The 57,671-nt window shown below is 40.0% G+C and carries 53 protein-coding genes and 1 riboswitch (2 of these 54 cut by a window edge); of the genes, 21 read left to right on the top strand and 32 right to left on the bottom strand.

The window, feature by feature from the left end:
- Both F886_RS01825 and F886_RS01820 read left to right on the top strand, forming a co-directional pair.
- Positions 1-1,369, top strand: the 3' end of a protein-coding gene (locus F886_RS01825) for a hybrid sensor histidine kinase/response regulator (RefSeq protein ID WP_034590658.1). 2,129 nt of this gene lie to the left of the window's left edge; 1,369 of the gene's 3,498 nt are visible here — the last part of the coding sequence; its start codon lies off the left edge, out of view; the stop codon is at positions 1,367-1,369.
- A gap of 389 nt (positions 1,370-1,758) precedes the next feature.
- Positions 1,759-2,526: a hypothetical protein gene (locus F886_RS01820; RefSeq protein WP_005300676.1), complete on the top strand. Its 768-nt coding sequence runs from the start codon at positions 1,759-1,761 to the stop codon at positions 2,524-2,526.
- Positions 2,527-2,569: 43 nt separating this feature from the next.
- Here F886_RS01820 and F886_RS01815 read toward each other — a convergent pair whose 3' ends face one another.
- The gene (locus F886_RS01815) at positions 2,570-3,220 is read right to left on the bottom strand and encodes a response regulator (protein WP_005300674.1); all 651 of its coding nucleotides are present in this window, start codon (positions 3,218-3,220) and stop codon (positions 2,570-2,572) included.
- A 376-nt stretch (positions 3,221-3,596) separates the two neighbouring features.
- Between F886_RS01815 and msuE the strand changes: the two genes are divergently transcribed.
- Entirely contained in the window at positions 3,597-4,337 is a 741-nt protein-coding gene (msuE, locus tag F886_RS01810) for an FMN reductase (protein ID WP_005300671.1), read from the top strand.
- 43 nt (positions 4,338-4,380) lie between these two features.
- Positions 4,381-5,493: a dimethylsulfone monooxygenase SfnG gene (gene sfnG / locus F886_RS01805; protein ID WP_005300669.1), complete on the top strand. Its 1,113-nt coding sequence runs from the start codon at positions 4,381-4,383 to the stop codon at positions 5,491-5,493.
- Between the two features lie 93 nt (positions 5,494-5,586).
- Here sfnG and F886_RS01800 read toward each other — a convergent pair whose 3' ends face one another.
- Positions 5,587-6,000 carry an Lrp/AsnC family transcriptional regulator gene (locus tag F886_RS01800; protein ID WP_005066843.1) on the bottom strand — a complete coding sequence of 138 codons (414 nt, stop codon included), beginning with the start codon at positions 5,998-6,000 and terminating at the stop codon, positions 5,587-5,589.
- A 105-nt stretch (positions 6,001-6,105) separates the two neighbouring features.
- Between F886_RS01800 and F886_RS01795 the strand changes: the two genes are divergently transcribed.
- A complete protein-coding gene (locus F886_RS01795) occupies positions 6,106-6,648 on the top strand; it encodes a cysteine hydrolase family protein (protein ID WP_005300668.1) in 543 nt (180 codons plus the stop codon).
- A 41-nt stretch (positions 6,649-6,689) separates the two neighbouring features.
- On the opposite strand, the gene acs is transcribed toward F886_RS01795, so the two are convergent.
- Positions 6,690-8,639 carry an acetate--CoA ligase gene (acs, locus tag F886_RS01790; RefSeq protein ID WP_005300666.1) on the bottom strand — a complete coding sequence of 650 codons (1,950 nt, stop codon included), beginning with the start codon at positions 8,637-8,639 and terminating at the stop codon, positions 6,690-6,692.
- A gap of 294 nt (positions 8,640-8,933) precedes the next feature.
- Here acs and F886_RS01785 point away from each other — a divergent pair, with 294 nt between their 5' ends.
- Both F886_RS01785 and F886_RS01780 read left to right on the top strand, forming a co-directional pair.
- On the top strand, positions 8,934-9,509 hold the full coding sequence (locus tag F886_RS01785; protein ID WP_005300664.1) for a DUF805 domain-containing protein: 576 nt from the start codon (positions 8,934-8,936) through the stop codon (positions 9,507-9,509).
- A gap of 113 nt (positions 9,510-9,622) precedes the next feature.
- Positions 9,623-10,594 carry a mechanosensitive ion channel family protein gene (locus tag F886_RS01780; RefSeq protein WP_005300663.1) on the top strand — a complete coding sequence of 324 codons (972 nt, stop codon included), beginning with the start codon at positions 9,623-9,625 and terminating at the stop codon, positions 10,592-10,594.
- Here F886_RS01780 and F886_RS01775 read toward each other — a convergent pair.
- The 5 genes from F886_RS01775 to prfB form a co-directional block, all read right to left on the bottom strand.
- Positions 10,583-11,290, bottom strand: a complete 708-nt coding sequence (locus F886_RS01775) for a 16S rRNA (uracil(1498)-N(3))-methyltransferase (protein ID WP_005300661.1) — start codon at positions 11,288-11,290, stop codon at positions 10,583-10,585. The genes F886_RS01780 and F886_RS01775 overlap by 12 nt on opposite strands.
- Positions 11,287-12,579 carry a 3-deoxy-D-manno-octulosonic acid transferase gene (locus tag F886_RS01770; protein ID WP_005300660.1) on the bottom strand — a complete coding sequence of 431 codons (1,293 nt, stop codon included), beginning with the start codon at positions 12,577-12,579 and terminating at the stop codon, positions 11,287-11,289. Before F886_RS01770 ends, F886_RS01775 begins: the two co-directional genes overlap by 4 nt.
- A 156-nt stretch (positions 12,580-12,735) precedes the next feature.
- Entirely contained in the window at positions 12,736-13,794 is a 1,059-nt protein-coding gene (locus F886_RS01765) for an alkene reductase (RefSeq protein ID WP_005300658.1), read from the bottom strand.
- Positions 13,795-13,822: 28 nt separating this feature from the next.
- A complete protein-coding gene (locus F886_RS01760; RefSeq protein WP_002121891.1) occupies positions 13,823-14,125 on the bottom strand; it encodes an ArsR/SmtB family transcription factor in 303 nt (100 codons plus the stop codon).
- 221 nt (positions 14,126-14,346) lie between these two features.
- A protein-coding gene (gene prfB / locus F886_RS01755; RefSeq protein WP_107880456.1) for a peptide chain release factor 2 occupies positions 14,347-15,442 on the bottom strand; the annotation gives its coding sequence in 2 pieces (ribosomal slippage) (positions 14,347-15,369 and positions 15,371-15,442; 1,095 coding nt in all).
- Between the two features lie 392 nt (positions 15,443-15,834).
- Here prfB and F886_RS01750 point away from each other — a divergent pair.
- Positions 15,835-16,602 (top strand): putative porin, encoded by a 768-nt coding sequence (locus F886_RS01750; protein WP_004790036.1) that lies wholly within the window; start codon positions 15,835-15,837, stop codon positions 16,600-16,602.
- A gap of 48 nt (positions 16,603-16,650) precedes the next feature.
- Here the strand turns inward: F886_RS01750 and recJ are convergent, their stop codons facing one another.
- The 5 genes from recJ to F886_RS01725 form a co-directional block, all read right to left on the bottom strand.
- Complete coding sequence (gene recJ / locus F886_RS01745) at positions 16,651-18,351, bottom strand: single-stranded-DNA-specific exonuclease RecJ (protein ID WP_005300654.1); 1,701 nt, start codon at positions 18,349-18,351, stop codon at positions 16,651-16,653.
- Positions 18,352-19,008, bottom strand: a complete 657-nt coding sequence (gene pdxH, locus F886_RS01740; protein ID WP_005300651.1) for a pyridoxamine 5'-phosphate oxidase — start codon at positions 19,006-19,008, stop codon at positions 18,352-18,354.
- A gap of 10 nt (positions 19,009-19,018) precedes the next feature.
- On the bottom strand, positions 19,019-20,356 hold the full coding sequence (glmM, locus tag F886_RS01735; RefSeq protein ID WP_005300649.1) for a phosphoglucosamine mutase: 1,338 nt from the start codon (positions 20,354-20,356) through the stop codon (positions 19,019-19,021).
- A 148-nt stretch (positions 20,357-20,504) separates the two neighbouring features.
- Positions 20,505-21,971, bottom strand: coding sequence for an IMP dehydrogenase (guaB, locus tag F886_RS01730; protein ID WP_004790042.1), 1,467 nt, complete (start codon positions 21,969-21,971; stop codon positions 20,505-20,507).
- Between the two features lie 194 nt (positions 21,972-22,165).
- On the bottom strand, positions 22,166-22,963 hold the full coding sequence (locus F886_RS01725; protein WP_005300646.1) for an oxygen-binding di-iron domain-containing protein: 798 nt from the start codon (positions 22,961-22,963) through the stop codon (positions 22,166-22,168).
- A 226-nt stretch (positions 22,964-23,189) separates the two neighbouring features.
- Here F886_RS01725 and F886_RS01720 point away from each other — a divergent pair, with 226 nt between their 5' ends.
- The gene (locus tag F886_RS01720; protein WP_005300643.1) at positions 23,190-25,346 is read left to right on the top strand and encodes a TonB-dependent siderophore receptor; all 2,157 of its coding nucleotides are present in this window, start codon (positions 23,190-23,192) and stop codon (positions 25,344-25,346) included.
- Positions 25,347-25,408: 62 nt separating this feature from the next.
- Here the strand turns inward: F886_RS01720 and F886_RS01715 are convergent, their stop codons facing one another.
- The 5 genes from F886_RS01715 to F886_RS01695 form a co-directional block, all read right to left on the bottom strand.
- A complete protein-coding gene (locus F886_RS01715; protein ID WP_003654075.1) occupies positions 25,409-25,984 on the bottom strand; it encodes a TMEM165/GDT1 family protein in 576 nt (191 codons plus the stop codon).
- A gap of 15 nt (positions 25,985-25,999) precedes the next feature.
- A riboswitch (yybP-ykoY riboswitch) is annotated at positions 26,000-26,185 on the bottom strand.
- Between the two features lie 28 nt (positions 26,186-26,213).
- Complete coding sequence (locus tag F886_RS01710) at positions 26,214-26,492, bottom strand: hypothetical protein (protein WP_004790051.1); 279 nt, start codon at positions 26,490-26,492, stop codon at positions 26,214-26,216.
- A gap of 149 nt (positions 26,493-26,641) precedes the next feature.
- Complete coding sequence (locus tag F886_RS01705; protein ID WP_005300638.1) at positions 26,642-28,612, bottom strand: 2-oxo acid dehydrogenase subunit E2; 1,971 nt, start codon at positions 28,610-28,612, stop codon at positions 26,642-26,644.
- 2 nt (positions 28,613-28,614) lie between these two features.
- Positions 28,615-31,332, bottom strand: a complete 2,718-nt coding sequence (gene aceE / locus F886_RS01700) for a pyruvate dehydrogenase (acetyl-transferring), homodimeric type (RefSeq protein WP_005300635.1) — start codon at positions 31,330-31,332, stop codon at positions 28,615-28,617.
- Positions 31,333-31,582: 250 nt separating this feature from the next.
- Complete coding sequence (locus F886_RS01695) at positions 31,583-32,275, bottom strand: M23 family metallopeptidase (protein ID WP_005300632.1); 693 nt, start codon at positions 32,273-32,275, stop codon at positions 31,583-31,585.
- A gap of 107 nt (positions 32,276-32,382) precedes the next feature.
- Here F886_RS01695 and F886_RS01690 point away from each other — a divergent pair, with 107 nt between their 5' ends.
- On the top strand, positions 32,383-32,823 hold the full coding sequence (locus F886_RS01690; RefSeq protein WP_005300630.1) for a DciA family protein: 441 nt from the start codon (positions 32,383-32,385) through the stop codon (positions 32,821-32,823).
- Between the two features lie 97 nt (positions 32,824-32,920).
- Here the strand turns inward: F886_RS01690 and lpxC are convergent, their stop codons facing one another.
- From lpxC to gshB, 8 genes are all read right to left on the bottom strand, one after another.
- Entirely contained in the window at positions 32,921-33,823 is a 903-nt protein-coding gene (gene lpxC / locus F886_RS01685; protein WP_005300627.1) for a UDP-3-O-acyl-N-acetylglucosamine deacetylase, read from the bottom strand.
- Between the two features lie 110 nt (positions 33,824-33,933).
- Positions 33,934-35,109 (bottom strand): cell division protein FtsZ, encoded by a 1,176-nt coding sequence (gene ftsZ, locus F886_RS01680; protein WP_005300624.1) that lies wholly within the window; start codon positions 35,107-35,109, stop codon positions 33,934-33,936.
- 164 nt (positions 35,110-35,273) lie between these two features.
- Positions 35,274-36,536 carry a cell division protein FtsA gene (ftsA, locus tag F886_RS01675; protein WP_004790064.1) on the bottom strand — a complete coding sequence of 421 codons (1,263 nt, stop codon included), beginning with the start codon at positions 36,534-36,536 and terminating at the stop codon, positions 35,274-35,276.
- Positions 36,537-36,596: 60 nt separating this feature from the next.
- Entirely contained in the window at positions 36,597-37,451 is an 855-nt protein-coding gene (locus tag F886_RS01670; protein ID WP_005300619.1) for a cell division protein FtsQ/DivIB, read from the bottom strand.
- A gap of 2 nt (positions 37,452-37,453) precedes the next feature.
- Positions 37,454-38,380, bottom strand: a complete 927-nt coding sequence (locus tag F886_RS01665; protein WP_005300616.1) for a D-alanine--D-alanine ligase — start codon at positions 38,378-38,380, stop codon at positions 37,454-37,456.
- Between the two features lie 36 nt (positions 38,381-38,416).
- The gene (gene murC / locus F886_RS01660; protein WP_003654096.1) at positions 38,417-39,865 is read right to left on the bottom strand and encodes a UDP-N-acetylmuramate--L-alanine ligase; all 1,449 of its coding nucleotides are present in this window, start codon (positions 39,863-39,865) and stop codon (positions 38,417-38,419) included.
- Positions 39,866-39,876: 11 nt separating this feature from the next.
- The gene (gene murG / locus F886_RS01655; RefSeq protein ID WP_005300613.1) at positions 39,877-40,974 is read right to left on the bottom strand and encodes an undecaprenyldiphospho-muramoylpentapeptide beta-N-acetylglucosaminyltransferase; all 1,098 of its coding nucleotides are present in this window, start codon (positions 40,972-40,974) and stop codon (positions 39,877-39,879) included.
- A 236-nt stretch (positions 40,975-41,210) separates the two neighbouring features.
- Positions 41,211-42,155, bottom strand: coding sequence for a glutathione synthase (gshB, locus tag F886_RS01650; protein WP_005300610.1), 945 nt, complete (start codon positions 42,153-42,155; stop codon positions 41,211-41,213).
- A 160-nt stretch (positions 42,156-42,315) separates the two neighbouring features.
- Here gshB and F886_RS01645 point away from each other — a divergent pair, with 160 nt between their 5' ends.
- On the top strand, positions 42,316-42,528 hold the full coding sequence (locus F886_RS01645) for a DUF1737 domain-containing protein (protein WP_002122004.1): 213 nt from the start codon (positions 42,316-42,318) through the stop codon (positions 42,526-42,528).
- Positions 42,529-42,757: 229 nt separating this feature from the next.
- Positions 42,758-44,947, top strand: a complete 2,190-nt coding sequence (locus tag F886_RS01640) for a TonB-dependent receptor (protein WP_005300608.1) — start codon at positions 42,758-42,760, stop codon at positions 44,945-44,947.
- A 50-nt stretch (positions 44,948-44,997) separates the two neighbouring features.
- Here F886_RS01640 and pyrE read toward each other — a convergent pair whose 3' ends face one another.
- Entirely contained in the window at positions 44,998-45,648 is a 651-nt protein-coding gene (gene pyrE, locus F886_RS01635) for an orotate phosphoribosyltransferase (RefSeq protein WP_005300604.1), read from the bottom strand.
- 38 nt (positions 45,649-45,686) lie between these two features.
- Between pyrE and F886_RS01630 the strand changes: the two genes are divergently transcribed.
- Both F886_RS01630 and F886_RS01625 read left to right on the top strand, forming a co-directional pair.
- Positions 45,687-46,511: an exodeoxyribonuclease III gene (locus tag F886_RS01630; RefSeq protein WP_005300601.1), complete on the top strand. Its 825-nt coding sequence runs from the start codon at positions 45,687-45,689 to the stop codon at positions 46,509-46,511.
- 455 nt (positions 46,512-46,966) lie between these two features.
- Positions 46,967-47,317, top strand: a complete 351-nt coding sequence (locus F886_RS01625) for an arsenate reductase (RefSeq protein WP_005300598.1) — start codon at positions 46,967-46,969, stop codon at positions 47,315-47,317.
- Positions 47,318-47,355: 38 nt separating this feature from the next.
- Here the strand turns inward: F886_RS01625 and F886_RS01620 are convergent, their stop codons facing one another.
- Complete coding sequence (locus F886_RS01620) at positions 47,356-47,793, bottom strand: DUF2147 domain-containing protein (RefSeq protein ID WP_002121971.1); 438 nt, start codon at positions 47,791-47,793, stop codon at positions 47,356-47,358.
- Between the two features lie 152 nt (positions 47,794-47,945).
- Here F886_RS01620 and F886_RS01615 point away from each other — a divergent pair, with 152 nt between their 5' ends.
- Positions 47,946-48,857 (top strand): alpha/beta hydrolase, encoded by a 912-nt coding sequence (locus F886_RS01615; protein WP_005300597.1) that lies wholly within the window; start codon positions 47,946-47,948, stop codon positions 48,855-48,857.
- A gap of 174 nt (positions 48,858-49,031) precedes the next feature.
- A complete protein-coding gene (locus tag F886_RS01610) occupies positions 49,032-50,225 on the top strand; it encodes a GGDEF domain-containing protein (RefSeq protein WP_005300594.1) in 1,194 nt (397 codons plus the stop codon).
- On the opposite strand, the gene dsbD is transcribed toward F886_RS01610, so the two are convergent.
- From dsbD to F886_RS01590, 4 genes are all read right to left on the bottom strand, one after another.
- On the bottom strand, positions 50,220-52,046 hold the full coding sequence (gene dsbD / locus F886_RS01605) for a protein-disulfide reductase DsbD (RefSeq protein WP_005300592.1): 1,827 nt from the start codon (positions 52,044-52,046) through the stop codon (positions 50,220-50,222). The genes F886_RS01610 and dsbD overlap by 6 nt on opposite strands.
- An 18-nt stretch (positions 52,047-52,064) precedes the next feature.
- Positions 52,065-52,832, bottom strand: coding sequence for a transporter (locus F886_RS01600; protein WP_005300589.1), 768 nt, complete (start codon positions 52,830-52,832; stop codon positions 52,065-52,067).
- Positions 52,833-52,844: 12 nt separating this feature from the next.
- Positions 52,845-53,390, bottom strand: coding sequence for an ankyrin repeat domain-containing protein (locus F886_RS01595; protein ID WP_004790092.1), 546 nt, complete (start codon positions 53,388-53,390; stop codon positions 52,845-52,847).
- Positions 53,391-53,543: 153 nt separating this feature from the next.
- Complete coding sequence (locus tag F886_RS01590; RefSeq protein ID WP_001019316.1) at positions 53,544-53,894, bottom strand: HPF/RaiA family ribosome-associated protein; 351 nt, start codon at positions 53,892-53,894, stop codon at positions 53,544-53,546.
- A 252-nt stretch (positions 53,895-54,146) separates the two neighbouring features.
- Between F886_RS01590 and puuE the strand changes: the two genes are divergently transcribed.
- The 5 genes from puuE to F886_RS01565 form a co-directional block, all read left to right on the top strand.
- Positions 54,147-55,112 (top strand): allantoinase PuuE, encoded by a 966-nt coding sequence (gene puuE, locus F886_RS01585; RefSeq protein ID WP_005300585.1) that lies wholly within the window; start codon positions 54,147-54,149, stop codon positions 55,110-55,112.
- A 100-nt stretch (positions 55,113-55,212) separates the two neighbouring features.
- On the top strand, positions 55,213-55,716 hold the full coding sequence (uraD, locus tag F886_RS01580; RefSeq protein WP_005300582.1) for a 2-oxo-4-hydroxy-4-carboxy-5-ureidoimidazoline decarboxylase: 504 nt from the start codon (positions 55,213-55,215) through the stop codon (positions 55,714-55,716).
- Complete coding sequence (uraH, locus tag F886_RS01575) at positions 55,713-56,036, top strand: hydroxyisourate hydrolase (protein WP_005300580.1); 324 nt, start codon at positions 55,713-55,715, stop codon at positions 56,034-56,036. The genes uraD and uraH overlap by 4 nt, the downstream gene beginning before the upstream one ends.
- A 24-nt stretch (positions 56,037-56,060) precedes the next feature.
- Positions 56,061-57,428: a nucleobase:cation symporter-2 family protein gene (locus tag F886_RS01570; protein WP_005300577.1), complete on the top strand. Its 1,368-nt coding sequence runs from the start codon at positions 56,061-56,063 to the stop codon at positions 57,426-57,428.
- Between the two features lie 121 nt (positions 57,429-57,549).
- Positions 57,550-57,671, top strand: partial view of an outer membrane protein OmpK gene (locus F886_RS01565; protein WP_005300575.1) — the 5' portion only. The gene runs 604 nt beyond the window's last position; the window shows 122 of its 726 coding nt (coding positions 1-122); it begins with the start codon at positions 57,550-57,552; its stop codon lies beyond the right edge, outside the window.

Genomic DNA, 57,671 nt, shown 5'->3' with positions numbered 1-57,671 from the left:
CGGCCCTGGTTCAGTCGAAGAACATGTTCGTAAACGCTTACACTGGATGAAAGTCGGAAGTGCACATGAATTTGAACGAATCCGTAAAGACGGACGCGTTATTCAAATGCGTGGTAATCCTATTTCAGGTGGAGGCTTTGTTACAACATTCGCCGACATTACCGCTTTCCGTGCAAATGAGGCAATACTTGAAGCGCGCGTAAAAGACCGAACCCAACAACTTGCTGATGCTTTAACCGAGCAACAGCTTGCACGCGAACAAGCCGATATGGCAAATATGTCAAAAAGCCGATTTATAGCAGCGGCAAGTCATGATTTATTACAACCTATGCATGCGGCTCGTCTCTTTAGTACCGTTCTTGAACAAAGCATCGCAACTGAAGAAGATCGCCAAACTTTGCAACAGCTCGACCGCGCCCTGTATGGCGCAGAAAGTATGCTCTCTGCCCTACTCGATATTGCCCGTTTAGAAGGCGGTAGCATACAGCCAAAAAGACTGCCTTATCCGTTGCATGATTTACTCAGTGATCTTGAACTACAGTTTAAATCGATTGCTGCTCAGCGAAATATTTCACTCAAAGTTCACGATGTATCGTTCTGGATTGACACAGATCCACAGTGGATACGACGTATTATTCAAAACTTTGTGAGTAATGCACTGCGTTATACTGCCAAAGGCCGAGTGATTGTCGGTGTTCTACGTTCGGCTCAAAAACCTGACCATATTCGTATTGGTGTTTGGGATACAGGCCCCGGAATTGCCGAAGAACAACGTATTAAACTGTTTCAAGAGTTCGAACGCTGTGGGCATTTATCACCGTGGGGTGAGCAAGGCCTAGGCTTAGGTCTTGCAATTGTGCAGCGTATGACAGGTTTATTGAATTACCCTGTTCATGTCTACTCCCAACTCAATAAAGGCTCCTGTTTTATGATTGAGGTTCCAGTCGTAGAAGCGCCAAAAGTGATAACTCCAACCGTACAGGCAGTACCTTTAAAAACTAAAGCCTACCGGATTTTATGTTTAGACAATGATGAAACTATTTTAGAAGGAATGAGTAGCTTATTAGGTCGATGGGGTTATGAGGTTTTTAAAGCCACTGAACCAGAACAAGCACTTGAGATTATTCAAAAAGAGAATATTCAGGTCTGGCTTATCGATCAGCATTTAAATAACAACCAACTCGGTGTCGATTTTATTTTGCAAAATCGACAGTATGATGTTCCGGTTGCTTTAATTACAGCGGACTCCCATCCAGAGTTACCTCAACAATTGAAAGAACTGAATATTGTTTTACTCAAAAAACCGCTTAAACCAGCCTCTCTAAGAGCATGGCTATCGGGACTTAAAATTGCCAGCGCGACAGATTAAACATTTTCCTCTCCCAAGCTTTTTATAGGTTTGGGAGAGATTTTTTGGCAAAAGTTATAGGTTTAATTTAAGCCAATAGGCAGAACTGCTCAAAAAGTCTACTTTTGTTGATTAAATAATTGGCTAAACTTTCCAACAGCCCTTTTTCTATGGCAAAGCCCATCTTTTTTGTAAGTGAACACTTGTATACTTAGTTACAATTTAATAACTATCTGTTTTTTAAAATTATTATTTAACAAAAACCACCATATACGACTTTAGTCTTATTCTACTTGCATTCTTGATGACACATAACTATTCCAAACGCATTTGATAAATGTATAACCATTTTTTAACCGATTTCTATATTAAGCACCCCTGCTCACGAATTAATGCAAAGGACAATTGCCATGAATATTCCTGATAATAGCCCCAAAAACCAACTCTCATCTCAACAGTTTTATCGTCAATACAGTGCCAATGCTTTACTTCCTGAACTAGATTGGCAAAGTATTTTTCCCAACAGCAAGCTGAATGAAGCCCATATCAAAGCGTTAAATACGATTTATCAAAGTGCAGTCCCACTCGCCCTTAATGTATTTCATGATCTAAATTTTGATGTGTTTGCACCTGCGGCTTATCATCCTCAAGGATTAGGCTTATTTGATAAATTGGCACAACAAGAAGAAAACTTCTTAAAAGTGCTTAGCGCTGAAAGTGAAAATCTTGATCACGATACACGTCATCAAATTTGGAGCATGTTACTTCGCGGTGGAGCTGTACTGGTTTTCAAAGCTTGGCTTGGTCATGTCAAACTTGGCGAAAATCAGCTAGATATGACTCAGTTTGATGAGCTTTCTGACTTACTCTTTATTAAAACTCATCCAGATCAACTTGCTGAACGACTACATGTCGATGAAAAAGCAAAACTCGACCATATCTTCTTAATGTATGGCAATGATATTTTCCTTGATCGCTTCAATAGCCTAGAAACAGCTGCGCTTTTTGTAGATTTAGGCGTTTATGATGCAGCGTTTTTAAGCTTGCGTGATGACCGCGTGGCTGAATATTTAAAAATGAAAGGTTATGTGACTCAAGATCAAATTGATGATTTGCAATGTGCACTCAATCCTTTGTACTGCGACAGCCTAACACCAAAGCAAGATTGCCTTGCTTAAGTGGAACAAATAAAAAAGACCTCAACTGAGGTCTTTTTTATTTTTAGATTTTCTTATCTTCAATATTTAATGCATTAATGGCCAATACGGCTTGTGTACGGTTTTGCACACCTAATTTTCTAAAGATTGCTGTCACATGGGCTTTAATTGTTGCTTCCGAAACATCAAGTTCATAAGCAATCTGTTTATTAAGCAAACCTTCCGCAACCATCATCAAAACACGGAATTGCTGTGGTGTTAAAGATTGAATACGTTCAGCTAAAGCAGTTTCATCTGCCGCTCTCGGATCAAGATTAAGGTTAGGTGGCAAATTAGGTGGTAACCAGATTTCACCTTCTAATACTTGACGAATCGCTTCACCAATATGACTTGGATGAGCAGATTTAGGAATATAACCCATCGCGCCATGTGCAATCGCACGCTGAATAATTGAAGTTTCTTCATGTGCAGAAACCACAATAATTGGAATAGCTGGATACTGTGCTCGTACATAGACTAGAGCAGAAAAGCCTGAAGCACCCGGTAAATTTAAATCGAGTAATACTAGATCAGGTTCTGCCCCATTTTCCAAACGCTCATAAAACTCATCAACCGAAGCTGTTTCATGAATTTGTGCCTGTGGCAGGCTATAACGTACTGCTTGAATTAAAGCATGACGAAACAAAGGATGATCATCAACGATTAAAATATTCATAAGCGATTAAAGTAATCTTGAGCATAAGTATGGCCTATTGTAACCCTACTATTTAGTTGAAAGATACGTTCATCTTATCCATTTTTATGCAAAATGATGATAAATGCAGAACTTAGCTAAAATTTTCAGATGTTTTTTAACATTTAATCAAAATTAATCTGTTTTTTATATAAGCTTACTTTTTATTATAAAAAATATATCACCAATAATTATATAAAATAAAAACAGTAACTTAATAGAGAAATAAAGTATAAAAATCCACTATTTATCTTTTATATTTAAAACTGATAAGGTTGACCAATTTCGTTATTTTACAGTTCGCCGTCGTTGTTGATTAATAAGTCCAATCTCTTGTTTTAGGCTTAGGAACCAAATTATGACTGGTATCACATCACCAAAACCTTTGAATATTGTTGCTGTTTCTGGTGGCTTAAATACCCCATCTAAAACGGAAAGTCTGGTTCAAGCCATTCTTGATGAGTTATCCGAAGCAACCGATATTAAAGTTCATTTTATTAAATTAAGCGAAATTGGGCCTTTATTAGGCGGTGCATTTTATCGCAACCAACTTCCACAGCGCGTGCAAGATGATCTTGCAGCGGTTGAAGCAGCTGATGCTTTAATTGTAGGTACACCAGTTTACCGTGCATCTTTTACGGGTCTTTTCAAACATTTCTTCGATTTTGTTGAACAAACTGCATTGGTCGATGTGCCTGTACTTTTAGCAGCATCAGGCGGTAGTGATCGTCATGCACTGGTACTTGAACATCAACTTCGTCCATTGTTCAGCTTCTTCCAAGCACAAACTTTACCAATCGGCGTATATGCAACTGATCGTGACTTTACACCTGAATACACGGTGAAAAGCGAGCAATTATCAGATCGTATTACGTTAGCCGTGGCACGTGCATTGCCAATTTTAGAATGGGCACCAGCGAAAGGTGAACGTGCTGAAGTAGTCAAATCTAAGACTCAGCAAGCAAATCAAGAGCTTGGTATTAACAAGCAAATTGAGCAAGAAGAAGTATTACCTTCAGCGGCTGTACCTGATCTTGATGCGGCAGAGTCCCGCTTGCATCACAAGTCTGGCAAATCATTAACAACGCATGTTGCCTAAGTGCAATATCGCTAAATAAAAATACGAATTGGGGGAGCAAACCATGACGCAATTACAACAACCTATTAAATTTGCTTATTGGGTACCAAATGTAAGCGGTGGCCTTGTAGTAAGTAACATCGAACAGCGTACAGACTGGAGTTATGACTACAATGTTCGACTTGCACAGGCTGCCGAAAAAAATGGTTTTGAATATGCGCTCACTCAAATTCGTTTTACGGCGGGGTACGGAGCAGAAAACCAACATGAATCAGTAAGTTTCAGTCATGCATTATTGGCAAAAACTGAAAAACTTAAGGTGATTGCAGCTATTCTGCCCGGCCCCTGGAAACCGGCACTCGCAGCTAAGCAACTTGCAACAATCGATTATCTAACCGAAGGCCGTATTGCCATTAATGTGGTGAGTGGTTGGTTTAGAGGAGAGTTTGATGCGATTGGTGAAGAGTGGCCAGAGCATGATCAACGCTACGTCCGCTCTGAAGAATTTATTCGTACGTTAAAAGGAATCTGGACCACCGATAACTATAGTTTCGATGGTAAATACTATCAATTCCAAAACTACACACTTAAACCAAAACCTCTGCAAAAGCCTCATATTGAAGTGTTTCAAGGCGGCAGCTCACGTGCTGCACGTGACATGGCTTCACGCGTATCTGACTGGTATTTCACCAACGGTAATACCGTAGAGGAAATTCAAAAACAAGTCGAAGACATTCGCACTAAAGCGAAAGCCAATAACCATCAGGTCAAAATTGGTGTAAATGCGTTCATTATTGCTAGAGATACCGAAGAAGAAGCAAAAGCGGTACTTCAAGAAATTATTGATAAAGCCAACACTGAAGCCGTAAATGCGTTTGGCGATGCAACACGTGAAGCAGGTGCAGCTTCTCCAGAGCAACAAGGTAACTGGGCAAAATCAAGTTTTGAAGATTTAGTGCAATATAACGATGGCTTTAAAACCAATTTAATAGGTACACCGCAGCAAATTGCAGAGCGTATTGTCGCACTTAAAAATGTAGGTGTTGATTTGATTCTTTCTGGATTCTTACATTTCATTGAAGAAGTAGAATATTTTGGGGAAAAAGTTCTACCACTCGTTCGCCAATTAGAACTTCAACAAGAAAAGGAGATAGAAATTCAAGCGAAATCAGCCTAAAAAACTTCATTTAAAGCAGCGCAAGACAATAAAAACAATAAATTAAAAATAAAGACTTATTGGCTCCAAGACTCGGCTTGGAGCCTTTATTTTTTAAGATTTCTCGACTTCTCGAATCACTGTTTCAACCGAATAACGGCACCATTTTGAAAGTTTCTCGATAAATTCATTTAATGCTGCGGGTTCAAAATGACTCACAATCATATAGCAAGCATTGCCCATAACTTTAAAGCATTCATCTATTTGTTCATATTGCTTAACCAAATTTTCAATTTCTTCAAATGCGCGTTGTTCATTTAAATGCAAATGAATAAATTGTTTATGCGAATATTGCACGGCAATCGTATAATTTTTGATGACACCAGCATCCATTAACTGAGCAATTCGAGCACCCACTGCCTGCCCTGTCCGGTGAACTCGCTGTCCAATTTCTTTATTGGTTAGTCGAGAATCCTGTTTAAGCAATGCAATAATTTTTAGATCAATCGGGTCTAATTCAATATTCATTTTTCATGGCGAAAGAAAACTGGCGGTAATGCTTTCATCTGACTATAGCCGATTTTACGGTCAGAGAATAATCTTGTTTTATCTCATATCAACAAGAGTGATCTCATGAAACAAGCACTATTAATTATCGATGTACAAAATGATTATTTTAAAAATGGCAAAATGGAATTGGTTGGGCCAGAGCAAGCGCTAGAAAAAATAAAACAACTCGAACAATATTTTAGCGAGAAAAACTTGCCAATCATTTATGTGCAACATATTAACCCGCCACAAGCGAGTTTCTTCCAAGAAAATACGGATGGGGTTTTACTTCACCCTGAACTCAGTGCTGGCAGTGATTCATTAATCGTAACAAAGCACTATCCAAACAGTTTTTTAGAAACCAATTTAGATGAGCTTTTAAAAGCACATCAAATTGAGCAACTCGTGATTACAGGCATGATGACTCACATGTGTATTGATTCAGGCACACGCGCAGCCAAAGAACTGGGCTATCAACCCATCTTGATTGCAGATGCAACGGCAACTCGTGATTTAAGCCATAATGGAAAAACTGTAAAAGCTGAAGATGTACAAACAGCTTTTTTAACTGCGCTTAGTACATTTGCGAATGTACAAAATACTACTGATTTTTTAGCAAACTCTTAATAAAGCTTAATAAAAAAGCCCCAAATGGGGCTTTTTTAAAATTAGTTTTGCTTATCGGGATAAACCGTTGCAATTAACTGATCTACTACAGCAGGTTCAGCCAAAGTTGAGGTATCACCTAAACTATCTAATTCATTCGCTGCAATCTTTCTTAAAATACGGCGCATGATTTTACCCGAACGCGTTTTAGGTAATGCTGGTGCCCAATGCAGTGCATCTGGTGAAGCTACTGGCCCGAGTACTTTACGTACCCAGTTGATTAACTCTTTACGCAGTTCTTCCGACTCTGGAACACCCGCTTGTAGAGTCACAAAAGTACAAATACCTTGTCCTTTAATATCATGAGGCATACCCACCACCGCAGCTTCTGCCACGGCTTCATGTGACACCAGAGCACTTTCAATTTCAGCAGTACCTAAACGGTGGCCTGAAACGTTCAAGACATCGTCAACTCGCCCTGTGATCCAGTAATAGCCGTCTTCATCACGACGAGCACCATCACCTGTAAAATAGGTATTTTTAAAGGTTGAGAAATACGCCTCGATAAAGCGATCAGGATCACCCCAAATAGTACGCATCTGGCCCGGCCATGAATCTTTAATCACCAGATTACCTTCGGCCGCACCTTCTAGCTCTTTGCCTTCACCATCTACAATGGCAGGTTGAACACCAAATAACGGACGTGTTGCAGAACCCGGTTTTAAAGCTGTTGCTCCCGGCAATGGAGCAATCAAAATACCGCCTGTTTCGGTTTGCCACCATGTATCAACAATCGGGCAGCGACCTTCACCAACAACGTTGTAGTACCAATTCCAAGCTTCAGGGTTAATAGGCTCACCGACCGAACCAAGTAAACGCAGGCTGCTACGGTTACTTTCACGTACAAACGAATCCCCTTCTCGCATCATGGCGCGAATCGCGGTTGGGGCCGTATATAAAATAGAGACTTTGTGCTTATCGACCACATGACCAAGACGTGCCCATGTTGGATATTGAGGTACACCTTCAAACATTAAGGTCGTGGTACCATTCGCAAGTGGGCCATAGATCAAATAACTATGACCTGTAATCCAGCCTACATCGGCCGTACACCAGTAAACATCATCTTGTTTTAAATCAAAGACCTCTTTAAAGGTACTTGTTACATAGACTAAATAACCACCTGTGGTATGTAGAACACCTTTTGGTTTACCTGTCGAACCCGAGGTATAGAGAATAAATAATGGGTCTTCAGCCTTCATCGGTTCTGGAGGACAGTTTGCATCAACCTCCATAATAATGAGGTGATACCACAAATCACGTCCCGGCTTCATTTCAATCGGGTTCGCATTACGGTAAACCACAACTACATTTTCAACACACTCTGTGCCCGGCAACTCTAGAGCCAAATCGACATTTTCTTTGAGTGGTAATAGTTTTCCAGCACGTAGACTTGAGTCTGCGGTAATCACCAGTTTAGCTTGGCTATCTTCAATACGGCTTGCTAAAGAGTCTGGCGAGAACCCACCAAATACCACGCAGTGAACAGCACCAATACGGGCACAGGCTAACATGGCAATCGCAGCCTCAGTGACCATCGGCATATACAGCACAACGCGGTCACCTTTACCAATACCATATTTCTTTAAAACGTTGGCAAAGCGGCAGACTTCGTCGTGTAATTCTTTATAAGAAACGATCTTATGGCGAGAAGGATGGTCCCCTTCCCAAATAATTGCAGGTTTATGAGGGTGTTCTTTAAGATGCCTGTCGAGGCAGTTTGCTGATACGTTCAACTCACCATCGGCAAACCATTCGATCTTGAAATTGTCTTTGTCAAAACTCGTATTTTTAACTTGGGTAAATGGCTTTATCCAATCGACAATTTTAGCTTGCTCTGCCCAGAATTCATCTGGGTTCTCGATAGAGTGTTGATAACGTTTAAAGTAGTCTGCTTCAACAGTACGAGCTGTTTTTTTAAATTCCTCTGGTACTGGATAGATCTCATTCATACGCAACTTCCTTGATCTTGTGCATCCCATCTCGAGACTGTGGCTATTATTTTACTGGATCTTATTTGCATGCCTTTGCAGTATGATGACTCTTTCAAAGTCTAAACAATCCGACTTTGGTCATATATTGATCACTTACTCAAGCACACGAAATTGTGAACATTTTTATAAAATTAAGTTGATTTAAAACATTTGTCTATAGCTTTTACTTTTATAATTTTTGCAAGATTTGATGGTTTTGATCATCAACAAAGATTATTTTGTCTCTCATACGCAACACAGGAATAAAATAATATGTTTGCCCAAACAAGCTCCTCACGCCCACCTCAGCTCCCTTTTAAAGATAGTCCGTTTTCAATTCATGGACGTTTTAATCGTATGAGCTACTTAGGTGGTTATGGACTGATTTATTTAGTCACCCTCTTGGGCTATTTCATTTTGGCTTCATTTCTTGGAAGTTTTCAGCTTTCAAGCAATTTATTTAATTTTGAATTTTATAGCTCTCTTTCTGGAGCCAGTGCCTTGGTAGTCTGGGTTTTTTCGCTATTTTTAATTTATTTAAATATTGTTCTCGTTGTTCGACGTTTGCACGATCTAAATAAGAGTGGCTGGATGGGATTGCTATTGTTCATTCCAGTTGTTCAGTTCTTTTTTATGATTTATTTACTGCTTGCCTCAGGTACAGCAGGTCCAAACGAATACGGTCCTGTTCGACCAGCAACGTTTATAGAAAAACTGATGGCTTGGCTTATTTTAGTCGCTATTTTAGTTAGCCTTATTTCAACAGCAGGAATTTTTTATTATTTCTCAGGGACTGATACCTTAGAAACACCGACACAAATCTTACAAAAAGGAACGGAATACTTTTAATTAAAAAACACTTTATTATTTAGATGAACTCATTATAGTAGGCGCACATTTTATCTCCTACTATGATGAAAGCCGAAAATCGCTTTCATAAATTTTTTTAATTGAGACTTGCCGTGGCTGATGAACAAAAATCCTTAACGGATGTCGCAAAAAATACAGGCGAACTTTTGCAAGAAGCGGGCACTAAAACCACTCAAACGGTTTTAGCCCATACTGAAAAGTATCATGATGCCTATACCACTATCGACAAAATCGTGGATAGCTTCTGGGAACGTGTGCCTTATATATGTATTGCGATTATCGTTTTTATTATTTTTTGGCTACTGACCAAATTATTTAAGTTCTTTGTTCGTAAAACCTTAGAAAACCGTTCTTACACGCGCCAAAACCTAGTTTTGGTCTTAAACCGTGTAGGCAGTACAACAATTTTATTCTTTGGTTTCTTAATTGCTCTCGTCATTATGATTCCAGGGTTTACACCAGGGCAACTCATGAGTGCTCTTGGAATTGGTTCTGTCGCTATTGGTTTTGCATTTAAAGATATCTTTCAAAACTTATTGTCAGGCATCTTAATCTTATTAAGCGAACCATTCCGTATTGGTGATTCGATTGTTGTCAATTCCCTTGAAGGAACTGTTGAAGATATTCAAATTCGTGCAACATTCTTGCGCTCGCCAGATGGTCGTCGAATTGTTATTCCAAACGCAACTGTTTATACGAGTGCTTTAACGGTAAATACTGCTTATCAACAACGACGTTGTGAGTTTGTAGTCGGAATTGGATATGACGATGACGAACAAAAAGCTAAGCAGATTATTTTAGATATTCTTAACAATGACCGAAATGTACTGAGTCAGCCAGCCTTCTCAGTTAACGTTACAGCGTTAGCAGATTTCTCGGTTAACCTGACTGTACGCTGGTGGGTTGATACGACTGAAACTGATATTTCGTCGTCTACGAGCACCATTCAAGCTCAGGTCAAACAAGCTTTTAATGCGAACGGAATTAATATTCCTTACCCAATTCAGGAATTAAAAATGGCAGCAAATCAGCCACTTTTAAACCCTGAAGCATCAACTAAATAAACGACCTAAAATATAAGAAATAGACGTTTCAGTTCTTAAAATACGGTTGCCTAAGCTCACAGCTTGGCAGCCGTTTTTTATGAGCAAATCAACTTCATAGGGAATAAAGCCACCTTCAGGCCCAACGACGATACTACAAGCATGTGGAATATTAACGGGCATGCTCTGCTCGGCATAAGGGTGAGCCACATAGGCTGGTGTTTCTTTGGAGATCAAGCTTGGCAGAACGTCTTCAACAAAAGGTTTAAAGCGTTTGTACAGGTGAATTTCAGGAACAATCGTGTCACCTGCTTGCTCGAGTCCTAAAGTCACATAGTTATCGAGTTGTTGCAAAAATGGAGTTTGCCAATAGCTTTTATCTACGCGATAACTATGAATCAAACTAATTCTTTCCACCCCTAAAGTCACACTATCCATAATTAAACGGCGTAAAACTTTGGGTCTTGGTAAAGCCACAATTAAATGAACCGGAAGTTTTGTAGGGACAGCTTCTTCACGAATAGGTCGTATACAAACTTCTTGCTCGTTAATCGACATAATTTCAGTGGTATAACGTGCGCCATTACGAACACCAACTTTTAGATTTTGGCCAACCGTAATATCAAGATGTTCACGTAAATGTTGTAATTGGCGCTTTGAGTGAATTAACCACGTGTCTGACTGAATATCTTCAGGCTCTAGTAAAACGATATTCATGGTTTGTCGGCCAAATACCGATTAATTACGCCAATATGTTTTTGCAATGAACCTTGGTTACGTTGTAAGACTTTATGTGCTTGTTCTACTACTTGTTGAGCCTGATCAGGTTCAGCTAAACATGCCATCCAGATTGCCACAACTTGCTCAGCGTCTTGGGTAATGAGTACACCATTTTCGTCAATGAATTCATCGACAATGGTTTGGAAATTAAAGTAACGAGGTCCAATGACGGTCGGTACATTCAAAACCATAGGCTCTAAAATATTATGTCCACCACCCGGCTCATTTAAAGAACCACCCACAAAACACACCTGACTTAAGGCGTACCATAACCAAAGTTCCCCCATACTATCGGCTAGATAAACCTGTGTACTCGTATGAATACTTTGGTTCAAACTTCTACGGTGAGTAATTAAATCTAGGTTTTGGCAAATTTCAAAGACTTCGTCGAAACGTTCAGGATGTCGAGGTACAACAATACAGACTAACTCTGGATCTGACTTTAAATAAGGCTGAAGTGCTTGCAAAATTTGTTGTTCTTCGGGTGCATGTGTACTGGCAATTGTCAGTACTTTACGTTGGCCCAAATACCATAGCTGGTGTAACTTTGCTGCCTGATTTATAAATATTTCTGGTGCGTGAATATCAAATTTAATATTTCCAACCACCTGACTTTTTTGTTGATCTAAGCCAAGCTCGACATAGCGTTGGCGAGTAGCATTATCTTGTGCCAACACCCAGTCAATTTGTCTCAGCATTCCTGCTGTTAGACCTGAGACTCGGCTATAACCTTTAGCTGATTTTTCTGATAAGCGTGCATTTAACAATAAACAAGGAACATGTTGTAGCTTGGCTTGATCAATTAAATTTGGCCAAAGTTCAGTTTCAACCAATGCTAAAAGTTTTGGCTGATACAATTCAAAAAATTGTTTTAAAAGATGCTTTTGATCAACAGGCAAATAAACTGCTTGAAATAAATCTAAATAAGGTGCTTTTAAAAATAATGATTTCGCACGTGCCTGCCCAGTTTTAGTCGTATTAGTAACTAGCACAGGTTGTCCGAGTTTAAGATAATGCTCGATTAAAGGCTGCGCAGCATTGGTTTCTCCAACCGAAACAGCATGGAACCAAATTGCTCTCACATTTTTTGGAGATTCAAACGGTCCAAATCTTTCCAGACATTCCTGATTATATAATTCCTGGCTTTCTGCACGTTTTTTTATCCGCCAGTGGTAAAAAGGTTTTAATAAATGGAGTGCGGTGTTGTACCAAAATGGGGTCGCCAAGCGGTTTGCCTCAAATAGTCAAAGTTTAAAACTGGGGAAAATATAACATAGATAGAAAAAATGGCAGAGTTTCGATACCTAAACTCTACCATTACAAGAAAAGCGATTTACTGAACCCATAAATGAATGAGGTCAGTAAATTATGAGTTTAAAAAATTACGAAGCTTCTAGCGTTGGATAGTCTGTATAACCTTCAGCACCTTTTGCATATAAAGTTGTTGGTTGAAGTTCATTTAAAGGTAAGTCTTGCTCTAAACGCTGTAAAAGATCTGGGTTGGCAATATATGCTTTACCAAAAGATACTGCGTCAGCTTCACCATCACGCAAAATACGTTTTGCTGACTCTGGTGTTAGGTTCTCATTCGCAATCCATACACCATTAAATTTTTCGCGAAGTTTAGGGCTAATACTATCAGCAGCTTCGTATTCACGAGAGAAGATGAAAGCAACGTTACGTTGGCTCAGTTGTTCAACAACATAACCAAAAGTTGCTAATGGATCTTCATCACCCATATCGTGTGAATCACCACGTGGTGCAATATGTACACCTACTCGGCCAGCGCCCCACACTTCAATAAATGCATCAACGACTTCTAATAATAAACGTGCACGGTTTTCAACAGGACCACCGTATTCGTCATCACGTTGATTTGTATTACTTTGAAGGAATTGGTCAATTAAGTAACCATTCGCTGCATGTAATTCAACACCATCAAAACCAGCTGCTTTAGCTAATTCTGCTGAATTTTTATATTGAGCAACAACCTCTTTCACTTCTTCTAATGAAAGTGCGCGTGGTGTTACATACGGACGTTTAGGACGTAATAAACTCACTTCACCCGCAGGTTGAATTGCACTTGGTGCAACAGGAATATCACCATCTAAAAGTTCAGGATGCGAAATACGGCCAACATGCCAAAGCTGAGCTACAATTTTTGAACCTTGAGCATGAACTGCCTCAATAATTTTATTCCAAGCTTGTGCCTGCTCTTGTGACCATAATCCTGGGGTTTCTGCATAACCTACAGTTTTTGAACCAATCACTGTTGCTTCAGTCAAAATAAGACCAGCATTTGCACGCTGTTGATAATATTCAACCATCAAATCATTAGGTACTCGGCTTTCACCACTACGCGCACGCGTTAATGGAGCCATTACCAATCGATTTTTGATTTCAAAATCACCAACCGTTAAAGGAGTATTGAGTTCAGCCATAGTCGCCTCGACTTACACTTTAATATTGTTAAAGTGTTTGTTTTAAATGTTCGATATATTGCTGAATCAAAGCTTCGTTACGTGAAAAATAAGACCATTGACCATATTTTTGGACCTGAATCAGACCCGCCTGTTGTAAAACAGACAAATGATTCGACATTGTAGACTGTGCTACTTTGCCCAATCGTTCAATATGACCTGCACAAACACCCTTCTCAAAACTACCACCACACTCTTCCACTGGCAAATAATGCGCAGGTTCTTTCAACCATTGCAAAATCTGCCGACGTAGCGGATTGGAAAGGGCTTTGCTAATTGCATCAATATCCATAGGCTCAACACGTCTTTTAAACGAACAAAGCTTTATTCAGCATTTCGAAAACATCATATCGCACTTTTGCGATATTCATATCTATTTTTTTCGATATTCATATCGCATTTTTTCGATTAAGATTCGAAGGCTGAATTGCTTTGCCGTTTTAATCGCTAAAAATCCAAGAGTTCTACATATTCATAGATGAACTGTATTTAAACTAAAAGTTCAGCAGACTCTTATAAACCTTGTTTTAAGCTCGCCTCAATAAAGCGATCAAGGTCACCATCAAGAACAGCACCTGTATTAGAGTTTTCAACGCCCGTACGTAAATCTTTAATACGCGAATCATCTAATACATATGAACGAATTTGGCTTCCCCAACCAATATCAGACTTCGAGTCTTCTAGAGCTTGAGCCGCTTCATTACGTTTTTGCATTTCCAATTCATACAAACGCGCACGTAACTGTTTCCAAGCGTGGTCACGGTTAGCATGTTGCGAACGCTGGTTCTGACACGCCACCACAATACCTGTTGGAGTGTGGGTCAAACGTACTGCCGAATCGGTTTTGTTAATATGCTGACCACCTGCCCCAGATGCACGGTAAGTATCGGTACGAACATCAGAAGGATTAATATCAATTTCAATATTGTCATCAACTTCTGGTGAAATAAATACCGCAGAGAATGAAGTATGACGGCGGTTACCACTGTCGAATGGTGACTTACGCACTAAACGGTGCACACCAGATTCTGTACGTAACCAACCATAGGCATATTCACCTTCAACACGAATTGTTGCAGATTTAATACCAGCTACGTCACCATCAGATACTTCCATGAGCTCTGCTTTAAAGCCATGACGTTCAATCCAGCGCATATACATACGTAATAGCATAGATGCCCAGTCTTGTGCTTCGGTACCGCCTGAACCTGATTGAATCTCGACATAGCAAGGATTCGGGTCCATTGGGTTACTAAACATACGACGGAATTCAAGTTTAGCCAGTTCATCTTCAGCAGCACTAAGCTCTGACTGAACATCTTCAAGCAAGCTTTCATCATCAGCTTCTACAGCCAAATCTAACATCGCTTTTGCATCTTCAAGTTGTGTTGACAACCCATCCAATACATTAATAACGTTTTCTAGTTCGCCTTTTTCTTTCGCCATCGCCTGAGCACGGCTTTGATCATTCCAAATCGCAGGGTCTTCTAACTCACGTAAAACTTCTTCTAAACGCTCTTTTTTCAGATCGTAGTCAAAGATACCCCCGTAGTGTTTGGCTACGATCAGTTAAGTCTTTCAATTGGTTTAGATAAGGATTAATTTCCACGCGAGTGTTCCCATAAGAGCAGATAAACAGTCAATTATTTTAGCATAGCTGCGGTTATCTTCGAACCTGCTTTGTATTTCTCCTTATATTTCACTCATCTAATTTCTAAATTTTCTTCAGTTCATTTTAAGCTTAACCGGTAACATCCTCATACAAAATTGGGTACTTTTACAGCATTTTTTATGATCTACACAAAATCTCCTCAATTTTAATAAAATTAAACATTCTATTTTTATACTTTAAAATCAAATACTTAATTTAAACATATTTACAAAAAAAGCACATAGTTACAGTGCGGTTACTTGTGCAAGATTGACGCTACCCGATTTTCCTCTAGACTAAAAGTTGTAACAAAACATTTATAAAATCGCTTTTTAGAGGGGAGAGATTCCATGAAAAAACTAGCAATTGCATCAGCTCTTTTATCTGCACTCGCAGTAAGTGGCGCAGCAAACGCTTACCAAGCTGAAGTTGGTGGTTCTTACAATTATCTTGATCCAGACAACGGTAGCAGCGTAAGTAAATTCGGTGTTGACGGGACTTATTACTTTAATCCTGTTCAAACTCGTAATGCTCCACTTGCAGAAGCAGCATTTTTAAGCCGTGCAAGTAATGTTAACGCTCTTATCAATTATGGCGATAACAGCGGTACTAAAGATACTCAGTATGGCGTAGGTGTTGAATACTATGTTCCTAACTCAGATTTCTACCTTAGCGGTGATGTAGGCCGTAATGAGCGTGAAATTGATAACACCAATATTGATAGCAAAGTAACTACTTATGCAGCTGAGGTAGGTTATTTACCAGCTCCAGGTTTATTACTTGCACTAGGTGTTAAAGGTTACGACGAAAAAGACGGTAAAGACGGCGCTGATCCAACAGTTCGTGCTAAATACGTAACTCAAGTAGGTCAACATGACGTAAACCTTGAAGCATTCGGTGCGTTTGGTGACCTAGACGAATATAAAGTTCGTGGTGACTACTACATCGATAAAACTTTAAGTCTTGGTGTGGATTACTACAATAACGACTTAACTGATAAAGATGAATTTGGTATTAATGCTAAAAAATTCTTAAATCAACAAGTAAGTCTTGAAGGTCGTATTGGTTTCGGTGACAACGATAACACTTATGGTGTTCGTGCAGGGTACCGCTTCTAATCTTACCTAAAAGTTTATAAAAAAATCCGCTCAAATGAGCGGATTTTTTTATTGGTTTAAATGCACAATACGCAATTGTAAATTTACATTACCCTTAAATACATTACGATCAATCTCATAGACCAAATGAACTTCATCTCGCATAGGATTAAATTCAAATCGTCCAGCGGCATTAAAAGCAATCGCATCAAAAGTATATTGATCAAGAGCCAATCTAAGTTTTAGATGTGTTTCTTTAAGCCAGCGATAATCGACAACTTTAAAATGTCCTTCAAACTGAGGAAAAGGGAATTTTTGCCCCCATGGCCCAAGCTGCTCTATCCAGTCCAATGTGTCTAGTTGCAAAGCCGAAGCTGGTAATTCACCATCCGTCCATAGCGTTGCTTGAAACAAAGATTCTTCCATAGCTGCAACACAGGTAGTAAACACTGTTTTAAAAGCATCAAAATTTTCTTTACGTATCGTTAAACCTGCCGCCGCCGCATGTCCACCAAAATGGCTCACCAATTCCGAATGTTTTTCAGCAACCTGTTCAATCATATCTCGAATATGCACGCCATCAATTGAACGTGCAGATCCTTTAATATGGACACCATCTTCATCTGGTGCAAAGACAATAGCTGGGCGATGAAACTGTTCTTTTAAACGCCCAGCGACAATCCCAATCACGCCTTGATGCCAGTTTTCTTCGAAGAGCACCAGAGCTGGGGGAATATCTTCTTTTGAGAGTTGCAAGCTATCTAAAGCAGATAAAGCTTGTTGCTTCATCTCTCCTTCAATTTGTCGCCGCTCTATATTCAACTGATTTAATTGTTGAGCAATCGGGTAAGCTGTTTCCATAGAGTCTGCTAATAAACACTCTATACCGATTCGCATGCTCTCCATACGCCCAGCAGCATTAATACGCGGACCTAAAACAAAACCTAGATCTTGTGCACGCAAAGACGACGCCTCTCGACCAGCAATATCCAACAGTGCCAATATTCCAACTCGACATTGATGTTGCTGAATACGCTTCACGCCTGCATCCACTAAAATGCGGTTGTTATAATCTAATACAGCAACATCCGCATAAGTTCCCAAAGCGACTAAATCTAGATATTGAGTGACTTTACTTGTGCTTTTATCTTGTCTGCTACGTAAACTTGCCAAATTGGCCAGCACATAAAATGCAACACCAACACCAGCAAGCGCCTTACTTGGAAAATCACAGCCTAACTGATTTGGATTAACCACCGCTTCCGCTAGAGGCGTTTCTTTTGTTGTTAAGTGGTGATCGGTAATAATAACTTGCATACCCAGCGCATGGGCTGTATCAACCCCAGCATGGCTGGAAATTCCATTATCAACTGTAATTAATAAATCGGGTTGATAAGTTTGATGTGCAAGCTCTGCAATTGCGGGGGTAAGCCCATAACCATATTTAAATCGGTCTGGAACTAAATAGTCGACTTGTGCTCCCATATCACGAAGCACCAATACCATTAACGCTGTACTAGTAGCTCCATCAGCATCATAGTCACCGACAATAACAATCTTTTTCTGTGCATCAATAGCTTGATCTATTAATGCCACAGCTGTCTCTAATCCCTTGAGCTGAGGAGCAAGTAAATTCTTAAGCTTTAGCTCTAATTCCTGTTCAGATTCTACTCCACGCCTCGCCAAAATTTCGGCAATAAACGGCGGCACGCCCTGAAACTGTTCAGGGCGTGTCAATAAAGGTCTTTGTTTGATTTGTATTTTTGTCATTTAAGGCATCAGTCGGTGCAGCGTCCATTGACCGTCGATTTTTTCATAACTCAAGCGGTCATGTAAACGATTTGGTCGTCCTTGCCAGAATTCATAATAATCTGGTTGCAGACGATACCCTCCCCAGAACTCCGGCTTATCGAGCACTTCACGGCTTTCAACTTGCTGTTGTAAGTCTTGAAAACGTTGCTGTAACAGCTCTCGGCTTTCAATTTTACCGCTTTGGGGAGTACTGATATGCGCTGCAATCTGGCTATCACGTGGTCGCTTAAGGTAGTAATCTGTAGATTCTTGCTCAGCAATTTTAACTACACGACCACCCACTCGCACCTGACGCTCTAGACTTGGCCAGTAAAATAATAATTCGGCATATGGATTTTCTGCCAAATCAATACCTTTCTGACTGTCATAATTCGTATAAAAATCATAACCAGCTTCTGTAGCCCCACGTAACAAAACTGTTCTAACATGAGGTCTGCCATTTGCACTTGCAGTTGCTAATGACATTGCATAGGGTTCATGCAAATTGGCTGCTAGAGCATGGTTAAACCAACCAAGAAACTGCTGATGAGGGTTAGATTCAACCTGCCCCTCATGCAACTCACCTTGCTCATAACTTAAGCGTAATTCACTTAAATCTTTGATGACATCACTCATGTCATGCACCTTATGCGACTTGTGCTTGTGAACGAACTGAATCTGCTAAATGCTGAGCTAAAGCTTTCACCTCTTGCTCATCATCACCTTCAACCATGACACGAATCACAGGCTCTGTTCCAGACTTACGAATCAAGATACGTCCACGGCCTTTGAGCTGTGCTTCTGCTTTATCAAATTCAGTAACCAATGCCGGAATAGAATACGGATCAAGCATTTGTTCTAAACGTACGTTCAAAAGAACTTGTGGGAATAATTTAAAGTCTTGAACCAATTCATGAAGAGCCTTATTTTGCTCGACCATCACAGTTAAAACTTGAAGAGCGGCGATAATAGCATCACCAGTCGTACTCTTGTCTAAAGTTAGAATATGACCAGAAGGTTCGCCACCTATCACCCAACCATTTTCTTCTAAAGCCTGTAATACATAGCGGTCACCGACTTTTGCACGAACAAAGTTAACGTTTGCTTTCTCAAGTGCAACTTCAAGTGCCATATTACTCATGACAGTACCAACAATACCCGCTGGCTTATTTTGAGCTTGAGTCGCCAAAATATATAAAATATGGTCGCCATCAATTAGGTTACCAAACTTATCAACCATCACAACACGGTCAGCATCGCCATCAAAGGCAATACCTAAATCTGCTTCGTGCTCAACTACTGCTTTTTGTAAGTGTTCAGGATGTGTTGAACCACAGCTCTCATTAATATTTAAGCCATCTGGTTCATTATATAAAGCAACAACTTTTGCCCCTAACTCACGGAAAACTGAAGGCCCAACGCTATATGCAGCGCCATGAGCACAGTCCAACACAATCTTTAAATTATTTAAATCAAAGTGATAAGGGAATGTAGATTTACAGAATTCAATATAGCGACCATTTGCATCATTTACACGAACACTTTTACCTAAGTTTGCAGTGTCCTCAATGAATAAATCTTTTTCTAATTCGCGGTTAATTTCTTCTTGTAACGAATCCGGTAATTTTTTGCCTTCACTTGAGAAGAATTTAATCCCATTATCATAATATGGATTATGCGATGCAGAAATAACAATACCTGCATGTGCATGCAAAGCACGAGTAAGGTGTGCAATGGCTGGTGTTGGTAATGGACCAAGTAAATGAACATATACGCCAGCAGCGTTTAAGCCCGCCTGCAAAGCAGATTCTAAAATGTAGCCAGATAAACGAGTGTCTTTTCCTAATACAACGAGTGGTTTATTTTTTTGACTCGTTCGTTTTAATACCTTCCCTGCAGCAAAACCGAGTTTTAAAGCAAACTCTGGAGTAATAGGCATTTGCCCAAATTTTCCACGAATACCATCCGTTCCAAAATAACTCATAGCTTATCTCATTCTTACGCCACTTCAGCGGTGGCTCACTTCATATATGGCAATTCCGCCATATTTCTTTTCTCGGATTTACTTTACACCAAAAACAAAAAGCCGTCAGTGTAATGACGGCTTTCTTCATTGTTTTGGTTACCAAAATCTAACCAACACGATAGTTTGGAGCTTCTTTAGTAATCGTTACATCGTGAACATGTGACTCAGACATACCTGCTGAAGTAATTTTCACAAATTTCGCATTTTGGCGAAGATCTTCAATCACAGCTGAACCGGTATAACCCATCGATGAACGTAAACCACCCATCATTTGATGAACGATGTTACCCATTGGGCCTTTATATGGAACACGGCCTTCGATTCCTTCTGGTACTAACTTCTCAGCACCCGCTTTTGAATCTTGGAAATAACGGTCAGCAGAACCAGTTGCTCCCGCCATTGCACCTAATGAACCCATACCACGATATGCTTTGTAGTAACGACCTTGGAAAAACTCAACTTCGCCCGGCGCTTCTTCAGTACCTGCAAGTAATGAACCAACCATGATCGTACTTGCACCCGCACCGATCGCTTTTGCCATATCGCCAGAGAAGCGGATACCGCCATCTGCAATTAAAGGAATTTGATCTTTTAGTGCGCTAGCAACGCTGTCAATCGCAGAAATTTGTGGCATACCAATACCTGCCACAATACGTGTTGTACAGATAGAACCAGGACCAATACCTACTTTTACAGCATCTGCACCTGCATCTAATAATGCTAATGCAGCATCACCAGTTGCAATGTTTCCACCAATCACTTGTACTTGAGGGAAGTTTTGTTTCACCCAACGTACACGTTCAATTACACCAGCTGAGTGACCGTGTGCTGTATCAACAACAATGACGTCAACACCAGCTTCAACCAATGCTTCCACACGACTTGGTGTATCAGCACCTGTACCTACCGCAGCACCAACACGTAAACGGCCAAGGTCATCTTTACAACTGTTTGGATAGCTTTCAGCTTTGCGGAAGTCAGTCACTGTAATTAAGCCTTTAAGTTCATTGCTCTCGCCAACGACCAAGACTTTTTCAATACGGTGTTTTTGCAATAATGCTTGAATATTTTCTTTAGACTCGCCTTCACGTACAGTGACTAAACGATCTTGACCTGTCATGATGTTGCTAACAGGTTGTTCTAAATTAGTTTCAAAACGCGTATCACGGCCTGTCACAATACCAACAACCTTGCCGTCTTTAACAACAGGTACACCGCTAATGTTATTAGCAGTGGTAATTGCAATCAGTTCACGTACTGTAGTTTCAGGCGTTACAGTGATAGGGTCTTTCACCATACCCGCTTCGAATTTCTTTACACGGCGTACTTCTGCAGCTTGAGCAGCAATATCCATGTTTTTATGCAAAATCCCGATACCACCATTTTGTGACATCGCAATCGCCATACGTGACTCAGTCACTGTATCCATTGCAGCTGAAACTAATGGGATATTTAAATGAATGCCGCGAGTTAAACGTGTCTTTAAAGAGACATCTTTTGGGAGAACAGTAGAGTAGGCAGGAAGTAATAAGACATCATCGAAGGTTAGCGCTTCTTGAACGATGGTCAGCATAACAATCTCACTGGTAAATTCCGTGAGCTATTATAAACAAATTTCAATGCAATTTTCATATTATCTTTGCCTTTTTCAGCAATAGATGTAGAGCTGCTCTAAATAATTCCTACTTATTATCGTTTTAACGTTATTTTTTAACCCATGTTTTTGCAACCCAGAATTTTATCTGGGTTGATCATTAGACATCATATTTAGGCAGGACAACTAAAAACTTGTTCTGTCATCAAGTCGACACCACAAGGTAAAACCTCAATCCAGTCCAAAAACTGATTAATCATTTCTTTGCCAATAAATGGACTGCCATGCTGTGGAACAATCATTTCAATGTCCATCTGGCGGACCATGTTTACCCATAAACGAATAACCTTATTGGAACACATATAGCGTTGATGAAAAGCTTTCATTTTCAAAACATGCGTATCGAAATCTGTTAAAGGTTGATTAGCATCCTCAACAATCGAAGCACCCATATCACCAGAAAATAAAATTTTAGCGACTGGATCATAAAACTGAAAATTACCGACCGAATGTAGAAAATGGGCAGGAACTACAACTAACTTTGATTCCCCTAATTGAATCACTTGGCCGCGGTCAGGTAATTCAATAAGACGGTCTTCCCAATTCCCTTTCATACGCTCACTCATAAAAGACGAGTTTAAGTGAGGTAAAAATCGTGCCCATAATTTTGATGCCACGACTTTAGCATCTGTATAGACCAACCAGCGTGGCATTGAGGTAATAATATCCGGATCCTGATGCGAAGCCATCACATAGTCCAGATTTTTCAAACGTGTATATTTATTTAATTCCATCGTTAATGGAATATAGGTCAAATCGCCACCCGGATCGATTATAGCAGCACGCTCATGATCAATAATTAAAAATTGATTGGCTTGAATACCTTCCCCTTTGACCAAACTGGTAAAACTAATACATTTATGTACGCCATTATCAAATAATATCTGCGATGTTGTTTTTTCAAACCCCATACAATTCCCCAAAAAAACTTTAAATATTAGATATTTTTATATCCATACTAAAATAAAGGGATTCGATAACTCTTGCAATGAATTGCTTTATTTTTCTCATAATATTTTAAAATAGCTTTTGCTTTTCTTATTTTATAAATGAATCATAATGTTATTTAAAATTCACCTGCAATAAATTAAAATAATTCTCATTATCACTTTGTATTTTGCGCTGCCTAGACCTCCCATGAACCAAGCACCTTATTTTTCAAGCTCCAAAACATTGTTAGCAGTTGCTATTTTTAGCTTAATGACAGCAAGTCATGCTGATGAAACAGCAGAACAACAAAATTCGACCAGTGTGCTACCCACAATTTCTATTCAAGCACAAAAAGAACCCAGCTCTCCCTATGTAGCAACAAAAGCAACCTCAGCCTTAAAATCAGATGCACCCTTATTTAAAACGGCTCAATCGGTTTCTGTGGTGACTCGTGCACAGCTCGACCAGAAACAAGCTAGAACTCTAGCAGATGCACTTGAAGGTGTTGCAGGTGTAGAAGCTGGAAAACTTGGTCGTCGTGGTTGGGATGATTTTGTTATTCGTGGGCAGACCTCTTCCGATTCGGTTTACGTAGATGGTTTAAGAGTTGGACAAAATACTTATGTTGCCACTGAACTATCAGGCATGGATCAGGTCCAAGTCTTAAAAGGCCCTGCCTCTATTAATTTCGGTTTGGTTGCACCAGGTGGTATGGTCAATTTAGTAACTAAACGACCTGAAGCAGAAAACTTTGCACATGCTAGCATGACTTATGGCAGCTATAACTTAAAAGAAGGTACATTCGATTTAAACTATAGCCCTAATAATAGTGAAAAAGGTGCTTTTCGTTTAAATGGCCGCATCTCTGACCAAGATGACCCGACAGATTATGTGTATTTTAAAAATTACTATATCTCCCCTTCTTACAACTTCGACTTAGGTGATAACACTGACCTCTCTGTAATCGCAAGTTATCAGCATCGTGAATATATTCGTCAGCAAGGTTTGCCTGTGATTGGCACATTAAAAGACAATCCTAACGGCGCTATAGACCGAAGTTTATATATTGGCGATCCTAATTTTGGTAAATATGAAGCAGATGTTTACCGCACTGGTTATACGTTTAAACATGCCTTTGATAATGGCTGGAACTTTAACCAGAATTTTGCCGTACAAAAAACTGAAATGGATGGTACAGCTGTTTTTGCTCGAACAGGCACAAATTTCTGGGCAAAAAACAAACAAGGTGAAATCGACTACACGACCATTAGCCGTAAAAATAACAGCCGCCATCAAATTATTGATAACTTAAGTTTTGCCATCGATAACCGTTTAAATAAACAGTTTGATTTATATGGCATGCAACACGACGTTAATATTGGCGTAGATGCTTTTCAGGAAAAAAGTGATTACACCAATGATAAATATGACATTGGCGATTTAAATATTTATAACCCCGTTTATGGTCAAAACGTGACATTGACGCAAAATGTTCGTGATATTAATCGCCTCAAATATTTAGGGCTCTATTTACGTGACCGTATTCAACTTAATGACCAATTGCTTTTAAGCTTGTCTGGACGCCAAGACTGGGCACAAACCCAAAGCACAAGTTTAGTTACAAGTAATGCGACTAAACAATCAGACAATGCATTTACGGGTAGCGCCTCTGTCATGTATACCCTTAATGACATTGTGGCTCCTTATGTTAGCTATGCCACTTCATTTACACCTAACAGTGGTACTGATGTAAATAACAATCCGTTCAAACCTGAAGAAGGGAAACAGGTCGAAGTCGGGATGAAATTACAAAGCCCTAATCAACGAATTCAAGGCGCTATCGCTTGGTATGATTTAAAACGTCAAAATGTTTTAGTTACTGATACCGTGAATAGTGGCTATAAAATACAACGCGGCGAACAGTTAACACGTGGTATTGAAACTGAACTCAGCGCAGAAATTTTAGAAGGCTTAAAATTAACGGCTGCATATACCTACACAATTGATGCGGAAATTAGTAAAGATGCAAACACGAGTAATGTAGGAAAAGCACTCGACAATATTCCTGAGCATGCATATAGCTTGTCAGCACGCTATAAATTTGACCCTGCATCAAAACTTGGTTGGTATGTAGGCGGCGGATTCCGCGGTGAAACGTATAAAACTGTCGATGGCTTAGATGTTCATGTTCCAGGCTATACAGTCTTTGACACTGAAGCTGGCTATGACGCTGGGCATTGGGGCGCCCAACTTGCTATCCGCAATCTATTTGATAAAGATTACTATGCAGGTGCGCTGAATGAGAATTTAGTGACGCTCGGCAACCCACGCCAAATTAACTTTACAGTGAAATTTAACTATTAATACAGTTAAAAAAACGCACTCTTTAATGAGTGCGTTTTTTATTTATAACAACTTTCAATCTATTAGAAGAAATAATGCTGTACCAAAGTAGAGACGCCTACAATTAAGAAAATAGCAGCACCAATTTTATGAATGAGTGAGATAGATAAACGTTCAGCTAATTTATTACCAATAAATACAGCTGGTGCATTGGCAATCATCATACCTAACGTTGTACCCAGCATAACCCAGAAAATACTGTCGTAACGAGCAGCTAAGGCCACTGTTGCAATCTGCGTTTTATCGCCAATTTCAGCCAAGAAAAACAAGATAAAGGTTGCGCCAAAAACACCAAATTTTTGCCATCTATTAATGCTATCTGTTTCATCATCTAACTTATCTGGAATAAGCATCCAGAACGCCATACCAATAAAACCACCCGCAAGTACCCAAACTAATATTTCGGGGCTCAACACCGTCGTAATCCACTGTCCAAGCACAGCAGAGATACCATGGTTAATTAAAGTTGCCAACAGAATTGCAATGAGAATAGGGATTGGCTTACGGAAACGTGCAGACAATAAAAGGGCGAGTAATTGAGTTTTATCGCCCATTTCAGCTAGGGCAACAATTGAGGTAGAAATCAGAAATTCTTGCATGTCGTTTCTCTGGCTAGCATAAATGCCCATGACCTACCCCTCCTGCTAGCCAAATATCTGCAGAGTGGTAAATCAAAGGTCTTGCCAACTTGGAAACGATGAGACGTTTAAGCTATGATGACCATGTTCTGTTGAACAATTATGTTGATCATCACCTATTCATTCAGAAATGAATAGCGGCTACTCCCCAATGAAGTATGTGCTTATTATATTCGAGCAGTTCTATTTTTCAAACAAAAAATTTTATCCATGCCCACACTAACAACCGACCTAAGCCCAATAGTAAGGCTAAACAAATACTTAAGTTAATAAACCCAAAATTGTTAATGCCTGCTACATGCTGTGATTGAAATTCAAATGGCAAAATAAGCATTGCTACAAATACTTCCAACCCCATTGCAACATAGGTCATCCATTCCCAAGGAAAGTGTAAAACACTGATCCATACCCCCATTAATAAAAATACAATCAATAGGATTGGTACCATGATTTTTAAAAAACCCGCCATTTATTATTTCTCCTTTACCTAATAACGAGAAATTTCTCCTCTCTCTCGATAATTCATATCTAATCTTTAGATTAACCTAAAACCAATTAAATTAAATACCAAAATAAAAACCCCGCCGAAGCGAGGTTTTAATGATTCATTTCAAAATATTAGATTAATAAAGTACGAATATCTTTAAGAAGTTTCGTAAGTTTATTGGTAAAGCGAGCAGCATCTGCACCATTAATTACACGGTGGTCATAAGACAACGACAACGGCAACATTAAGCGTGGATCAAAGTCTTTACCATTCCAAACCGGTTGCATCGTTGCAGGTGAAATACCCAAAATCGCAACTTGCGGCCAGTTTACAAGTGGTGTAAATGCTGTACCACCAATTGCGCCTAAACTTGAAATGGTGAAATTCGCACCTTGCAAGTCTTTCGGTGTTAATTTCTTATCACGTGCTTTTTGACCTAACACACCCAATTCAACTGCAATTTGCTTAATTGATTTTTGGTCTGGGTTACGAAGTACTGGCACAGTTAAACCATCAGGTGTTGCTACCGCAATTCCCATATGGATTTCATTGCGCAAGAGCACTGATTTACCGTCATCAGATAGATGACCTGCGAACTCACGCTCTTCTTTCAACAAATACGCAACCGCTTTGATAATGAATGCCATAATCGTCAGGCTGATACCTTCTTTTTTGAAGTTGCCTTTCAGTTCATTACGCCAATCTTCTAACTCAGTAATGTCAGCCAAATCAAACTGGGTGACTTGCGGAATAAAGTTGTTCAATGACAATTGCGGAATTGATACTTGCTGCAAACGCGTCAGTACTTTTTCTTCCACGCCACCAAACGCAGTGAAGTCAGGAAGCTTTGGCAAACCTGAAACTGCTGGTGCAGCCGCAGCTAATGGAGCCGCTTGTGGTGCAGTTAAACGAGTCTTCACATAAGCAAAGATATCTTCTTTAATTACACGACCATGTTCACCAGAAGTTTTAACTTGTGATAAAACCACACCAAGTTCACGAGCAAGCTTACGAACAGCAGGGCCAGCATAAACTTTAGCGTTTTCAGCTTCTTGCTCTTTCGTTAACTTGTCAGTACCAGAAGCAGCCACAGGTGCCGACTGAGCCGGAGCTGCAGCTTTAGGTGCTGTTGTCTGTGGAGCTGGAGCCGCCGCTTCTGCTTTTGGCGCTGGAGCTGCAGCAGGTGCTTGGCCTTCAGCTTCAATTGTTGCAAGCAATATACCTTGTGAAACTTGTTGACCTGCTTGCAAGTGAATCGCTTTCACAACGCCTGCAACAGTACTTGGAACTTCAACAGTCGCTTTATCCGACTCAACAACAACAAGGCTTTGGTCTACATCAACTTTATCGCCAACTTGTACTAAGATTTCAGCAACAACTGCTTTATCTACGCCCAAATCAGGAACGTTAATATCAACTGGACCAGATTGAGTAGCAGCCGCAGCTACAGTTTCTTGTTGAACTGGTGCAGGCGCTGCCGCTGGAGCTGCTGTAGAAGCTGGAGCTTCAACTGGCGCACTTGATGCAGACGTTGTTTTCACTTTAATGAGCACAACACCTTCTTTAACTGTATCGCCTTCTTTAACTTGAATGCTTTCTACAGTACCAGCAACACTGCTTGGTACTTCTACAGTTGCTTTGTCAGATTCAACAACAACGATGCTTTGCTCAACATCGATTTGCTCACCAACTTTTACTAAAATTTCACCAACTAGTGCTTTTTCAACACCAATATCTGGAACTTGAACTTCAACAACTTGGCTAGTGGTTGCCGCTGCTGGTTGTGCAGCAACTTGTGGAGCTGTAGCAGGTGCTTCTTTTTCAGCTGCTGGTGCAGGTTTTGCAACTTCTTCTGCTTGAGCTACAGGTGCAGCACCCTCAGCTTCAAGTTCAAACAATACCGTACCTTCAGTTACGCTATCGCCTTCTTTGATCAAGATGCTTTTCACTACACCTGCTGAAGTGCTAGGCACTTCAACAGAGGCTTTATCTGACTCAAGCAAAACAAGGCTGTCATTTTCAGCAATACTATCGCCAACTTTTACCAAAATTTCAGCAACAACTGCTTTATCTACGCCAATATCAGGGGTCTTAATTTGCATGCTTAGTTCCCCTCACCTGTTTGCGCTTCATGGTATTCAGCAACTGCTTGAACTTCTGGATGTGCTTGTGGAGCCCATGCCACTGGACGATCAGTATCTAACTCAAAGTTAGAAATTGCATCTTTAACTAAACGTGCATCTACTTCACCTTCGTCAGCTAATTTTTTCAAAGTAGCAACAACGATATGTGCAGCATCAACACCAAAGAAACTACGCAAGTTAGCACGTGTATCTGAGCGACCATAACCATCTGTACCCAACGCAACAAATGGGCGACCATCTGGAAGATAGGCACGGATTTGTTCGCTATACGCACGCATATGGTCTGTTGCTGAAACAACAATACCTTCTGTACCGCGTAATTGTTTAGACACCCAAGATTCTTTCACTTCTTCAGTAAGTGGGTGTAAACGGTTGTATTCTTCACACGCCATACCGTCACGCGACAACTCATTGAAGCTTGTTACACTCCAAACGTTTGAATGGATTTGGTATTCATCACGTAAGATTTTCGCAGCTTTGATCACTTCACGAAGAATTACACCTGAACCAAGTAATTGAACAGTTGCTTTTTCATCTTTTTCGAACAAGTACATACCACGTTTAATGCCTTCCTCAGCGCCTTCAGGCATTGCAGGATGCTCGTAGTTTTCGTTCATTACAGTTAGGTAATAGAACACACGCTCTTGGTTCACATACATACGTTGTAAACCATCATGTACGATTACAGCCAACTCATAACCAAAACATGGATCATAAGATACACAGTTTGGAATCGTGTTCGCCAAGATATGTGAATGACCATCTTGGTGCTGTAAACCTTCACCGTTCAATGTGGTACGACCAGCAGTAGCACCTAACAAGAAACCTTGTGCCTGTGCATCACCAGCAGCCCATGCAATGTCGCCAATACGTTGGAAACCAAACATTGAGTAGTACATGTACATTGGAATCATTGGCAAGTTATTCGTTGAATAACTTGTTGCCAACGCAGCCCATGCGCTCATCGCACCAGCTTCGTTAATCCCTTCTTGAAGCATGTGACCGTCACTTGCTTCACGGTAATGCATTAACTGCTCTTGGTCTTCTGGGGTATATTTTTGACCGTGAGCAGCATAAATACCAAGCTGACGGAACATACCTTCTAGACCAAAAGTACGCGCTTCATCTGGAACGATTGGCACTACGCGGTCTTTAATTGCTTTTTCTTTAAGTAAAGAAGCAATTAAACGAACCATGACCATGGTAGTTGATTGTTCTTTGCCAGCAGAACCTTTTAATACTGCATCAAATACAGATAATTCAGGAATCGCTAAAATTTCACTCTCTTTACGACGTGCAGGTAAATAGCCACCTAAAGCTTCACGACGCGCCTTCATATACTTCATTTCTGGAGAGTTTTCACTTGGGCGGTAGAATGGAAGCTCTTCTAACTTATCATCTGTAAATGGCAGGTTGAAACGGTCACGTACATATTTCAAAGAGTCGATCTGCATTTTTTTGATTTGGTGAGTTTTGTTCACCGCTTCAATTTCTTCAGACAAACCGTAACCTTTAACAGTTTTCGCAAGAATAACTGTTGGTTGACCTTTAGCTTTCATTGCTTCTGCATAGGCAGCAAAAACTTTGTACGGGTCATGACCACCACGGTTAAGATTATCGATGTCTTCATCGCTTAAATCTTTTACAAGTTCCGCAGCTTCTGGGTACTTGCCAAAGAATTTCTCACGTGTATATGCACCACCTTTCACTTGATAGCGCTGATACTCACCATCAACTGTTTCGCCCATTACCGCTTTTAAAGCGCCTGTGCTGTCTTTTGCAAGTAGCGGATCCCAATGACGACCCCATACTACTTTAATGACACGCCAGCCTGCGCCACGGAATAAAGATTCTAATTCTTGAATGATTTTACCGTTACCACGTACAGGACCATCTAGACGCTGTAAGTTACAGTTAACCACCCAAATGAGGTTATCAAGCTTTTCACGACCAGCAAGTGAAATTGCACCAGTACTTTCTGGCTCATCCATTTCACCATCGCCAAGATATGCCCAGACTTTACGATCTTCTTCTTTGATCAAACCACGGTTCATCAAATATTTTTGAATGTGCGCTTGATAAATCGACATGATTGGACCAAGACCCATTGATACAGTTGGGAATTGCCAATAGTCCGGCATTAAATATGGATGCGGATAGCTTGGTAAACCGTTACCGCCAACTTCACGGCGGAAATTACTTAACTGTTCTTCAGTTAAACGTCCTTCTAGGAATGAACGTGCATAAATACCAGGAGCACAGTGTCCTTGGTAATAAATCATATCTCCGCCAAAGTTATTGCTATTTGCGCGGAAGAAATGGTTAAAACCTACGTCATATAATGTTGCACTTGATGCGAAGCTCGCCAAGTGTCCACCTAAATCATCACCTGTTTTATTCGCACGAAGTACCATTGCTAAGGCATTCCAACGAATCAATGCACGAATACGGCGTTCCATATCTTGGTCGCCTGGCATTGCAGGTTGTTCTTCAACAGAAATTGTATTTAAGTAAGGTGTATTGAGACGTTGAATGGGAACATGCTTGGCAATTGCTTGTTGGTAAAGTTTTTCCAATAAGAATGCCGCGCGCTCAGTTCCCATATGTTGTAAAACTGAATCGAATGCATCTTGCCACTCTTGGGTTTCTTGTGCATCGGAGTCACCGTAAAACGCCATAATTCACCTGTTCCTTGTTCTTTAATCTACTTTGTATTTTTACCACGTTTTACCCCTCTCTAGTTATTGCCATGGGTGAATGTGAGGGGGGCCTATTATTTTCTGAATGAATAGTCATTGACCGAGCATTAAACAAAATAACAAAAAAACGCCAATAATGGCGTTTTTTTATACAATCTTTACGTTAAAAAAGGTTTAAGTTAATTTCAGATTCATAAATTCAATAACCTTAACCTTTTTCACTATGCTTTTAAGGAAGCATCGCTAAGTAAGTTGTTGGGTTCTTACGTTGACCATCTTTTACTACTTCATAATGCAAATGTGGACCAGTACAGCGACCAGTACAACCTACATTGGCAATATGTTCACCTGCCGACACTTGGTCACCTACACGTACCATTAAGCGCGAAGCATGAGCATAGCGTGTTAAGTAACCATTACCATGGTTAATTTCAACATATTGACCATAGCCAGTGCCCCAGCCAGATTTCGTTACAATACCTGGGCCTGTTGCATAGATTGGCGTACCACTTGGAGCAGCCATGTCTAAACCACCATGATGCTCGGCACGACCGCTCATTGTACGGCCACCGAAGTTCGAAGAAACTCGTACAGTATCAGGAAGAGGGTGAGAAACTAACCAAGAGTAAGCGTTTGAAGAAGAGGCATTAAAAGAATTCTTTGCACTCGTATTGCCATATTTTTTTGCGAGCGATTCATTGTTGAGCTCAACCGTTTTTTGGCGTAAGGTCACTGAAACTTTCGCACTTGCCGGAAGATCTAAATCATCAGGATGGGTGTATGAACCTTGAGATAATGTTTTTGATAGTTGTTCCAATCGATCTGAATCAGTAGATTGGTTAATTGTTTGATAATCTGCAAAAGCAACTGATGCTGCCGAAGCGGCAAGTGAAAACGCTAATAAAATACGACGCGTGTGCATAAAAACCTCTTGAAACTGTTCTTACTCAAGTTCCTTATGATCTCTTCCTTGATATCAATCGAAATGAACGCTTAAGATGAAGACAAGAATCTATCCGAGAATGACCCATGTCTAAACCCGATAACGTTTTTCAACAAACCGGAAAACACATAAAAACAGGAAACCTTACGTTTCTAACAACGCAAGTCGCGCAATGGCAAAGACTTACGAAAATAATCCAACCCTTATTGCCCCAACCGGAACAATGGCAGGTCGTGTGTTATCAAAATGGTTCTTTAATCATTACTGGTGAAAATCAGGCGATGATTAGTCAACTCAGTTATTTACAGAACCAATATGTATCTAAATTATCTCAACTTGAAGGGTTAAAAGACTTACAAAGAATTCAGGTTCGATTGAGAAATAAAAACACTCCCAATATACCCTCATCTGAGCCATCTAAACCCATCCCCTCGGAAACACAAGAAATGTTACGTAGTGCAGCCGACTTTGTGAGCGACCCTAAGCTTAGCCAAGCTTTACTACGTTTGGCAAGCAATAAAAAATGATGAGCTTTCTATTTCTTAATTAGAATCGTTCTTATTATGTGATAATAATCACACTTTAAAACGTTACAATATAACGTAGCCAAGTAAAGACAATGACTTATGTCACACTGACATATGGAATTGGACATTCATTCTCGTCATTAAATGTTACAATTTCATAATTACTCGGATCACTTTGAACATTGCGTAACAACTGATTATTTAAAGCATGTCCCGATTTATAGCCATCAAACTTGGCAATAATTTGATGACCAAGTAAATACAAATCACCTACTGCATCCAAAATCTTATGTCTCACAAATTCGTCAGCGAAACGTAAGCCTTCTTCGTTCACAACACCTGTGTCATCTACACCAATGGCATTATCTAAACTTGCACCCAAGGCTAAGTTATTTGCTTTGAGATAATCTAGATCTTTCATAAAACCAAAAGTACGAGCTTCACTGACTTCATATACAAAAGTTTCAGTAGAAAAGTCGATAGTGGCAGATTGATATTCTTTAGCAAATGCCGGATGGTCAAAATCAATCGTAAAATTTAACTGAAAACCATTATGCGGGCTAAAAATCGCTTTTTTATCATCTATTAATGCTTCAACTGGTTTTAATATTCTTATAAATTTTTTCGGCGCATCCAGCTCACGTAATCCACCCTGCATTAACAGGTAAATAAATGGGCCGGCGCTTCCATCCATAATCGGAACTTCGGACGCAGATACCTCAACAATAAGGTTATCAATTCCTAAACCTGCAATTGCGCTCATCACATGCTCAATCGTTCCAACTTTTATATCTCCAATCACTAAATTGGAGCACATGAAAGCTTCTTGAATCAGCAATGCATTTGCATGGATTTCAACGGGCGGATCTAAATCGATACGACGAAATACAATACCTCCATCCGCGATATGTGGAATGAAATTGATCATCACTTTTTGACCGCTATGAAGACCTATTCCACTCGCTTTTACCACACGATTGAGAGTACGTTGTTTCACCATGCTTTGTAACTTCTTTTTTAAAACCGCTATACGTTAGCATATTTAGTCATTGATCAAAAACAAAAAAAGGCAGTGTTTAAACACTGCCTTTTTTTAAATTTAATAATTTTTTACTTACGTTGCTGATTTTTCAAGTAATCTTGAATACTCATCGGAGAAGAACGTGGAGAAGAACTTGCGTTACTGCTCACTTCATTGTCTGCATTTTGACGCTTATTAATAGCAGGAACGTCATCTTCATCAACAGATTGAGCTGATTGAGTCGATGCATGACTTACTGTATTACGTTTTCTCGGTTCTGCATCTGCAGCATTACGAGTTAAACCAGTTGCAATTACTGTTACACGTAATTCATCACGCGCATCTGGATCAAATACTGTACCGTAGAAAATTTCACCTTCATCAAGGTCAACAATCTGGTTCACGACATCAGTAATGATTTCAGTTTCGCGTAGAGTAATATCATCACCGCCAGTAATGTTAATCAACACACCTTTAGCATTAATAATATTTACGTTATCAAGCAATGGACTACGGATCGCTTGTTCAGCTGCTTGACGTGCACGGTCTTCACCACGACCTAAACCAGCACCCATCATTGCGTAACCACGAGTACTCATTGCAGTTTTCAAATCGGCGAAGTCAAGGTTAATGTGACCACGGTTTACAACAAGGTCAAAGATACTACGTACAGCGTTTAACAATACATCATCAGCTTTTTTATAAGCATCTTTCATTGAAATATCGCCATATACGCTAAGTAAGCGTTGGTTCGGAATAATAATCAATGAATCAACATGTGCTTCAAGCGCTTCAATACCGCGTTCAGCAGATTTTAAACGGCGACGGCCTTCAAAGTTAAATGGGGTTGTTACAACACCAACAGTCAAAATACCCATTTCTTTGGCAACTTCAGCCACGACAGGAGCCGCGCCCGTACCCGTACCACCACCCATACCAGCAGTAACGAACACCATATCCGTACCTTCAAGATGGTGACGAATAATTTCACGGCTTTCTTCTGCTGCAACTTGCCCAACTTCAGGGTTAGCACCAGCACCTAAACCACGCGTACTTTGCTCGCCTAACTGAATTTTGAAAGGTGCATTCATACAGTCTAGTGCTTGTTTGTCTGTATTGGCACAAACGAATTTAACACCTTGAATATCAGACTGCACCATATGTTGAACGGCATTACCGCCACCACCACCTACACCAAATACAGTGAAACGGGCTTGACCGTTGCCATCGTTTAGTTCATCTTCTATAAATTCAAATGAGGCCATGACCTTTAGGGTTCCTAATACATTATGGCAGTCACTTCAGCCCGTATACTGCCTTGATTTTCAAAAATAACTAATTTTAAGAATGCTGTGCAATACAAACCTTGTCAAGTACAGTGGTTTTCTCTTACAACTTCCTAACAATTCTACCAATAAATCCATACATCCTAAAAAATGGCTTTTAGCTTGCTATTAAATGCATTCCAGCCATTTACCATTCGCTCCCATACCGAACGGTCATTTGCCTCTTCAGGCTCTTCAACAGCTTCTTGCAACTCACTTTGGCTAAACATGAGCAAACCAGCTGCTGTTGCATACATCGAACGACGTAATGCTGCCTGATGTTGATCATCAGCATAAACCTGTAACGGCGGATTACCCAAATGGGCAGATACCCCCAACATACGGCGAGCCAAACTCACCATACCTTCGATTTGACAAGCATCCCCTGTCAACACTACACCATGGTATAAACCATGAATTGCACCGCTGTTTTCAAGCTCATCGCGAATCTGGCTAAAGATCTCTTCATAGCGGGCAATAATAATTTCTGACAACTCAATTCGACTAATAGTTTGAGGGCCGTCAATTCCTTCTACCTGAATCATGTGATCTGGCTTTACAGCACTTAAATCAACACAACCATACAGAATTTTAATACGTTCAGCTTCTTCTGTCGTAGTTTGCAATACAGCAGCAATATCACGCGTAACATGCTCACCACCGCGTTGCAATGTACGTGCCAGAGCCAAACGTCCATCTAGATAAACCGCAAGATTGGTAATGCCTGCGCCAATATCGACTAGACAAACACCATACTCTTTTTCATCTTTAAGTAAGCTTGCCTCAGCGGTTGCCAGACAAGATACCACCATTTTTTCAACCCCGATATTTGCACCTTTCATAGCGCGATCAAGGTTTTGCATAGTCGCAATTGGCATCATCATTAACTGATAATGTCCGGTCATACTATGGGCAGTCATGTTAATTGGATTCTGCACCCATTCAGCAGAATCACCTAATTCAAAGCCTAACGGCACTGCACTTGCTAAATAGTAATCAGAAGTCACATGACTTGCTTTTGCCAATTCTAACGCGCGCACGACTTCATTTGTTGTAATAACATGTGCTGGATTAGCAACTGGTGTGCGGCCAGAGGCATAAAAACTTTGCAACTCGGTACTCGGAATCGATACCCATGCGCTATGAATGCGACATTCGGCCATATTTTCCGCTTCAGCGACAGCATTTTTAATCGCAGCGATAACTTTATCGAGGCTTACGATTTTTCCTTTATTCATGCCACGATTGCGAGCAGTTGCCATACCGATAACTTGAATGTTATCCGGCGCATGAATTTTTCCAATCAAAACTGAAACTTTATGCGTCCCAATGTCAATCGCAACAACTGAGGGAACAGCTTCATTCATCACTCATACCATTTCTTTGTTGTTTAATACCAGGCAAATTGCCTATTTTAAAGCCACGTATTATGGCTTTGCTTTTGTTCCACCTGCAATGCTTGTGTCATCAATCGTTACAACAAACTGACCATTCACAATTTTAGGTGGTGTTGCGTTCTTCCATTGAATAGATAATCCATTACGATATCGCAAATCAATGGCTGAGATTTTCGACCACACCGGTTTTAAGTCAGATTGTGCCAGATGGCTTAAACGTTGCAACTTATTCATTGTTTGATCTTGGTCAACAATAATTCGTAAACCTGAGTCAAACTGCATAAACCAAGTCATTCGCTCCGTCAGATATAACTCTTTTAGACGCAAATTGGCAGGGTGGAATAATTGATTGATTTCATTATAGCGTCGCATCATCATTTTCGACTGGCTTACCGGACCATGGAGTAACGGAAGCTCAGGATGAATAGTCGGCTCTGCCTCACTGAATACATCGCCTCCATCGCTTAACAAGCGACCTGTTCCCCAACGGGCGATGGCATGTCGAGGCATGACACGAACACGAATACCATTGGGCCAAGCACGAGAAACGACAACTCGGTCTACCCACGAAATTTCTAATGTTTTATCTCGAATCTGTTCTAAATCAGATGTGAAATAATTCGCTTTTATAATTGGAGCAACATGCTGCATCACTTGTTGGGTTTCAACTGAAGACGTCGACCCTACAACTTCTAACTTTGCAACTGTTGCATCTGTAATAACTTTATATAGCCCATAAATTCCGACTGCCAGCACTACAAAAGCAATAACCAACAGCACCCATCCACCAGCATTTGCAAGCTTCTGCTTACGTGTAGGTGGTTTATCATGAATAGAGGTGATGGCCGCACGTTTACGGCGCATGGAAGCCGGAAGTTGTGCCATATTTAAGCCGTACCTTCCAATGTTTGCTCAAGAATGGCAACACACAATTCATCAAAACTATAGCCAACAGCTTTCGCAGCTTTTGGAACTAAAGAGTGGCTGGTCATACCTGGCACAGTGTTTACTTCTAAAAGCCAGAAATTACCCTGTTCATCCTGCATCGCATCAATACGGCCCCAGCTTTCTGCACCAACTGCCTGAAAAGCGCGTAAGCACAATGCTTGAAGGTTCTTCTCTTCTGTCTCACTTAGACCGCAAGGAATACCATACTCAACATCATTACGTTGATATTTCGCTTCGTAGTCGTAGAAAGCAACATCTGCTGGTGGCTGTAAACGAATAACCGGTAAAGGCTGACCATTTAGGAATGAGATTGTGAATTCACGACCTGTGATCCACTTTTCTGCCATCACAACAGCATCGTGCTGAGTTGCTTTCTCAATTGCAGCTGCAAAATCTTCTGCTTTCTCAACCTTACTCATGCCGACACTTGAGCCTTCATGTACAGGTTTGATAATGACAGGTAAGCCTAACTCAGCAATCACTGCATCTAAATCTGTTTCTTTAGTAATAATGCGATATGGTGCTGTAGGTAAATCGCTACCTTGCCAGATTTGCTTGGTTTTGACTTTATCCATGCCAATCGCAGAACCTTGCACACCAGTTCCTGTATAAGGCAGATTCAGCCATTCAAGCACGCCTTGAATCTGGCCATCTTCACCACCACGACCATGCAATACAATAAATGCACGATCATAATTTACAAGTTCAGTAACACTGCGGTCTTGCGGATCAAATGCTTCAGCCTGAACACCTGAACGCAATAAAGCATCCAGAACTGCCTGACCACTATCTAAAGACACAGCACGCTCAGCCGATTTCCCACCAAATAGCACGGCAACTTTGCCGAATTTTGTAGCATTTGACACGTTTAAATCCTTAACCCGATAATTCAATATTTTTGTTTATTTCACATACAAATGGTGTTGTGCAAGTTCTACAGAAATTGCTCCCACGTTACCCGCACCTTGCGTTAATAACAAGTCATTTGGTTGTAACACATTTTGCATGATGTTTTGTAAATTACCTTCAACCGGATCAACCAAAATCGGTTCCACCTGTCCACGTAAACGAATACTACGCGCTAGAGTACGGCTGTCTGCACCTACAATAGGCTTTTCACCGGCAGGATAAACTTCCAATAATAATAATTGATCGACCTGAGAAAGCACTTCAATAAAGTCATCAAAACAATCGCGGGTACGAGAGTAACGGTGTGGCTGGAATAACATCACCAAACGACGATCCGGATGGCTCTGACGAGCAGCTTTAATCGTAGCTTCTACTTCTTTCGGATGGTGTCCATAGTCATCAACTAACTTAACGTTACCATCGGCAAGTTCGAATTCGCCTTGTACTTGGAAGCGACGACCAACACCACTAAATCCTGCTAAAGCACGGCTAATTGCGTCATCAGAAACACCTTCATCAGTCGCAACACCAATAGCAGCCAAAGCATTCAAAATATTATGCATGCCCGGTTGATTAATCGTTAAACGTAGCGGCTCACGACCTTTACGTAACACGGTGAAGTGTGAACGCATCCCATCTTGTTCAACATCAATTGCGCGAATGTCGTTGTCTTCGTTAAAACCATAGGTAATGACTGGACGGCCTACACGCGGCATAATTTCACGAATGTTGGCGTCATCACCACAAACGACAGCCAAACCATAAAATGGTAAGTTATGAAGGAACTGAACGAACGTATCTTTTAATTTATCAAAGCTACCTTCATAGGTATCCATATGGTCAGCATCAATGTTCGTTACAATCGCTGCCATTGGTTGCAAATAAAGGAAAGATGCATCTGATTCATCAGCTTCCGCTACGATGAAACGGCTTTCACCTAATGCAGCATTTACGCCTGTACTGTTAAGTAAACCACCAATAACATAAGTTGGATCAAGATTTTCTTCAGCCAACATAGTCGTTAAAAGACTAGTCGTTGTCGTCTTACCATGTGTACCAGCTACAGCAATACCATGGCGGTAACGCATAAGCTCACCTAGCATCTCTGCGCGGCGTACGATTGGAGTACGTTGCTCAATCGCTGCTTTAATTTCGGGATTTTCTGGATCAATCGCTGTAGAAACTACAAGCACATTAGCATTTTTAATATTTTCCGCTTGATGGCCAATATAAACCTTGATGCCATTTTGCTCTAATTGTTCTGTAGTTTTAGATGCTTTAATGTCTGAACCGGAAATTTTATAACCTTGGTTACCCAATACCTCTGCAATGCCACACATCCCAGCACCGCCGATCCCCACAAAATGAATGTGTTTGATACGGCGCATTTCAGGCACTTTAATCAGTTTTTTCGCTTGGTTCGCAGCTGTTGATGGAGACATAGTAAATCCGATTACATTTTTTGGATAAGATCAACCACATGCTGAGTCGCATTTGGTTGGGCATGTTGACGCGCTTTCACTGCCATTTCTGTAAGTAACTGGCGGTTCATCAGCGAAGTGAACAATTCATTTAGAACATCTGGTGTCATAGTCGATTGCTGACAAATTTTTGCAGCACCGAAATCCGCCAGAAATTTGGCATTTGCAGTTTGATGGTCATCAACTGCTATAGGAAGTGGTACAAAAACTGCAGCCACACCTGCTGTTGCAACTTCTGTTACCGTGAGTGCTCCAGCTCGGCAAATAATTAAATCTGCCTCACTATAAGCCTTTGCCATATCTTCAATAAACGGCAAAACGTGTACGGTTAAATTAGCTGGTGCATCTGCATAGAGTGCTTGAGTTGCCTCAACTTGTTGCTGACCGCACTGGTGAAAAATATTAAGTGGAACTTGTAATTGTTTTAATGCTGGAGGTAAGCGTTCATTGAGTGCTTTGGCACCTAAAGAACCACCAACAATTAGAATATTTAGAGGTTGCCCTGCTTGCGCACGCTCATCATAACGCCACTTTGGGCTTAAAATATCTGTAATTTCATGACGTACAGGATTTCCTGTTGTAACGACTTTTCCACCAGCAGGAAATGTATTTGGAAATGCTTCGCACACGACTTTAGCAACACGAGACAACTGCGCATTGGTAAAACCAGCAACCGCATTTTGTTCGTGAATAAGTACAGGAATACCTAACAAACGTGCTGCCAAACCACCCGGTCCCGCAACATAACCGCCAAAGCCTGCAACTGCATCAACTTTAAGCTGTTTCATATAACGCATTGCGCTTAAAGTGGCTTTTAAAATTTTAAAAGGTGCAGCAATTTTACGGACTAATCCATTGCCACGAACACCTTGAATATCAATTTGATATATTGGAATATTTTGATCTTTTAATAATCGGTTTTCCATACCTGTTGGCGTGGCTAACCATGAAACCTGACAACCTTGTTGTTGAAGTTTTTTGGCTACGGCGAGGGCTGGAAAAACATGTCCACCTGTACCGGCAGCCATCATCATGACATGTTTAGGTTTGCTTTGCTGTGAATCGGTCACGGTCTAATTCTTCAACTCAAAAAACAATGGAAATTGTCATCTATTTTTGTAGCCGTTTATTTTAATCCTAAAGCTTCATTAACGAAAAGCTAATTTCACTCGTTTATAACAGAAAGATGTGCTTTTTTGAAAATATGCCTACAAAGCTGTGGTGTATTTAGTATTGTTATTTTATTAATTCATATATTTTCAGGTGATTTCCCATAAATACCGCGGAAAACCACCTGAAATAATAATTAAGCTGAACGTCCAGCTTCTAATACATCAAATAGATCATCTGCAATTGATGTACCAAATTGAGCATCAATTTCACGAATACACGTTGGGCTAGTGACATTAATTTCAGTGACATAATTACCAATTACATCTAAGCCTACAAAAACTAAACCTTTTTCGCGTAAGAAAGGACCAATTTTAGCTGCAATCAACTTGTCATTTTCAGTAAGCGGACGCGCTTGCCCTAAACCACCTGCCGCTAAGTTGCCGCGTACTTCACCATTTTGTGGAATACGAGCTAGACAGTAAGGAATAGGTTCACCATTCACCATCAAAATACGCTTATCCCCTTCTACAATTTCAGGAATATAGCGCTGAGCCATAATTGGACGGTTGCCTAGCTCTGTAAGCATTTCTAAGGTAGAACCAATATTTACACCGTCTTGGTATAAACGGAAAATCCCCATACCGCCCATACCATCAAGCGGCTTAACAATCACATCACCATGTTCTTTAATAAATTCACGAATTAAACTTTGTTGTGAGGTCACAAGTGTAGGTACTTGTAATTCTGGAAATTGCGTTGCAAAAAGTTTTTCGTTGCAATCACGCAATGATTGAGGCTTATTAATAATCCATGAACCTTCACGCTCAGCTTGCTCAAGCACGTAAGTCGTGTAGACAAAATTCATGTCAAATGGCGGATCTTTACGCATGAGTACTACATCATAAGCTGCGATAGATTCTTTTTTCTTTTCGCCAAGCTCATAGTAATGATTGTAATCTTCAAAAACTTTTAACGGTGAAATTAGACCGTAAGCCTTACCTTGATCGATATATAAATCTTGCTGTAATGCATAACCTAATTCATGTCCACGACGGCTCGCCGCCCACAACATTGCCATGGTTGAATCCTTTTTAAGGTTTACGGTTTCAATCGGATCCATGACGACAAGTACACGCATGCTCAAGCTCTTCTTAAAATTTAAATTAACATGAGTATAGCTGAGATTTTTCACTGGTTTTTCTTAATTTCAGTAAAACCTTACCTGTTATTTCTTGATCTGGAATTTAAGTAAATTCAGTTAAACTATGAGCATAAAACATTATATTTAAAGGCTAAACATGAAACTTTATCGCTATTTAACTGGCCCTGATGACTCTGCTTTTTGTGCACGAGTGACTAAAGCACTCAATCATGGTTGGGAATTATATGAAGCACCAACCATGACCTTTAATGGAACGCATGTCATTGTTGGACAAGCAATTTGCAAAACAATTGACGAGAATTATGATCCAGAAATGGATATTTTAGATGTTCTGAAAAATAATGCTTAATCCCAAAGAGGAGTTTTTATTGGTAAAAGCCCCTCTCCAAAACTCAATTAACAAGAAAAACTAATAAGTTAATTCACATAGCTTGCTTAATTTACTCATTACATTCCTAAAAAATAGTTATTAAAAAATAAATATGTCATTTTTTAAAGCAATAGTTCTTTTATTCTAAACAATTAAATGATTATAATTATCATTTATACTTTTATTTTTGTTAATTGATTTTATTTTTATGTTAAGAATTTCTATATCATCTCCCCAAATTAAGCGTCTTTTCCCGCTGAGCTTACTCAGTTTAATGATCTTGAATATTCAAGGTGCCTACGCAGAGGAAGCGACTGATTCAGCCGCAAAAGTTGCAGCGACCATGCCCACCATAAAAATTGAAGCCATGAGTGAACTCGACCCAATTAAAAGTTATATCGACTATGACAAAGCCAATGTCACACGTAATGGTTTAGACAAAAAAGATATTCCTCAAACCGTCGATACGATTGATGTTCAGAAATATAAAATTTATGGATCGAATGATTTAAGCGTTATGCTGCAAGGCACCCCAGGCGTATCAACCAGTTACGATATGCGCGGTGATGGCATCACGATTCGTGGCTTTGGTGCCGATACAGGTGATATTTACCGTGATGGCATACGTGAAAGCGGACAAGTACGTCGTAGTACAGCCAATATTGAACGTATTGAAATTTTAAAAGGTCCCGCTTCTGTTTTATATGGCCGTAGCGCTGGTGGTGGGGTTGTGAATATGGTGAGCAAGTTCGCCAATTTTGACTCTAAAAGTTCAGTTGGTGCTTATGCAGGTTCTTACGACAACTACGGAACAACGGCTGACATCAACCAAGTCATTAATGACAATTTAGCAGTACGTTTAACTGGAGAATATGGTGAGTCAGGGAGCTTCCGCTCTGGCATTGAAAATAAAATTGAAATGTTTTCACCAAGTTTCACTTATAAAAATGATGATGGTACTCTCACTTGGACCACACAATATACCTATGACAAATTAGGTCGTGTGCCTGATCGTGGTCCAGCATATGAAAACTTGCCTGCAGGAACTTCAATTAAAATGGGATTTGCCCAAGATGGCGATTATGTTGATGATATTTTGCAAGTGGTTCGCACCGATGTGAATTATCAATATGCGCCTGATTGGAACTTTCACTGGGCAGCAAGTTACCGACAAGCAGAACAAAACTTTGATCACTTTTACTTTGGAACTTATTGTGGGTTAGATGGAAACGACCTAAAAGGTAAAGAATGCAACACTAAAAAAGGCTACATCAATCAAATTTACTACTGGCAACAAACCAGCAATAAGACCACCACCAATACATTTGATATTAAGGGCAAGTTCAAAACAGGCTCACTTGAACACCAAATCATGATGGGTACAGACTGGACGTATGAACAACGAGAGCCACGCTTAGCAAATGAAGCTCAGAATGGTTCTATTTACGGCTACGTTAATCCATTCACAGGCGAACGTGAATATAGCCGTGGCAATGGCCCATTAAAGATGAGACAACATAACTATAATGAAGGCACAACTTACGGCGTATTTATTCAAGATTTAATTGGTCTAAATGACCAACTTAAACTGATGATGGGTGTCCGCTACGATTACTTCGATTTTTCAACCACCAACAAATTAACGAATGAACATCGTAATGTAAAAGATAGCAGCTTTAGCCCAAATGTTGGTTTGGTATGGCAACCGCTTCAGGAACATAGCTTTTACACGTCTTACTCTAAGAGCTTTGCACCATTTGGCGGACAAATGGGTGTTAACCAAGTTACTGGAAGCACTGATGTCGCAAAAATGGATAAAGAGCCTCAATATAACGAGCAATATGAAGTTGGGGTAAAAAGCGAATGGTTAGATAATCGTTTAAATACTCAATTTTCTGTCTTTGATATTCGTAAAAATAATATCCGCTATAAACCAAATCCTAATGACCAACCAGATGTATGGGCAACTGCCGGTCAGCATCAATCTCGTGGTCTTGAATTTAGTTTTATTGGCCGCGTACTTGATAATGTCTTTGTCCGCGGTGGTTATGGCTATACGGATGCAAAAGTAAAAGAAGACAAGCAAAAACCTGAACAAGAAGGCAACTATTTAGCAAACACATCTAAGAACACGGGTAATTTATTTGTTCGTTATTTACCAACCGAACAGTGGTATACCGAAGTGGGTGTGACCTATGTGGGCTCTTATTATCCAAATATTAATAATCAAGTAAAAATGGAAGGTTTTAACCGTGTCGATGCAGCAATTGGCTATAGTGCAGATCCGTGGAATGTCACACTTGCGGTAAATAACCTAACCAATAAAGAGTACTGGCGTTCGGACAGCATGCCAGGCACACCACGTAATGTGTTATTGCGTTTGAATTATCAGTTTTAAGTAAATATTAAAAAAGCATACCTCTATTTTAGAGGTATGCTTTTTTCTTTTTAGATCCCGTATTTTTCGCGATAAGCTTGCATATTTGCTAGCGCTTCTTTTTCGCCTTTCGCTTCTAAATAATCCATTAAATCTTTCATGGTAATCAGTGCGTGCACAGGAATTTCTAATTCTTTTTGAACTTCTTGAATTGCAGAAAGCTCACCTTGACCACGTTCTTGACGATCTAACGCAACTAAAACACCCGCAATAGTTGCGCCAGCGTTTTTCAAAATCGTTACAACTTCACGAATCGCTGTACCTGCGGTAATTACATCATCAATAATCCAGACTTTTTTACCTTCAACCGCAGCACCAACTAAAACACCGCCCTCACCATGATCTTTCGCTTCTTTACGGTTAAAGCCCCATGGCACGCTTTTGTTATGGACTTGCGATAAAGCCACAGCAGTCGCTGCTACAAATGGAATACCTTTGTAAGCTGGTCCAAAAATCACATCAACATTTTGGCATTGTGTTAATTTATCAGCATAGCCTTGCGCTAAAAGAGATAAAGCTTCACCATCGTTGAGTAGGCCTGCATTAAAAAAATAAGGACTCACGCGTCCAGATTTTAAAGTAAACTCACCAAATTTAAGCACACCGCGTGATAATGCGAGTTCGATAAATGCTTGCGGGTGAAATGACACAGGCGTTGTCATGAGGTGCTCCAAATTCACAATTGAGGTTAAATTTTCGCATGATACCAAAGGATCAGTATCCAAGTGATGTAAAAATTCTTCGAGTCGTTTCCATTAACGTAAATGGCTTACGTTCTTCAGTAACGAAAGGCTTACTTGAATGGTTAGAACAATCAGATGCCGATGTCGTATGCATGCAGGAAAGCCGCATTACCCATGAACAATGGACTGAAAAATTTAGACCCGAAGGATGGCATACCCATCTCTTTCCAGCAGAGCGTGCAGGTTACGCGGGGACTGCGATATATAGCCGCCTACCCTTCGTCTCTGTTAAAGATGGTTTAGGGTTTGAGCTAGCTGACAGTCAAGGCCGTTTTATTTCTGCGGAATTCGATTTAGGTTTGTCACATCCGGTACATATTGCATCATTATACTTACCTTCAGGCTCAAGTGGTGAAGAAGCGCAAGCACGTAAAGATTTATTTTTAGGTGAATACGCAAAAATCTTGAAACAATGGCGGGATGAAAATAAGTCAGTCATCATTTGTGGTGACTACAATATTGTTCATAAACGAATTGATATTAAAAACTGGTCAGGTAATCAGAAATCATCGGGTTGTTTACCACATGAGCGCGCATGGCTTGACCATATTTACGATGAACTTGGCTATGTCGATACCTTCCGTGTAGTTCGCGCAGAAGCAGAACTTTATTCATGGTGGTCAAATCGCGGTCAAGCTCGTGCAAAAAATGTAGGGTGGCGTATTGACTATCAAGCGTGTTCACCAGACTGGAAAACACGTGTAGCCAACGCATGGGTCTTTAAAGATCAATGGTTTAGCGACCATGCACCCGTTATTATCGACTATAAAATTCAAGAGTAAGTGAACACTTGTTCACTTGCATTGTCGTTTTCGCTTACAGCATATGTCGTTTTTGAGTATTTTTCTTACACAGCTTTAACGGCATTATAGCTGCACGGCACAGGGAAGCAGTCAGGATGACGCAAAAGGATAGGACGCCGTAGGAAGATAAAATAAACTTATGATAAGTTTATTTGCAAGGATGTGACATTGGACGTTGAAATGAGACCCGCATGATCAGGATGATTAAATGCGGGTTTTCTCTTTTTTAGTCTCTTATTTTTTGCGCTAAGTTCTTTTAGTTTTAATTTCTTCTTCTTAAGCCCATTATCGCTTTGTCTTATGACAATAACATGACATTTCTCTTTCGATTAATCATTAATTTTCATTTGTTTTAAAAGTATCGGTATAAAGTAGTGCTTAAAAGCTTTTTGGGTTAGGCTGTGTGCTCTCTCTTTTTGACATGGTCCGATAAAATGTTAAAAATTTATGGAATTAAAAACTGTAATTCAATGAAAAAAGCATTTGATGCTTTGCAAGCCAAAGCGCTTAGCTATGATTTTCACGATTATAAAAAACAAGGCATTGATGCAGATACTTTAAAGATCTGGTTAAAAGAAATTGGGCAAGATACAGTTCTCAATAAAAAAGGAACGACTTGGCGCAAGCTTTCAGAAGAAGAACAAAATCGTGCTTTAAGCAGTGAAGATAACCTTATTGAAGCACTTATTGCTCAACCTAGTTTAATTAAAAGACCTGTTTTACAAAACTCACAAGGTTTCATTGTAGGTTTTGATGAATCTACCTATCAAAATATCCAAGCATAAAAAAACGAGCCATAGGGCTCGTTTTTTTATTAAAACTTTTAGTTAGCGCGAATCCATGTTTGGTTACGACCAAGTGCAGAAACGCCAATATAACCACGTAATTTAAGCTTTTTACCGCCATCGGTTAACTCACCTTTCAGTTTGTAAGTTTTACCTGATTTTGGGTCTAAAATCGTACCGTTTTCATAACTGTTACCACCTACATTTTTTAAATTATGTACAATGGTGACACCTTTAAGTGGTTTGTTTTTATACGGACCTTCACATTTTGTACAAGCGTTTTCTTCGCCTGGTGTCAAAATGTTTTGAATGGTTGCAGTTAAGGTTCCGTCCTTCTGTTCCGTAAATTTCACTACGGCTTTTGGCTTGTTGGTCTGATCATCAATCGTTTTCCACACCGTTCCATTGAGTGAATCAGCCGCATTGGCAAATGCAGCCATACCAATGAGTCCTAAAGCTAAAGCAATCTTTTTCATTTTTGTAATATCCTTGGGTCTTTCAAGATTTTTAGTATTCAGAAGTCGCAAAGATATTGCAATTTTTGAATGTGACTGTTTCGTGTAACCTTGTAATCTTGCAAAATAAAATTTACAAGAAAACAAGAAACTAGCATAAAAATGGATGCTCTATGAATATATCAAATGTTTGGAAATATTATTTTACAGAAACTTTTCTTAAAACAACAATTCGCAAGCCAAGTCAGCTAAATTTGCCGGCTACCGCCTTACGTCCCGTTCTAGATCAGATGTGTCGTGCTTTCCCAACACAAAAAAATGTTTCTGTACGCCCAATTCGACTAGCAGGCATTAAAGGTGAAGAAATCAAACCACAAGATTCTGCCACTCAACTGATTTTTCATATTCACGGCGGCGCTTTTTTTCTTGGCAGTGTCAAAACACACCATGCTTTCATGACGGATTTAGCTGCCCGTACTCAAATGCAGATTATTCATGTGGACTATCCACTTGCACCAGAGCATCCTTATCCTGAGGCAACTGAAGCCCTATATGACATCTATCAATCTTTAGTAGTACAAGGTGTTCAGCCTAAAGATATTATTTTGTCAGGTGATTCATGCGGAGCAAATTTAGCGCTAGCACTTTGCTTACGTTTAAAAGAACAACCTGAGCTCATGCCAAGTGGCCTGATTTTGCTATCTCCATTTTTGGATTTAACCCTAACCAGCGAGTCGCTCAGATTCAATAAAAAACATGATGCCTTACTCTCTATTGAAGCGCTGCAAACAGGAACTCAGTACTATATAGGCAATCATATTGCAGCTGATGACCCACGTGTTTCACCTATTTTCGATGACTTGCATGGCCTACCACCCACTTTGGTTCAAGTGGGGTCTAAAGAAATCTTATTAGACGATGCCAAACGTTTTAGAGAAAAAGCTGAAGATGCTGGCGTTAAAGTTCAATTCAAACTTTATACAGGCATGTGGCATAACTTCCAGATGTTTAATGCATGGTTTGATGAAGCCAAACAAGCATTGGCAGATATTGCTGAATTTGCCCACGAACTCGATAAAACTTAATTTATCTATAAATGATGTGAACAGTGAATAAAACTTTTCACATCATTTTCTTTATAAAAATTCATCATGTATAAATTGAAAATCATGTTATGTTTAAAATATAAATTATTTAAACAGTCCAATTTTAGGATGGTCCAACAAAGAGGCATCTATATTTAGGAGGCCTTACTTACTATGAAAAATCGTTTAATCACTCATCCCGTAAATAGAATAAAACAGGTGATAATCGATTTCATCTACAATAATCACATCATCAACTGGACGCCACTACAAAAAAGCGCACTGATGCTTACACTTGCCTGTGCAATGAATTTCAGTTGGATTTTATGGAAAGGCTATATTCTAATTACCCCTAGTGTCTGGCAATGGACACATTTACCTTTAGTTGAGTCGCAAATCTGGTTCAATTTATTAACCTTATTTTTGTTGGCTTTTTTAATTATCCCCTGCTATCGCTATAAAAATGATGAATGGGCTCAACGAATTATTCCTTTAGTGAGTGTGCAATTTTTTACGCTCATGCTATGCCACGATGGATATTTAATTGGCAGCATTAGCCCCGCCACTATGGTCGGTTATGTCGGCACGATTGGGGTAGGTCTGGTATTATTTGATCGAAAAATTGTTTATAGCGCTCTTGTACCTGCGACAATTATTTTAACGGTATGTACTTATTTGAGTATGAAAGGTGTTTTGCCTTACGCCCCCTTATTTAATCTGATTGCCATGCAACGTGCTCAAACCAATCCATTTTGGTTAGGAAGCATGGCTTTTTTTATTATGCCCATTTTATTGGCATGTTTTATTTTATTTGAAATATTACTCACCCAATGGCGTCAGCGCGAAACTTATATTCAACGTTTAAGCCAACTTGATCCATTAACTAATGTATTAAATAGACGTAGTTTAAATACGCATTTAGAGTCGCTACACCAACAGCAATTTGATTATGCTGTGGTACTTCTTGATATCGATCATTTTAAAAAAATTAATGATATATATGGCCATCACCAAGGTGATCAGGTCTTAATTGAAATCGCTCAATGTCTTTCTGAGAACTTACGTAGTGAGGATATTATTGGTCGATTTGGTGGAGAGGAATTTATTTTATTACTTCCCCACACCGATATCATTCAAGCAGAAAAAATTGCTGAGCGTTGTCGCTGTGCTTTACAAGAATTACCTGTCTTTAGCACCCAAAATAATCCTATTCATATTAGTGCAAGTTTTGGAATAAGCAGTTCAGCTTTTGCACAGGACCCTTATCTTGTTATTCGACAGGCTGACCAAGCTCTCTATGCGGTAAAAGCTTCAGGCCGTAATCAGGTACGTACATTTCATCAGACCGAAACTATTGATACCTTATGATTCTTTGAGCTTTGCCAAACTCGCAAGTTGTTGCAAAAGTTCTTGCTGACTAAAAGCACCCGTTAAGCGTAGAGCACGAATCTCTTTTTGCTCTGGGCTTAAAAATAGATAGGTCGGTGGTCCCAAAATATTCCATTGTTTGAGTAGCGCTTCATGTGACTGGTCATAATGACTCAAATCAAGCTTAATTAAATAGTAAGGTGCAAGAGCAGACTGCACCTCAGGTGCTTTTAAAATACGGTGCTCAATTGGTTGGCAAGCAACACACCAATCGGCATATACATCAACCACAATAGCCCGATCAGTAGGCGCTGCTGCTAAAATCTTTTGGAAGTCTACAGCGCTAGTCGCAACATGCCACTCGGCCATGTGGTCAGAACTTTGCAAAGTTCGATTTTGAATATGTTGATATTGGTTATAGGCTACAAAAGGGGTAACGATTAATAATAAGATCGCGTAGAGCCATTGTAGCTGCCCTTTTTTCCAGAAAAACTGATAAACAGCATAGGCTATAAAAGCGAGGCCCAGTACTAAACTAAGTACTTGCATGCCCCAATCTGGCAATAAAGGACGAATAAAATAGAGGCTTAAACCCAACATCAGAAAAGCAAAAATCACTTTAATCTGATGCATCCAGTCACCTGCTTTAGGCAAGAATTTTGCCCCTAAAATGCTCGCAAGCAATAAGGGAATTCCCATTCCAAAACCTAAACAGAATAAAAGCAAAGCACCTTGCCATTGGTTTTGTGTTTGAGAAATAAATAATAAAGTTCCAGCGAGAGGTGCAGTCATACAAGGACCGACCAAGAGTGCAGAGACCACACCCATGACTCCCGCACCGACTAAAGTGCCGCCTTGTTGCATCGACTGAATACGGTCAAGTCGGTTTAACCATGTTTGCGGTAAACGAATCTCAAACAAGCCAAATAGGTTCAGAGCAAATACAATAAACAACAAACTAAAAGCAATTAAAGTCGCAGGCTGTTGTAACCAGCGCTGAAAATTTAAGCCTGCTGAAGAAGCAATTAAACCTAAACCTGCATAGACCAATGCCATGCTGCAAACAAAAGTAAGTGCAATGGTCCAAGCTTTTAGACCTTTATGTTCTCGAATAATTAGCGAAGTTAAAATAGGCAACATCGGTAAAGAACATGGCGTAAATGCGAGCAACATGCCTAAACCGAGAAATAATAAAATCCCATACCAAAGTGAGTGCTCAATTAACTTAGCTGACCAGATCTGATCTTGTGCAATTTGTGGCGTAGATGGATCTATTACAGGCTCTGTACTCTGCTCTTTTTCTAAAAGTTTTGAATCTGAGGAAGCTTCCGGTTGAGTATTTGCCAAATCTAGCAATCGTTTTGGTGCTGTTCCTGCTTGGTTCTGCACACCAACCAAGCCATCTGCATCAGTTTGAAACTCAATGGTTTGTGGCGGATAACAAATACGATCTTTGGCACAGCCCTGCCAAGTCACACTATAGTGCTCTGAAGCCTTGGTTTTAATTTTGAAATTAACTTGATGGTAGTAAACCTGACTTTGCCCATAATTTTCATCATATTGGGCAATCGCTTGAGGTAATTTTAAAGCTAAAGGTTGAGTACCTTGTTGTACGGTAAATTTATGCTGATATAGATAGTAATTTGGCTGAATCTGCCAAGATAAACTCGCAGTATGCGGCTCAGAAGATTCAACCGAAAATGAAAAAGCTTGTTCGGGCGAGAGCAGCTTGTCTTGTGCGAAAACCAACTGGCTAAACACACAAACAGCAACGGCTAGAAAATAAAGAATTCCCTGATGAATAAGCTTTTTCATTAACATAAATTTAAATTGCTTCGATTAGAACAAGAACGCCACGCCTAAGCCACCGTTGTAGCTCTTATCTTGACCTTCTAAATCGACCCCGATACTTGCGTCAAGCTGAGTACGATTATTTACAGCGTAAACTAAACCTGTACCTAAACCGTATTCATAGTCTTGGCTTTCAGCTTTACGGTAAATGAATTCAGAATATCCAGAAAGTTTACCAGCGATCTTATAGTTGATTGCTGGAATTGCAGTCACAGCCCAATTACTGTTTTGCACTTCGTAACGCATGGTAATTGAGGTATCAATCAAGTCATCATATTTATAAGCCACTGCTGAGCTTAGGCTATAAATATCATCATGCGCAGTAAATTCATCATTACCAGTTGCAATGACAGCCTGAGCTAACACAGCCATTGATAAGTTTTCATCATCGAGATCAATTGCTTTTTTCAAACCGATGCTTACATCACCAAAGCCTGAATTGTCAGTTTTTTTACCAGCACGTTTGGTTTGAGTCCATGCTGGACCTTGCCAACCTAATTGTAATTCTAAGCCATCAGCCAAACCTGTACGGAATAGCATATCTTCATTTACAGTTACGGTCTTTTCTTTAACGCCATCGACAGTCGACTCTGTATAAGTCGCACTAGGTAAACCTTGTTCCCAAGCTAACTTACCCACTGGTGTAATACCTGTTCCGAAGCCTGCTCCAGGACGGTCAAAGGAAAACTCTGCTGCGAAAGTACTTCCGGCAGCAACAGTTGTAAGGGCAAAAGTTAAAATTTGTACTATTTTCATTTTAATGTCCAATCAAGTAGTTAATTCTTTTGTCATTTTAGCCCCATGACGGCGCAATAACTCTAATGTTTCACGCTCTTCTTCAAGTGATTCTGACCAATCTATTTCATCAAAATCACAATCAAAGAACAACTGACTGATTGAAGATAAAACGGTGAGTCCTTCTTCATCACGTGAGTTTGGATCAACTTTTTCATCGAGTAAACGTTGAACAGCTGGAGCACATGCCGAGCTTGCAGCATCCCATAACGGACCATAAAACTCTTCTGCATCCCAAAGGTGTACATTGGCTTTAGCTTGAATTAGGGCTTCAAGAATATCGAGATAAACTTGTAATGCTTGTTGCTTCTCTTCTTTTGATAATGGTGTACCTGCTTCATAAGCTTCCGATACATTTTCCCACCATTTAAAAATTCCGTCACAGATAATTGATACAGGTGGTCCTTGCTCCGGATCAATAAAGTTCGGATCAAGTCCGTCAGCAAGTAATTTCTGCACTTGCGCGAGTTCTAATTCTTCTATGGCTTTAATTAAAGCTTGCTGCTGGGTGGTTAACATGACCATCTCTCAAAAATATATTAGGGCTATTATGCCTAATCTCTTCTCCAGATTTTAGAGGTTGATTGCATCGCATTGCAAACCTAATGTTGTGAATAGTTTTATTTTCATCAAATATAAAAAAAGCCCCGAAGGGCTTTTTAGCATTTTCAATTAAACTTCATCATCAATGAATTCTGGTTGCCCACCTCTCGGGTGTTCTTTTTTCTCAAAAGTATGTTCGAGGCTACGTTTTAATTTTTCAATCGCGCCATGAATTGAAGCGTCAATATTTCCTGCTTTATGGTGCACTGCAACCGGTTTTAAACCTGAAGGACGCGCTTCAATCATACAGTGGATATCTTTGTCACCACCTTTGTCCCCATTTTCATCACTAAAATGAACCGAAAAATGCGTAATACGTTCGCTATGACGTTGGAATTCTTGAGTAAGTTCTGCACGTACATAAGTAATTAAACGTTCGCTGTTATGGATGTTTTTATCTGTGCGGATTTCAATATTCATAAATACCATCCTCTCTTTCTTACTGTGGATCTTTTCTATGCAAAACTTTTTTATGTTGGCATGTTTTAAGCATGCATGAACTGACTTCAATTGTACATTTTGATGGTGTAATGGTTTGTTATCTCCTGACTTAAACGTACTGGTTTTAATTTATTTTGAAGATCTTCATATCTTCAATATCAGTCCATCTATAAAAATATGCAAGCTGATTTTTTAAATATTTATGAAAAATTGAACAAAAGGAGAGCAATCGTGTCCAAATCTTATCTATCTGGAGCCGAGCTCATTGAGCAAATTCAAAAGTCTCCTTATTCACGTGATTTGATCGGTTATCACGGACAGCCTCCACAAGTTAAATGGCCTAACAATGCCAAGATTGCAGTGCAATTTGTTCTTAATTATGAAGAAGGTGGCGAAAAACATATTGAGCACGGCGATGATGGCTCAGAACAGTTTTTATCGGAGATTATTGGTGCTGCAAGTTACCCAGCCAAACATATGTCGATGGACTCGATGTACGAATATGGTTCACGTGCTGGTTTTTGGCGCATTCATAATGAATTCCAAAAGCGCAAACTTCCAATGACCATTTTTGGAGTTGCAATGGCACTTGTCCGCAATCCTTATATTGTAGAGGCGATTAAGCAAGCTGATTATGATGTCGTTTCTCATGGTTACCGTTGGCTTCACTATCAAGATACTGATATTGAGTTAGAAAAACAGCATATAGAACAAGCTCTATCTGTTTTAGAAAACTTGTTTGGAAATAAAGTGATCGGTTGGTACACCGGACGTGATAGCCCTAATACACGTCAATTACTTGCAGAATTCCCGCAAATTCAATACGACTCTGATTATTATGGCGATGATCTGCCTTTTTGGACGACTCTCACCAATGCTGCGGGTGCATCACGTCCTCATCTGATTATTCCGTATACTCTGGAATGTAACGATATGAAATTCTGCTCACCGGGTGGATTTAATAGTTCAGAACAATTTTTTCAATATTTAAAAGATAGTTTTGATGTGCTGTATGCAGAGGGAGAAAATGCACCAAAAATGATGTCGATTGGAATGCATTGCCGTATTTTAGGGCGCCCAGGCCGTTTTAAAGCACTACAAAAGTTTCTCGACTATATTCAAATGCACGATCGAGTCTGGATATGTAGTCGTCAAGACATTGCTGAACATTGGTATAAAAATCACATAACTAAATAATTGATTTTTTAATTTTCCAAATTCATAAGCGAATCATGAACCCCTCTTGGCACTGTTATTGCTAAAACTCTGTATCACGACAACGAGTTTAGGAATAACAGTGTTTTTAGCCGAGTTTAATCAAGCCCCACCCGAACAACTCAAGACTTTGTTAAAAAACTGTGTCCACATTCCAGCATGGGCCGAGAAAATCACTTCAGGACGTCCCTATTCATCAAAAGCATCTCTTTTAGAGCATGCAGAAAATTTAAGTCAAATGTGGTCATGGCAAGACATTGAAACTGCTTTAGCAACCCATCCAAAAATTGGTGAACGACAAGCAAAAAAACAACTCAATGCAAAAGAGCAACATTTTTCAAATCAGGAACAAGCTGGCATTTCTTTAGATGAACAAACGCAACAAGCGCTGCTACAAGGCAACCTCGATTATGAACAAAAGTTTGGCTTTATTTTTTTAATTAAAGCAGCGGGCCTCAGTAGCGATGAGATTTTAAAAAAGCTACAAGAACGTTTACAACATGACTTAGCTATCGAAAAAGTAATTGTACATCAGCAACTCTCAGCGATTGCTCTATTACGTCTATCTCAGGAAATACAAGCATGATCAGCACTCATATTTTAGATACGAATTTAGGCAAACCAGCTGCACAAGTAGAAGTGAAGTTGTTTCATGCAGAAACCCATGAGTTGATTGCAACCGCAACCACTAATCCAGACGGTCGAGTGGGTGATTTTGAAATAACAGACTTTGCAGCAGGTGCTTATCAACTTGAATTTGAGATTGCGCCTTATTTTTCATCGCAGCAAATTAAAACTTTTTTCCCACGTGTTTGTATTCAATTTTTTGTAGAAGACATCAATCAGCATTATCACATTCCATTACTGATCAGCCCGTTTGCTTACTCCACTTATCGCGGTAGTTAATTCAATTATAAATAGGAGAAAAATATGAATCATCAGCAAAAAAATGCGATTTCTCCAGAGCATGAATATTTAGGAATTTCCAAAAGTTTTGCTTACGGCTTACAGCATGTGCTGACCATGTATGGTGGCATTGTAGCCCCGCCACTTATTATTGGAACAGCAGCTGGCTTAAGCTCAGCACAAGTCGGAATGCTCATTGCAGCTGCCCTATTTGTTGGGGGATTGGCGACACTGATTCAAACCATTGGAACGAAATATCTAGGCGCAAAATTACCTCTGGTACAGGGCGTATCTTTTGCTGGCGTGGCTACCATGGTAGCCATTATTACTACAGGTGGCGGATTACCTGCTGTCTACGGTGCGGTGATTGTCGCATCTCTGATTGGACTGTGCCTTGCGCCTTACTTTTCAAAAATTATTCGTTTTTTCCCACCCGTTGTGACCGGATGCGTCATCACCATTATTGGGCTATCTCTGTTACCCGTTGCGATTCGCTGGATGATGGGTGGCAACAACAAAGCACCTGACTGGGGTAGCGTAGAAAATATCTCTTTAGCCTTACTAACCTTAGGTATTGTGATTGTTCTAAATATGCTGCCGCAAGCAAGCATTCGCCGCTTATCAATTTTGTTGGCTATTGCTGCTGGCACCACCCTCGCCTACTTTATGGGTTTTGGTGATTTTAGTCAGGTCAGTTCAGGCGCATGGCTCCAATTCCCACACTTATTTGCATTTGGTTTACCGACTTTCGAGCTTAGTGCAATCTTGTCGATGTTGATTGTAACCTTGGTCATTATGACTGAAACCACAGCCGATATTATTGCTGTCGGAGACATTGTAGGAACTGAAGTCGATTCGAAACGGATCGCCAATGGCGTACGTGCCGATATGTTTTCGAGTGCTTTTGCGCCTATTTTTGGTTCGTTCATGCAAAGTGCTTTTGCCCAAAATGTTGGGTTAGTTGCAATTACTGGCATCAAAAGCCGATTTGTAGTCGCAGCCGGTGGTGTCATTCTCATTATTTTGGGACTACTCCCCATTATGGGTCGTTTGATTGCCGCGATTCCAATGCCCGTACTTGGTGGTGCAGGTTTGGTCTTGTTTGGGTCAGTTGCAGCGAGTGGAATTCGCACTTTGGCAAAAATAGATTATAACGATCAGAAAAATTTGATTATTGTCGCGACCGCTTTATCAGCAGGGATGATCCCAATTATTAACCATGAATTTTATGCTCATTTTCCAGTTTGGGTACAAACTTTGTTCCATTCGGGCATTAGTTCAACATGTATCTTTGCTATCTTGTTGAATTTATTATTTAATCATTTACCCTCATTTCGCGGCTCGCGTACCCCACATTTAAGCCAAACAATAAACACAAGAAATACTCATTAAAGATTTAGTTTTTAGCGCCCCACTTCGGTGGGCTTTTTTTTAACCGTTGATCAAATTTGGCTTCATTTTTGCTTAAGACCCTGTATCCTTAGCGTGCTTTATTTGGGGGGAGATCATTTAAATGCAATTAAAGCAACTTGCGGCGACTTGTGCCTTGTTATCTGCAACTGCCATGGTTCAGGCAAAACCAATTTGGCAAGATTTTAGTGTGACTGGACTTTATGGTGAGAACTATGAAGTTGT

Origin of the sequence: Acinetobacter sp. NIPH 542 (assembly GCF_000369825.1) — a bacterium.
GTDB lineage: Bacteria > Pseudomonadota > Gammaproteobacteria > Pseudomonadales > Moraxellaceae > Acinetobacter > Acinetobacter oleivorans.
This window is presented reverse-complemented; position numbering and strand designations above follow the sequence as displayed.

What these genes read in the sequence shown, in the direction of transcription:
- pdxH (WP_005300651.1), bottom strand. Translation starts at nt 19,008, where the DNA reads ATGAGTGATGTCATCAAAGATTTAAGTGAATTACGCTTAAGTTATGAG.
- F886_RS01765 (WP_005300658.1), bottom strand. Translation starts at nt 13,794, where the DNA reads ATGGCTGAACTCAATACTCCTTTAACGGTTGGTGATTTTGAAATCAAA.
- recJ (WP_005300654.1), bottom strand. Translation starts at nt 18,351, where the DNA reads ATGACAAAAATACAAATCAAACAAAGACCTTTATTGACACGCCCTGAA.
- F886_RS01800 (WP_005066843.1), bottom strand. Translation starts at nt 6,000, where the DNA reads ATGAATATTGAATTAGACCCGATTGATCTAAAAATTATTGCATTGCTT.
- msuE (WP_005300671.1), top strand. Translation starts at nt 3,597, where the DNA reads ATGACTGGTATCACATCACCAAAACCTTTGAATATTGTTGCTGTTTCT.
- F886_RS01710 (WP_004790051.1), bottom strand. Translation starts at nt 26,492, where the DNA reads ATGGCGGGTTTTTTAAAAATCATGGTACCAATCCTATTGATTGTATTT.
- F886_RS01620 (WP_002121971.1), bottom strand. Translation starts at nt 47,793, where the DNA reads ATGAAAAAGATTGCTTTAGCTTTAGGACTCATTGGTATGGCTGCATTT.
- F886_RS01645 (WP_002122004.1), top strand. Translation starts at nt 42,316, where the DNA reads ATGAAACTTTATCGCTATTTAACTGGCCCTGATGACTCTGCTTTTTGT.
- F886_RS01815 (WP_005300674.1), bottom strand. Translation starts at nt 3,220, where the DNA reads ATGAATATTTTAATCGTTGATGATCATCCTTTGTTTCGTCATGCTTTA.
- F886_RS01595 (WP_004790092.1), bottom strand. Translation starts at nt 53,390, where the DNA reads ATGTTAACCACCCAGCAGCAAGCTTTAATTAAAGCCATAGAAGAATTA.
- F886_RS01785 (WP_005300664.1), top strand. Translation starts at nt 8,934, where the DNA reads ATGTTTGCCCAAACAAGCTCCTCACGCCCACCTCAGCTCCCTTTTAAA.
- F886_RS01690 (WP_005300630.1), top strand. Translation starts at nt 32,383, where the DNA reads ATGTCTAAACCCGATAACGTTTTTCAACAAACCGGAAAACACATAAAA.
- F886_RS01725 (WP_005300646.1), bottom strand. Translation starts at nt 22,963, where the DNA reads ATGGGGTTTGAAAAAACAACATCGCAGATATTATTTGATAATGGCGTA.
- uraH (WP_005300580.1), top strand. Translation starts at nt 55,713, where the DNA reads ATGATCAGCACTCATATTTTAGATACGAATTTAGGCAAACCAGCTGCA.
- ftsA (WP_004790064.1), bottom strand. Translation starts at nt 36,536, where the DNA reads ATGAATGAAGCTGTTCCCTCAGTTGTTGCGATTGACATTGGGACGCAT.
- F886_RS01590 (WP_001019316.1), bottom strand. Translation starts at nt 53,894, where the DNA reads ATGAATATTGAAATCCGCACAGATAAAAACATCCATAACAGCGAACGT.
- F886_RS01820 (WP_005300676.1), top strand. Translation starts at nt 1,759, where the DNA reads ATGAATATTCCTGATAATAGCCCCAAAAACCAACTCTCATCTCAACAG.
- F886_RS01640 (WP_005300608.1), top strand. Translation starts at nt 42,758, where the DNA reads ATGTTAAGAATTTCTATATCATCTCCCCAAATTAAGCGTCTTTTCCCG.
- gshB (WP_005300610.1), bottom strand. Translation starts at nt 42,155, where the DNA reads ATGCGTGTACTTGTCGTCATGGATCCGATTGAAACCGTAAACCTTAAA.
- dsbD (WP_005300592.1), bottom strand. Translation starts at nt 52,046, where the DNA reads ATGTTAATGAAAAAGCTTATTCATCAGGGAATTCTTTATTTTCTAGCC.
- F886_RS01720 (WP_005300643.1), top strand. Translation starts at nt 23,190, where the DNA reads ATGAACCAAGCACCTTATTTTTCAAGCTCCAAAACATTGTTAGCAGTT.
- F886_RS01705 (WP_005300638.1), bottom strand. Translation starts at nt 28,612, where the DNA reads ATGCAAATTAAGACCCCTGATATTGGCGTAGATAAAGCAGTTGTTGCT.
- F886_RS01775 (WP_005300661.1), bottom strand. Translation starts at nt 11,290, where the DNA reads ATGAATATCGTTTTACTAGAGCCTGAAGATATTCAGTCAGACACGTGG.
- pyrE (WP_005300604.1), bottom strand. Translation starts at nt 45,648, where the DNA reads ATGACAACGCCTGTGTCATTTCACCCGCAAGCATTTATCGAACTCGCA.
- guaB (WP_004790042.1), bottom strand. Translation starts at nt 21,971, where the DNA reads ATGCTGACCATCGTTCAAGAAGCGCTAACCTTCGATGATGTCTTATTA.
- F886_RS01760 (WP_002121891.1), bottom strand. Translation starts at nt 14,125, where the DNA reads ATGGATATTGATGCAATTAGCAAAGCCCTTTCCAATCCGCTACGTCGG.
- F886_RS01570 (WP_005300577.1), top strand. Translation starts at nt 56,061, where the DNA reads ATGAATCATCAGCAAAAAAATGCGATTTCTCCAGAGCATGAATATTTA.
- F886_RS01695 (WP_005300632.1), bottom strand. Translation starts at nt 32,275, where the DNA reads ATGCACACGCGTCGTATTTTATTAGCGTTTTCACTTGCCGCTTCGGCA.
- F886_RS01750 (WP_004790036.1), top strand. Translation starts at nt 15,835, where the DNA reads ATGAAAAAACTAGCAATTGCATCAGCTCTTTTATCTGCACTCGCAGTA.
- glmM (WP_005300649.1), bottom strand. Translation starts at nt 20,356, where the DNA reads ATGAGTTATTTTGGAACGGATGGTATTCGTGGAAAATTTGGGCAAATG.
- F886_RS01600 (WP_005300589.1), bottom strand. Translation starts at nt 52,832, where the DNA reads ATGAAAATAGTACAAATTTTAACTTTTGCCCTTACAACTGTTGCTGCC.
- F886_RS01795 (WP_005300668.1), top strand. Translation starts at nt 6,106, where the DNA reads ATGAAACAAGCACTATTAATTATCGATGTACAAAATGATTATTTTAAA.
- aceE (WP_005300635.1), bottom strand. Translation starts at nt 31,332, where the DNA reads ATGGCGTTTTACGGTGACTCCGATGCACAAGAAACCCAAGAGTGGCAA.
- acs (WP_005300666.1), bottom strand. Translation starts at nt 8,639, where the DNA reads ATGAATGAGATCTATCCAGTACCAGAGGAATTTAAAAAAACAGCTCGT.
- ftsZ (WP_005300624.1), bottom strand. Translation starts at nt 35,109, where the DNA reads ATGGCCTCATTTGAATTTATAGAAGATGAACTAAACGATGGCAACGGT.
- F886_RS01615 (WP_005300597.1), top strand. Translation starts at nt 47,946, where the DNA reads ATGAATATATCAAATGTTTGGAAATATTATTTTACAGAAACTTTTCTT.
- F886_RS01625 (WP_005300598.1), top strand. Translation starts at nt 46,967, where the DNA reads ATGTTAAAAATTTATGGAATTAAAAACTGTAATTCAATGAAAAAAGCA.
- F886_RS01610 (WP_005300594.1), top strand. Translation starts at nt 49,032, where the DNA reads ATGAAAAATCGTTTAATCACTCATCCCGTAAATAGAATAAAACAGGTG.
- F886_RS01630 (WP_005300601.1), top strand. Translation starts at nt 45,687, where the DNA reads ATGATACCAAAGGATCAGTATCCAAGTGATGTAAAAATTCTTCGAGTC.
- F886_RS01715 (WP_003654075.1), bottom strand. Translation starts at nt 25,984, where the DNA reads ATGCAAGAATTTCTGATTTCTACCTCAATTGTTGCCCTAGCTGAAATG.
- lpxC (WP_005300627.1), bottom strand. Translation starts at nt 33,823, where the DNA reads ATGGTGAAACAACGTACTCTCAATCGTGTGGTAAAAGCGAGTGGAATA.
- sfnG (WP_005300669.1), top strand. Translation starts at nt 4,381, where the DNA reads ATGACGCAATTACAACAACCTATTAAATTTGCTTATTGGGTACCAAAT.
- murC (WP_003654096.1), bottom strand. Translation starts at nt 39,865, where the DNA reads ATGTCTCCATCAACAGCTGCGAACCAAGCGAAAAAACTGATTAAAGTG.
- F886_RS01670 (WP_005300619.1), bottom strand. Translation starts at nt 37,451, where the DNA reads ATGGCACAACTTCCGGCTTCCATGCGCCGTAAACGTGCGGCCATCACC.